Source organism: Hydrotalea sp. GW822-HT8A01, assembly GCF_058798575.1.
The window spans coordinates 2,175,856-2,233,526 of sequence record NZ_CM179506.1; the positions used below are offsets into that span (position 1 = coordinate 2,175,856).

52 protein-coding genes and 6 tRNA genes (2 of these 58 only partly in view) are annotated in these 57,671 nt (G+C 35.8%); 39 read left to right on the top strand and 19 right to left on the bottom strand.

Features of this window, described 5'->3' with window-relative positions; genetic code table 11:
- The 5 genes from AC3QLY_RS09550 to AC3QLY_RS09570 all read left to right on the top strand — a co-directional run.
- Positions 1-539, top strand: the 3' end of a protein-coding gene (locus AC3QLY_RS09550; RefSeq protein ID WP_074418571.1) for a DEAD/DEAH box helicase. The gene continues 1,135 nt to the left of window position 1, outside the view; 539 of the gene's 1,674 nt are visible here — the last part of the coding sequence; its start codon lies off the left edge, out of view; the stop codon is at positions 537-539.
- 92 nt (positions 540-631) lie between these two features.
- The gene (locus AC3QLY_RS09555; RefSeq protein ID WP_081300519.1) at positions 632-1,717 is read left to right on the top strand and encodes a chorismate mutase; all 1,086 of its coding nucleotides are present in this window, start codon (positions 632-634) and stop codon (positions 1,715-1,717) included.
- A gap of 150 nt (positions 1,718-1,867) precedes the next feature.
- Positions 1,868-2,887 carry a 3-dehydroquinate synthase gene (gene aroB, locus AC3QLY_RS09560; protein ID WP_074420797.1) on the top strand — a complete coding sequence of 340 codons (1,020 nt, stop codon included), beginning with the start codon at positions 1,868-1,870 and terminating at the stop codon, positions 2,885-2,887.
- A gap of 14 nt (positions 2,888-2,901) precedes the next feature.
- Positions 2,902-4,182, top strand: a complete 1,281-nt coding sequence (gene aroA / locus AC3QLY_RS09565) for a 3-phosphoshikimate 1-carboxyvinyltransferase (RefSeq protein WP_492989699.1) — start codon at positions 2,902-2,904, stop codon at positions 4,180-4,182.
- Positions 4,183-4,200: 18 nt separating this feature from the next.
- A complete protein-coding gene (locus AC3QLY_RS09570; RefSeq protein ID WP_074418162.1) occupies positions 4,201-5,196 on the top strand; it encodes a chorismate synthase in 996 nt (331 codons plus the stop codon).
- A gap of 58 nt (positions 5,197-5,254) precedes the next feature.
- On the opposite strand, the gene AC3QLY_RS09575 is transcribed toward AC3QLY_RS09570, so the two are convergent.
- Entirely contained in the window at positions 5,255-5,455 is a 201-nt protein-coding gene (locus AC3QLY_RS09575; RefSeq protein ID WP_081301341.1) for a hypothetical protein, read from the bottom strand.
- On the opposite strand from AC3QLY_RS09575, the gene AC3QLY_RS09580 reads away from it, so the two are divergent.
- Together AC3QLY_RS09580 and AC3QLY_RS09585 are read left to right on the top strand one after the other, a co-directional pair.
- On the top strand, positions 5,413-5,535 hold the full coding sequence (locus tag AC3QLY_RS09580; protein WP_081301342.1) for a hypothetical protein: 123 nt from the start codon (positions 5,413-5,415) through the stop codon (positions 5,533-5,535). The two genes, AC3QLY_RS09575 and AC3QLY_RS09580, sit on opposite strands and share 43 nt — an antisense overlap.
- Positions 5,536-5,545: 10 nt before the next feature.
- The gene (locus AC3QLY_RS09585; protein ID WP_074418163.1) at positions 5,546-5,845 is read left to right on the top strand and encodes a thiamine-binding protein; all 300 of its coding nucleotides are present in this window, start codon (positions 5,546-5,548) and stop codon (positions 5,843-5,845) included.
- A 40-nt stretch (positions 5,846-5,885) separates the two neighbouring features.
- Here AC3QLY_RS09585 and AC3QLY_RS09590 read toward each other — a convergent pair whose 3' ends face one another.
- Positions 5,886-6,266, bottom strand: a complete 381-nt coding sequence (locus AC3QLY_RS09590; protein ID WP_074418164.1) for a M15 family metallopeptidase — start codon at positions 6,264-6,266, stop codon at positions 5,886-5,888.
- Between the two features lie 597 nt (positions 6,267-6,863).
- On the opposite strand from AC3QLY_RS09590, the gene AC3QLY_RS09595 reads away from it, so the two are divergent.
- Together AC3QLY_RS09595 and AC3QLY_RS09600 are read left to right on the top strand one after the other, a co-directional pair.
- Positions 6,864-7,274, top strand: coding sequence for a septal ring lytic transglycosylase RlpA family protein (locus AC3QLY_RS09595; protein WP_074420795.1), 411 nt, complete (start codon positions 6,864-6,866; stop codon positions 7,272-7,274).
- 89 nt (positions 7,275-7,363) lie between these two features.
- A complete protein-coding gene (locus tag AC3QLY_RS09600; RefSeq protein ID WP_074420553.1) occupies positions 7,364-8,728 on the top strand; it encodes an OmpA family protein in 1,365 nt (454 codons plus the stop codon).
- A gap of 196 nt (positions 8,729-8,924) precedes the next feature.
- Here the strand turns inward: AC3QLY_RS09600 and glgP are convergent, their stop codons facing one another.
- Positions 8,925-10,577 carry an alpha-glucan family phosphorylase gene (glgP, locus tag AC3QLY_RS09605; protein WP_074420794.1) on the bottom strand — a complete coding sequence of 551 codons (1,653 nt, stop codon included), beginning with the start codon at positions 10,575-10,577 and terminating at the stop codon, positions 8,925-8,927.
- Between the two features lie 185 nt (positions 10,578-10,762).
- Positions 10,763-11,722, bottom strand: coding sequence for a hypothetical protein (locus tag AC3QLY_RS09610; protein ID WP_074418169.1), 960 nt, complete (start codon positions 11,720-11,722; stop codon positions 10,763-10,765).
- A gap of 88 nt (positions 11,723-11,810) precedes the next feature.
- On the opposite strand from AC3QLY_RS09610, the gene AC3QLY_RS09615 reads away from it, so the two are divergent.
- Both AC3QLY_RS09615 and AC3QLY_RS09620 read left to right on the top strand, forming a co-directional pair.
- Positions 11,811-13,697 (top strand): Nramp family divalent metal transporter, encoded by a 1,887-nt coding sequence (locus AC3QLY_RS09615; RefSeq protein ID WP_074420793.1) that lies wholly within the window; start codon positions 11,811-11,813, stop codon positions 13,695-13,697.
- Positions 13,698-13,831: 134 nt separating this feature from the next.
- Complete coding sequence (locus AC3QLY_RS09620) at positions 13,832-15,064, top strand: NADP-dependent isocitrate dehydrogenase (RefSeq protein WP_074420792.1); 1,233 nt, start codon at positions 13,832-13,834, stop codon at positions 15,062-15,064.
- Between the two features lie 88 nt (positions 15,065-15,152).
- Here the strand turns inward: AC3QLY_RS09620 and pafA are convergent, their stop codons facing one another.
- A complete protein-coding gene (gene pafA / locus AC3QLY_RS09625; RefSeq protein WP_218836918.1) occupies positions 15,153-16,817 on the bottom strand; it encodes an alkaline phosphatase PafA in 1,665 nt (554 codons plus the stop codon).
- 251 nt (positions 16,818-17,068) lie between these two features.
- Between pafA and AC3QLY_RS09630 the strand changes: the two genes are divergently transcribed.
- Positions 17,069-18,328 (top strand): aminotransferase class I/II-fold pyridoxal phosphate-dependent enzyme, encoded by a 1,260-nt coding sequence (locus tag AC3QLY_RS09630; RefSeq protein ID WP_074418173.1) that lies wholly within the window; start codon positions 17,069-17,071, stop codon positions 18,326-18,328.
- A gap of 99 nt (positions 18,329-18,427) precedes the next feature.
- Here AC3QLY_RS09630 and AC3QLY_RS09635 read toward each other — a convergent pair whose 3' ends face one another.
- Together AC3QLY_RS09635 and xerD are read right to left on the bottom strand one after the other, a co-directional pair.
- On the bottom strand, positions 18,428-19,270 hold the full coding sequence (locus tag AC3QLY_RS09635) for a DUF2911 domain-containing protein (protein ID WP_074420157.1): 843 nt from the start codon (positions 19,268-19,270) through the stop codon (positions 18,428-18,430).
- Positions 19,271-19,332: 62 nt separating this feature from the next.
- Positions 19,333-20,235, bottom strand: a complete 903-nt coding sequence (gene xerD, locus AC3QLY_RS09640) for a site-specific tyrosine recombinase XerD (RefSeq protein WP_492989700.1) — start codon at positions 20,233-20,235, stop codon at positions 19,333-19,335.
- A 225-nt stretch (positions 20,236-20,460) separates the two neighbouring features.
- Between xerD and AC3QLY_RS09645 the strand changes: the two genes are divergently transcribed.
- The gene (locus AC3QLY_RS09645) at positions 20,461-20,964 is read left to right on the top strand and encodes a YkgJ family cysteine cluster protein (protein ID WP_074420158.1); all 504 of its coding nucleotides are present in this window, start codon (positions 20,461-20,463) and stop codon (positions 20,962-20,964) included.
- Positions 20,965-21,086: 122 nt separating this feature from the next.
- Here AC3QLY_RS09645 and AC3QLY_RS09650 read toward each other — a convergent pair whose 3' ends face one another.
- Positions 21,087-21,443, bottom strand: a complete 357-nt coding sequence (locus AC3QLY_RS09650; RefSeq protein ID WP_068246866.1) for a YraN family protein — start codon at positions 21,441-21,443, stop codon at positions 21,087-21,089.
- Between the two features lie 134 nt (positions 21,444-21,577).
- Between AC3QLY_RS09650 and manA the strand changes: the two genes are divergently transcribed.
- Entirely contained in the window at positions 21,578-22,801 is a 1,224-nt protein-coding gene (manA, locus tag AC3QLY_RS09655; protein ID WP_492989701.1) for a mannose-6-phosphate isomerase, class I, read from the top strand.
- Between the two features lie 149 nt (positions 22,802-22,950).
- On the top strand, positions 22,951-23,520 hold the full coding sequence (locus AC3QLY_RS09660; protein WP_074420159.1) for a DUF6580 family putative transport protein: 570 nt from the start codon (positions 22,951-22,953) through the stop codon (positions 23,518-23,520).
- 96 nt (positions 23,521-23,616) lie between these two features.
- On the opposite strand, the gene AC3QLY_RS09665 is transcribed toward AC3QLY_RS09660, so the two are convergent.
- Together AC3QLY_RS09665 and glmM are read right to left on the bottom strand one after the other, a co-directional pair.
- Positions 23,617-24,747: a cysteine desulfurase family protein gene (locus tag AC3QLY_RS09665; RefSeq protein WP_492989702.1), complete on the bottom strand. Its 1,131-nt coding sequence runs from the start codon at positions 24,745-24,747 to the stop codon at positions 23,617-23,619.
- A 110-nt stretch (positions 24,748-24,857) separates the two neighbouring features.
- Complete coding sequence (glmM, locus tag AC3QLY_RS09670) at positions 24,858-26,246, bottom strand: phosphoglucosamine mutase (protein ID WP_288095827.1); 1,389 nt, start codon at positions 26,244-26,246, stop codon at positions 24,858-24,860.
- A 167-nt stretch (positions 26,247-26,413) separates the two neighbouring features.
- Here glmM and AC3QLY_RS09675 point away from each other — a divergent pair, with 167 nt between their 5' ends.
- Positions 26,414-26,899, top strand: a complete 486-nt coding sequence (locus AC3QLY_RS09675) for a class I SAM-dependent methyltransferase (RefSeq protein ID WP_492989703.1) — start codon at positions 26,414-26,416, stop codon at positions 26,897-26,899.
- 413 nt (positions 26,900-27,312) lie between these two features.
- Positions 27,313-28,998, top strand: coding sequence for an ArnT family glycosyltransferase (locus AC3QLY_RS09680; protein ID WP_074420162.1), 1,686 nt, complete (start codon positions 27,313-27,315; stop codon positions 28,996-28,998).
- Here the strand turns inward: AC3QLY_RS09680 and AC3QLY_RS09685 are convergent.
- Positions 28,988-29,476: a DUF6702 family protein gene (locus AC3QLY_RS09685; RefSeq protein WP_074420163.1), complete on the bottom strand. Its 489-nt coding sequence runs from the start codon at positions 29,474-29,476 to the stop codon at positions 28,988-28,990. The two genes, AC3QLY_RS09680 and AC3QLY_RS09685, sit on opposite strands and share 11 nt — an antisense overlap.
- 49 nt (positions 29,477-29,525) lie before the next feature.
- On the opposite strand from AC3QLY_RS09685, the gene AC3QLY_RS09690 reads away from it, so the two are divergent.
- Together AC3QLY_RS09690 and AC3QLY_RS09695 are read left to right on the top strand one after the other, a co-directional pair.
- Positions 29,526-30,113, top strand: coding sequence for a HupE/UreJ family protein (locus AC3QLY_RS09690; RefSeq protein WP_074420164.1), 588 nt, complete (start codon positions 29,526-29,528; stop codon positions 30,111-30,113).
- A 17-nt stretch (positions 30,114-30,130) separates the two neighbouring features.
- The gene (locus AC3QLY_RS09695) at positions 30,131-32,515 is read left to right on the top strand and encodes a M1 family metallopeptidase (protein ID WP_074420176.1); all 2,385 of its coding nucleotides are present in this window, start codon (positions 30,131-30,133) and stop codon (positions 32,513-32,515) included.
- Positions 32,516-32,612: 97 nt separating this feature from the next.
- Here the strand turns inward: AC3QLY_RS09695 and AC3QLY_RS09700 are convergent.
- Positions 32,613-32,686, bottom strand: a tRNA-Gln gene (locus AC3QLY_RS09700).
- A 112-nt stretch (positions 32,687-32,798) separates the two neighbouring features.
- Positions 32,799-33,248, bottom strand: coding sequence for an OmpA family protein (locus AC3QLY_RS09705; protein ID WP_074420165.1), 450 nt, complete (start codon positions 33,246-33,248; stop codon positions 32,799-32,801).
- Positions 33,249-33,397: 149 nt separating this feature from the next.
- Here AC3QLY_RS09705 and AC3QLY_RS09710 point away from each other — a divergent pair, with 149 nt between their 5' ends.
- Positions 33,398-33,994: an SGNH/GDSL hydrolase family protein gene (locus AC3QLY_RS09710; RefSeq protein WP_492989704.1), complete on the top strand. Its 597-nt coding sequence runs from the start codon at positions 33,398-33,400 to the stop codon at positions 33,992-33,994.
- Positions 33,995-34,170: 176 nt separating this feature from the next.
- Here AC3QLY_RS09710 and tyrS read toward each other — a convergent pair whose 3' ends face one another.
- Positions 34,171-35,457: a tyrosine--tRNA ligase gene (gene tyrS, locus AC3QLY_RS09715; protein WP_074420166.1), complete on the bottom strand. Its 1,287-nt coding sequence runs from the start codon at positions 35,455-35,457 to the stop codon at positions 34,171-34,173.
- A gap of 148 nt (positions 35,458-35,605) precedes the next feature.
- Between tyrS and AC3QLY_RS09720 the strand changes: the two genes are divergently transcribed.
- Positions 35,606-35,983, top strand: coding sequence for an RDD family protein (locus AC3QLY_RS09720; RefSeq protein ID WP_179853754.1), 378 nt, complete (start codon positions 35,606-35,608; stop codon positions 35,981-35,983).
- Positions 35,984-36,106: 123 nt separating this feature from the next.
- Here the strand turns inward: AC3QLY_RS09720 and AC3QLY_RS09725 are convergent, their stop codons facing one another.
- Positions 36,107-36,703 (bottom strand): riboflavin synthase, encoded by a 597-nt coding sequence (locus tag AC3QLY_RS09725; RefSeq protein WP_074420168.1) that lies wholly within the window; start codon positions 36,701-36,703, stop codon positions 36,107-36,109.
- A 107-nt stretch (positions 36,704-36,810) separates the two neighbouring features.
- Here AC3QLY_RS09725 and rpsU point away from each other — a divergent pair, with 107 nt between their 5' ends.
- From rpsU to AC3QLY_RS09810, 17 genes are all read left to right on the top strand, one after another.
- Positions 36,811-37,008: a 30S ribosomal protein S21 gene (gene rpsU, locus AC3QLY_RS09730; protein ID WP_068246832.1), complete on the top strand. Its 198-nt coding sequence runs from the start codon at positions 36,811-36,813 to the stop codon at positions 37,006-37,008.
- A 62-nt stretch (positions 37,009-37,070) separates the two neighbouring features.
- Positions 37,071-37,973, top strand: coding sequence for a tyrosine-type recombinase/integrase (locus tag AC3QLY_RS09735; RefSeq protein ID WP_074420169.1), 903 nt, complete (start codon positions 37,071-37,073; stop codon positions 37,971-37,973).
- Between the two features lie 167 nt (positions 37,974-38,140).
- Positions 38,141-38,443 (top strand): HPF/RaiA family ribosome-associated protein, encoded by a 303-nt coding sequence (locus AC3QLY_RS09740; RefSeq protein ID WP_074420170.1) that lies wholly within the window; start codon positions 38,141-38,143, stop codon positions 38,441-38,443.
- 195 nt (positions 38,444-38,638) lie between these two features.
- Positions 38,639-38,711, top strand: a tRNA-Thr gene (locus tag AC3QLY_RS09745).
- Between the two features lie 13 nt (positions 38,712-38,724).
- Positions 38,725-38,807 (top strand) — tRNA-Tyr (locus AC3QLY_RS09750).
- An 80-nt stretch (positions 38,808-38,887) separates the two neighbouring features.
- Positions 38,888-38,960 (top strand) — tRNA-Gly (locus AC3QLY_RS09755).
- 95 nt (positions 38,961-39,055) lie between these two features.
- A tRNA-Thr gene (locus tag AC3QLY_RS09760) sits at positions 39,056-39,130 on the top strand.
- A 133-nt stretch (positions 39,131-39,263) separates the two neighbouring features.
- Complete coding sequence (gene tuf / locus AC3QLY_RS09765; RefSeq protein WP_074420171.1) at positions 39,264-40,454, top strand: elongation factor Tu; 1,191 nt, start codon at positions 39,264-39,266, stop codon at positions 40,452-40,454.
- Between the two features lie 103 nt (positions 40,455-40,557).
- Positions 40,558-40,629, top strand: a tRNA-Trp gene (locus AC3QLY_RS09770).
- A 109-nt stretch (positions 40,630-40,738) separates the two neighbouring features.
- Positions 40,739-40,933 carry a preprotein translocase subunit SecE gene (secE, locus tag AC3QLY_RS09775; RefSeq protein WP_074420172.1) on the top strand — a complete coding sequence of 65 codons (195 nt, stop codon included), beginning with the start codon at positions 40,739-40,741 and terminating at the stop codon, positions 40,931-40,933.
- 10 nt (positions 40,934-40,943) lie between these two features.
- Positions 40,944-41,546 (top strand): transcription termination/antitermination protein NusG, encoded by a 603-nt coding sequence (nusG, locus tag AC3QLY_RS09780; protein WP_074420173.1) that lies wholly within the window; start codon positions 40,944-40,946, stop codon positions 41,544-41,546.
- A gap of 180 nt (positions 41,547-41,726) precedes the next feature.
- Complete coding sequence (gene rplK / locus AC3QLY_RS09785) at positions 41,727-42,170, top strand: 50S ribosomal protein L11 (protein ID WP_068247125.1); 444 nt, start codon at positions 41,727-41,729, stop codon at positions 42,168-42,170.
- 26 nt (positions 42,171-42,196) lie between these two features.
- Positions 42,197-42,889 carry a 50S ribosomal protein L1 gene (rplA, locus tag AC3QLY_RS09790; protein WP_068246816.1) on the top strand — a complete coding sequence of 231 codons (693 nt, stop codon included), beginning with the start codon at positions 42,197-42,199 and terminating at the stop codon, positions 42,887-42,889.
- Positions 42,890-42,941: 52 nt separating this feature from the next.
- Complete coding sequence (gene rplJ, locus AC3QLY_RS09795) at positions 42,942-43,460, top strand: 50S ribosomal protein L10 (RefSeq protein ID WP_074419542.1); 519 nt, start codon at positions 42,942-42,944, stop codon at positions 43,458-43,460.
- A 110-nt stretch (positions 43,461-43,570) separates the two neighbouring features.
- Positions 43,571-43,948 (top strand): 50S ribosomal protein L7/L12, encoded by a 378-nt coding sequence (gene rplL, locus AC3QLY_RS09800; protein WP_068246813.1) that lies wholly within the window; start codon positions 43,571-43,573, stop codon positions 43,946-43,948.
- 320 nt (positions 43,949-44,268) lie between these two features.
- Entirely contained in the window at positions 44,269-48,072 is a 3,804-nt protein-coding gene (gene rpoB / locus AC3QLY_RS09805; protein WP_074419539.1) for a DNA-directed RNA polymerase subunit beta, read from the top strand.
- Positions 48,073-48,240: 168 nt separating this feature from the next.
- Positions 48,241-49,362 (top strand): lactonase family protein, encoded by a 1,122-nt coding sequence (locus tag AC3QLY_RS09810; RefSeq protein ID WP_074419540.1) that lies wholly within the window; start codon positions 48,241-48,243, stop codon positions 49,360-49,362.
- Here the strand turns inward: AC3QLY_RS09810 and thrC are convergent.
- From thrC to thrA, 3 genes are all read right to left on the bottom strand, one after another.
- A complete protein-coding gene (gene thrC / locus AC3QLY_RS09815; protein WP_074419541.1) occupies positions 49,339-50,643 on the bottom strand; it encodes a threonine synthase in 1,305 nt (434 codons plus the stop codon). The genes AC3QLY_RS09810 and thrC overlap by 24 nt on opposite strands.
- A gap of 91 nt (positions 50,644-50,734) precedes the next feature.
- Positions 50,735-51,667 (bottom strand): homoserine kinase, encoded by a 933-nt coding sequence (locus AC3QLY_RS09820; protein WP_492989705.1) that lies wholly within the window; start codon positions 51,665-51,667, stop codon positions 50,735-50,737.
- Positions 51,668-51,742: 75 nt separating this feature from the next.
- Positions 51,743-54,181 carry a bifunctional aspartate kinase/homoserine dehydrogenase I gene (gene thrA, locus AC3QLY_RS09825; protein WP_287100661.1) on the bottom strand — a complete coding sequence of 813 codons (2,439 nt, stop codon included), beginning with the start codon at positions 54,179-54,181 and terminating at the stop codon, positions 51,743-51,745.
- Between the two features lie 344 nt (positions 54,182-54,525).
- Here thrA and AC3QLY_RS09830 point away from each other — a divergent pair, with 344 nt between their 5' ends.
- On the top strand, positions 54,526-57,099 hold the full coding sequence (locus tag AC3QLY_RS09830) for a phosphoenolpyruvate carboxylase (RefSeq protein WP_288097130.1): 2,574 nt from the start codon (positions 54,526-54,528) through the stop codon (positions 57,097-57,099).
- A 174-nt stretch (positions 57,100-57,273) separates the two neighbouring features.
- Here the strand turns inward: AC3QLY_RS09830 and nhaA are convergent, their stop codons facing one another.
- Positions 57,274-57,671 carry the 3' end of a Na+/H+ antiporter NhaA gene (gene nhaA, locus AC3QLY_RS09835; RefSeq protein WP_288072982.1) on the bottom strand. It continues 826 nt past the right edge of the window, so only the last 398 of its 1,224 coding nucleotides appear in the window; its start codon lies off the right edge, out of view — the gene reads right to left on this strand; its stop codon occupies positions 57,274-57,276.

Here is a 57,671-nt window from a genome sequence, read left to right on the forward strand (position 1 = left end):
AACAATTTTATGCCTTCATGGATAAATTGTTGCAAACCGATGTATCAAACGACAGGTATGCATCCTATTTACCCATGCTGCGTGAAAAATTTGCCGACATAACAAAAGAAGAAGTTTTAACCCGAATTGCAGCATTAGAGTTTGACCGTTTCCTTAAATATTATGAAAACGCAGAAGATTTAAACTTAAGAGAAGCTAAACGAGAAAAAAGGGAATCAGTAGGGCGCAATGCTGTAACCGGTAATGGCGAAAATGGCAGAAGAGGTGCTTCAGACAGGCATAGTAATTTGTCTGGTGCAGATACCACTCGCTTATTCATTAATCTGGGAAGTAAAGATGGCTTTTATAAAGCCAGTTTTCTTCAGTTTATTTTAGATATGAGCGATTTGAAAAAAGATGTTTTAGGCAGAATTGATTTAAGAGATATGAACAGCTGGATTGAAATTGAAAAAAAATCTGCTGCTAAAATGATCAAAGCCATTGATGGTAAAAACTATCGCGGCCGCAAAATCAGAATGAATGAAGCCAATGAGCGCTAAATTTTTTGCAAATAAATAGATTAGTGCGGTCAACAATTGTTCTATTTTTTGCTGTAACAACCAATTAATCATCACTTACAATTTGAATGAAGATGGAGCAGGCAACCCAACAAACAAAAAACATCATGGATGTGTGGCAAAAGCGCCCACTCATCATTAGTGGCCCATGTAGCGCTGAAACAGAACAACAGGTATTAGAAACCGCAACCCGTTTGGCGGCAACGGGAAAGGTAGATATGTTAAGGGCTGGAATTTGGAAGCCCCGTACACGACCCGGGCAATTTGAAGGAATTGGCGTAAAGGGATTGCCGTGGTTATTACAAGCTAAAAAAATTACCGGATTATTTACCACGGTGGAAGTAGCTACTGCCAAACAGGTAGAAGATGCGCTTAATTTTGATGTAGATATACTCTGGATTGGTGCACGTACAACCGTTAATCCTTTTAGTGTACAGGAAGTTGCTGATGCATTGCGCGGTATAGACATTCCGGTATTAATTAAAAATCCAATTAATCCCGATTTGGAATTATGGACAGGGGCAGTAGAACGCATTGCCAAAGCCGGTATTCAAAATATTGGATTAATACATCGTGGTTTTAGTTCTTATGGTAATACAGAATATAGAAATGCACCCATGTGGCATTTGGCTATTGAAATGAAAAGGAGAAATCCCGGCATGTTAATGATTAATGATCCTTCTCATATCTCCGGCAGGCGCGATATTTTACAGGATGTTGCGCAAACTGCTATTGATTTGGATTATGATGGTTTAATTATTGAAAGCCATATTGATCCTGATAATGCATGGAGTGATGCCAAACAGCAAATAACCCCCGAACGGTTGGGAGAAATGATTGGCAATATTAACTGGAGAAAAGAAGATGTACCATCTGAAGAATACCATGCAGCATTAGAAAAATTGCGTCAACAAATTAATCATCTGGATGATGAACTGATGCAAATTCTGGGTCAACGTATGAAAGCAGCCGAAAAAATTGGCCTTTACAAAAAGGAAAACAATATCACCATTCTTCAAACCAACAGATGGAATGCAATATTAGAAAGAGCTTATGCAAAAGGTGAAAAATTAGGCCTCAGCAAAGAATTTATTACCCGTTATTTTGATGCAGTACACATGGAAAGTATTAACCATCAAAATAAAATCATGAATTCTTAAATTAATGGCAGCCAATAACGTCAATTGTTATTGGCTGTTTTGTATAATAGCCATATTTGTTGTTCACCTTTGGCGTAATATGTTCTATTTTTAATGAATAAACACATTCTCATCTTGTTTATTTTTTTACATTTAATAAACTAATTATATATGCTGCATCAATCTGTTCAATTCAATCAGCAACATACTGATTTTTATTTTGATGCATCATTCCGGCAATTGAAGCAAATGCTGAAGCCGGCAAACACTTTTATTATTACCGACACCAATATCTTTCCATTACATACAACCTATTTTAAAGGTTGGAAAACCATTGTTATACCTGCAGGTGAGGCGCACAAAAACATAGCAACAGTTCAATACATTATTGAACAATTAATTCAGTTGCAGGCCGACCGTACAGCAACATTGGTTGGTGTAGGGGGTGGCGTTGTTACCGATATTACTGGCTTTGTTGCAGCCATTTATATGCGTGGTGTGGCTTTTGGTTTTGTACCAACTACTGTACTGGCAATGGTAGATGCCTCTATCGGTGGAAAAAATGGGATTGATATTGGATTGTACAAAAATTTAATGGGCACCATTCGTCAACCTGCATTTTTATTGTATGATACACATTTTCTAAAAACTCTTCCTGATGCAGAATGGCAGAACGGTTTTGCAGAAATTATTAAACATGCCTGTATTAAAAATGCAGCCATGTTCAGAAATTTAGAAAAATTATCACCTGCATTACTCAAGAAAAACAAACAAAAATTGAATGAGCTGATACAAAAAAATGTACAGCTAAAAATGTCGGTTGTAAAAGCCGATGAATTTGAAAAAGGGGAAAGAAAATTACTCAATCTGGGGCATACACTCGGTCATGCCATTGAAAACCAATATGGCCTTTCACATGGTCATGCAGTAGCAATTGGTATTCACTATGCAGCCATTTTATCTCAACAAATATTGGGTTTTAAACAGCCCGAACGTATATCGGCCTTGTTAACCCAATATGGTCTGCCTACTCATTTTGTATTTGATACAAAAAAGGTAATGAATATGCTGCAAATGGATAAAAAACGGCAGCAAGAGTTTGTTCACTATATTTTGATTGAAAAAATTGGAAAGGGTATTATTTTACCCATTCCATTGAAAGATCTTGAAAAATTTTATAAAATAATTTAGTTTAATTTGATTCAATGATTGCAACGATTCATCCTTCTGAAATAAAAGGCATTCTTCAGGCACCTGCTTCTAAAAGTTCTATGCAAAGAGCCTGTGCTGCAGCATTAGTGAGAACGGGTACTAGTATTATAAAGAACCCTGGCTATTCAAATGATGACAGAGCGGCACTGCAGGTAATTCAGCAGCTTGGGGCTACTATTCAAAATGAAAACAACCGTTTAATTATTGCTTCAAAAGGAATATATGCCAACACCCATCAAATGAATTGTGGAGAAAGTGGGTTAGGTATCAGAATGTTTACACCTTTAATAGCTCTCAATACTACTGCCATTTCTATTACCGGTGAAGGCAGCTTATTACAGCGCCCCATGAATTTTTTTGATGAAATATTACCACAGTTAAATGTAAAAGTACAAACCAATCAGGGCAAGTTACCTATACAGGTCACAGGCCCATTAACACCGGCTAATATTACAATTGATGGTACCCTCAGCTCGCAGTTTTTAACGGGCTTATTAATGGCATATGCTGCTGCCGATGCTAAAGATGTAAGCATTTTCGTAAATAATTTAAAAAGTAAACCTTATATTGATTTAACGTTAAAAGTAATGGAACACTTTGGTTTAAAAACACCAAAGAATAACGGGTATACTTCTTTTTATTTTGATAAAGCATGGCATGCTACTTCACAAAATAATATTGTAGAATATGAAGTGGAAGGCGATTGGAGTGGGGCGGCTTTTTTATTGGTGGCCGGTGCAATAGCAGGAAATATTACTGTTAAAGGATTAGATATTCATTCAACACAGGCCGATAAAGCTATATTGCAGGCACTGATAGATACCGGTTGCCTTATTTCTATTGAACTCAATCAAATTCACATTCAGAAAAGCAACCTTCAGGCATTTCATTTTAATGCAACAGATTGTCCGGATTTATTTCCGCCATTGGTAGCGCTGGCTGCTTACTGTAAAGGCACTACCGTTATTGAGGGTACTGAAAGGCTTACGCATAAAGAAAGTAACCGGGCACTTACTTTGCAAGAAGAGTTTGCCAAATTGGGAATATGCATTCAATTACAAGATAATATTATGATGATAGAAGGTGGAACCGAATTGCATGCTGCAACTGTTTCGTCCCGGCATGATCATCGTATAGCAATGGCTTGTGCTTTAGCTGCTTTAAAAACAAATGGCCCTGTAGTGATAGAATCTGCTGAAGCCATCAACAAATCTTATCCCGATTTTTATCACCATATATCTGCATTGGGTGCAGTTGTATCTTTACATCATTAACCATTAAATTTTCAAACTTTGAACACATTTGGCAGAATTTTCAGGGTACAAATATTTGGCGAATCGCATGGCGAAAGTGTAGGTGTTTGTGTTGATGGAATCCCTGCAGGATTACCACTGAAGGTGGAAGATTTTTTAGAAGATATTGAGAGGCGAAAAGGTGGGGCGCAAAAAGGTACTACACCGCGTCAGGAATCTGATTTACCCATTTTTAAAAGTGGGGTTTTTAACGATTGTACTACCGGTGCACCTTTAACTATTTTATTTGAAAACAATAATACCCGCAGTGATGATTATGCCAAACAACGTGCCATTCCCAGGCCCGGTCATGCCGATTTTGTGGCACATCAAAAATTTGGTGGGTTTGAAGATTATAGAGGTGGTGGACATTTTAGTGGTCGCTTAACCGTTGCTTTGGTAGCAGTGGGTGTAATTGCAAAAAAAATATTAAAAAATATTTCAATAAATGCTGCAGTTACAGAAATAGGCGGCCTTCCATCTATCGAAGCAGGATTAGAAAAAGCAATAGCAGCGAAAGATTCCGTAGGCGGTATTGTAGAGTGTTTTGTAACAGGATTGCCGATGGGCCTTGGTGAACCTTTTTTCGATTCGGTTGAGTCGTTATTGGCGCATGCTGTTTTTGCCATTCCTGCTGTACGCGGTATTGAATTTGGAACCGGTTTTGCTGCGGCTAAAATGTTAGGTTCAGAGCATAATGATGCAATTGTTGCTGCTGATGGCACTACAAAAACAAATCATGCAGGAGGCGTTGTTGGAGGTATCACTAATCATAATCCGCTTATATTCAGGGTAGCCGTTAAACCAACTTCTTCTACACCCAAGGAGCAGGAATCATTGAATTGGGAAACCAATACTGTTGAGCCTTTTTCTGTAAAAGGCCGTCACGATTTGTGTATTGCACTTCGTGTGCCGGTAGTATTAGAAGCTGTAACAGCAATGGTGCTGGCCGATTTAATGATGCTGAATCAAGAGATACAACGTGTTTGGAAATAATGGATTTGATGGCGAAAATTGTGTTTTAGAATAATGTCACCAATAATTTATCATATCACTACAAAACAACAATGGGCAGTTGCACTGCAATTGGGCTATTATACCCGCCCCTTCTTTGCAATCTAAAGGGTTTTTCATTGTTGTTCACATAAGCAAATTGCCGGCGGCGTGCTATAACGGTATTATGCCGGTGTAACTCATTTACTCCAATTAACCATTGATACCCTTCAATTAAATGTTCCGTTAAAATACGAAGCATCTCCAACTGTTCAAGATCAGTTTCTGCATGTTTATGGAACTATTTCTTTGAATGCTATTGTAAGTATTATTGAAATATAAAATTTAAATCATGCATCAATTTATTGTAAATGCCTCCATTCAAATTGTGCCAATTGTAATGGATAAGCATCCCTATGAGTGGGTAGATGAAGCCATTGCCATTATTCAACAATCGGGTATTGATTATGAAGTTGGGCCTTTTGCTACTGTAATTGAAGGAAAATATGATGCGGTGATGCAGGTAATACAAGCCATTAATGAGCATTTATACCAACGTGGCTGCGCCGAATGGATTCAGAATATTCAGCTTCAGATAAGAAGTAGTATGGATATTACAAGGATTGAAAAAACACAAAAATTTCTTCAGTAATTCCATTCCTACAAATTATTGTACTATTTTTTTCATCTTTTTAAAAGGAATTTTCAGAACAGGAAAATTTGCTGCATTTGGTCCAACTAAAATGCCACCACTTAGTAGGCAAAGCCTTGAACCCGTGTGTTGTCATTATATCCTGCAATAGTTTTCGACTCGCCAATATTTGCGATGGAAATTGACTAAAATTACCATGCGCATTATCCGTAAAATTATCGAAATCAGTACCCATGTCTAATGGCATACCGTTATGTAATTGAACCAAAGTAACATCTACTGCAATACCTCTGTTATTTCCACTGCCATTAGCAGGATTGGCTACATATCGTTCATCATGCACCCTTTTCCAAAATGCCACAGTAACTGCATAATGACGGTAGGCATCCCAAATTTTTAAGGATAATCCTTTTGCATTCAATGCTTCTTGTGTACTGCTTTTAAAGCTTCAGTTACTGGTTTTCTGGCATAGGCAATAGCCGTATGGAAAAGATACATAGGTGTATGCATAAAATTATCATTTCCGGCATAACGCGAGTCAATGTAAATGTTAGGTACAAATTCATTCAGGTTTATCATATGCAAACAATCAAATGCAGCATCAAAATGTTTAAAATTGTGTAGATTTTCTGGTATGAATGCTGTATTTTCATTTTTTGGCACAGTACTTGGATGAAAAGCACAGCCTAATATTGTCCAAAGGCAGATACAATATAACCGGTATCCTATATGTATATGTAGTTTACAAATAATAGGCTTTGGAGTATAGTTTGTAATAATTTCAGGTATCATCCTGCTAAAATGTCACATTTTCAGTTGACTTGTTGCAATAACAACTTTTTTATAAACACTAATATACAGTATATAGAAATTATTTATTGCAAGATGCTTATAATGGTATATAAGATCTTGTTAATCAATACTTAACTCCATATTGGATGAAAGTAGGTAACCGCTGGCCGATATGTTCATATATAATAATAAATCAGCGGTAGTTTTTTAAATTAAATAATAGCAAATGAAGATTTTTTTGCTTAACTTTTTGTTTTTTTTAAGCATTGCTGTAATTGGAAAGTGCCAGGATAGCATGGATTCCATTGCTGTAAAAAAGCCCAAAACGGTAACTGGTATTGCCAGTTTTTACAGTTTAAATTTAACAGGTACCAAAACCGCAACCGGAGAGCGTTTTGATAATAAAAATATGACAGCAGCCAGCAACAGTTTTAAATTGAATACCTGGGTAAGGGTAACTAACCTGCGAAATGATAAATCGGTGATTGTGCGGATTAATGACAGAATGAGCAAGCACATGGCCAAAAAAGGGAGGGTGATTGATTTAAGCAGAATTGCTGCCCGAAAACTGCAATTTATGAAGCGTGGGCTGGTGAAAGTAAGGGTAGAAGAGGTAAATAAAGACACGTTGGAATGAGGATGTTAACATTAACTGAATATTAAAATTGCAATAATTTTATTAAAACTGAATAACCCCTTTATTTTTGCTACAATAAAATTAACATTATGAAGAAAACCCTACTACTTTTAATCAGTATTGGCAGTATGCTTTCTGTATTTGGCCAGGAAGCAACACAGCTGATAAAAAGGCCTTCTTTGAGTATCAATTTCTTTCTCAAGGATTTTAAAACCCCCGATTTAATTGGCAGCAGCTCAATTACTACTGTTTTTGAGAATCGCCAATGGACAAAAATGAAGGATATGTCGCCGGGGTTAAATGTGCAGTATTTTCAAGGTTTAACAGATCATTTAGATTTTATGGCGGGCATTGGAGGTTCATTCTTAAAATATCCATTCCTATACAAGAGTGGCGTACAAGTACCATTTCAGGATAAATTTTTATTGGAAGCCGATGCCAGTGTAAATTTAAAATTATTAACAGATAAGTATTTTATGGTGCCTTATTTATCTGCCGGAATTGGTGCATCCATGTATGCAGGAACTTATTTTGGAGCCTATATTCCAGTTGGAACAGGTTTGCAATTTAATTTGGGCGAAGGCAATTTTATTAATCTGCAATATTCCTATCATTTAGGAATATCTGATTTAACCAACTATAATTTTCAATATAGTTTAGGTTTTGCCTCACCCATTGCTCCCGGCAAAAAACAGGTAAAATTGGCTGCACCACCACCACCTGTAAAGGAAGTACCAAAAGATACTGATGGTGATGGTATTACTGATGATAAAGACCAATGCCCCACAGTACCCGGTGTTGCAAAATACAATGGATGTCCTGTGCCTGATACAGATGGTGATGGCGTTAATGATGACAATGATAAATGCCCTACCGTTCCGGGTTTGCCCAAATATAATGGTTGCCCCATTCCTGATACAGATGGGGATGGCATTAATGATGATGAAGACAAATGCCCGAATGTGGCAGGAGTTGCACGTTATCAGGGTTGCCCGGTGCCAGACTCGGATGGGGATGGCATTAATGATGAAGAAGATAAATGCCCCAATGTTTTTGGTGTAAAAGAAAACTTTGGTTGCCCTGTTGTAAAAGAAGAGGTAATTGTGAGAGTGAATAGCATTGCCAAAAACATCTTTTTCTCAACAGGTAGTTCACAATTAATTGCTAATTCTTACAAGCCATTAAGTGAATTATTAAAAATTTTACAAGATGATCCTAATTTAAAATTAGATATTGAAGGTTATACAGATAACGTAGGTAGTGAAGCTGTAAACCAGGCTTTAAGTGATAAACGTGCCAATGCGGTAATGCAATACTTTGTTGATAAAGGTGGTATTAGTGCCGATCGGTTGCATGCAACCGGTTATGGTTCTAAAAAACCTGTTGCTGATAATAAAACTGCCAAAGGCAGAGCCATGAACAGGAGGGTAGAATTAAAACTCAGGTATTACTAATTGGTTTTGGTCTTAATCATCATTTTTAAAAAAGCCCTTTACTTTATTTGTAAGGGGCTTTTTTGGTTATTTATTACAGAAGCGATGAACTGTTAGTGCTTGTGGGTTTAAAACAAAACCGCTGGTTCCATCCATCCAAAAAAAACCTGCTGTATTGATAAGAACAGCAGATTTTTATTTTTATTATAAATATAAATTATTTGTACATTAACTCGTAATACTCATGTGCCATTCTATTGCTGTCAAATTGAAAACGCACATCACGCATTCCATTTTTCATAATTTGGCGCCAGGTTTCAAAATTTTTATAATATAGTGGCACAATTTGTTGTTCTAAAATTTCATACATCTTATTCAGGTCATAATTGTCCTGATCGTGTACACTTAAGTTTTCATAATCTGCCTTGGGCACTACAAAACCATTATTGCCATGATTTACAAATTCCGGAATCCAGCCATCATCTGTTGAAAAATTAACTGCTCCATTCATAGCTGCCGTCATGCCACTGGTGCCGGATGCTTCTCTGGGCACACGGGGGTTGTTTAACCAAACATCTGCCGCCTGTTTTAACCTTTTGCTTAATGTAAGTTCATATCCAATTAATACTGCTACATTTTTATAATTTTTACTTAAATGCACCAAATTATTAAATTGGCTGATGGCAGGGTAATCAACCGGATAAGGTTTCCCGGCCCAAATAATTTGTACCGGCTGGTCAAAGCTATTGATCAGTTTTTCAAATCTTTCTAAATCCTGTGTAAGAAAGTCGGCACGTTTATACCCTGCAAATCTTCTGGCCCAAACAATGGTTAATACATTAGGGTCAAATAATTTACCGGTCTGGTCAGCTACAATTTCAAATGCTCTTTTCTTCAAATAGTTTTTTCTGTCATCAAAAGCAAGGTCATTGCCCTCTTCCATGGCTTTGTACAACTGTTTATCTGCCCAGTAACGCCAGTTTTGTGCATTGGTAATGTGAATAATCTCACAAATGCCGATGTAATGACTCCACATTTTTCTGCTTACTTCACCGTGCAGCCGGCTAACGCCATTGGCTTTACGTGCAAAACGCAGGGCGGCTAATGAATGGTTGAATAAATCATCTGTAATACCGGTTAAACGTCTTACTTCATCAATACTAATACCACAGAAATAACTCATTTTCTGACAGAGATAAATATCGTGTTTTTCATTGCCTGCTTCCTCTGGTGTATGGGTAGTAAATACCAGATGTTCTTTTACTTTTTCAGCACTTTTAAATTTATTCATTAAATAAAAAGCAGCCGATACACCATGTGCTTCATTTAAATGATATACATCCGGATTAAATCCAAGTTCATCCATTAATTTGGCCCCGCCTATACCCAGTAGCATAAATTGGGCAATTTTGGTAGATACATTGGCATCGTACAACCGGTGTGAAATGGTTTGCGATACATAATCATTTTCCGGCAAGTCGGTAGTTAATAAAAACAGAGGTGCTGATTTAAAAGTTTCAGGATTTAAATACATGGCCTTTACCCATACCGGATGATCATGTATAATAATTTGAAATTTAATGCCCGTATCTTCTAAAAATGAATATATTTTTTCCATCCAGGTGGGTTGCAGGGTTTGATCCTGATTTCTGGTTTGGTCGTAATAGCCATATTTCCACAAAATTCCAATACCTACCATATTCTGTCTTAATTCATAAGCACTTCGCAAGTGCGAACCTGCTAAAAATCCTAAGCCGCCACTATATATTTTAAGTGGCTGATGAATCGCAAATTCCATTGAAAAATAGGCTGCTCTTTTATTGTATTGTTCGCTTACAACATATGGCACATGATAACTTCGGAAGTTCATAAATTACTTTTTCTTGATTGGTTATTTGAATTGGGCTTGCAATATAAAGGGTTTTATTTAAAATGTATTTTTTACACATTAATTAGACCTAAAAAGTGAAACTATTCAATTATAGCACATAAAAGTTTAAATTTTATAAACCGCAATCGATTGAAACAAGTGCCTTACCCAATGAATAGAAAAATTCAGGTTCTTTTTTTCTTAATGATCTTATGTGATTTTTGTTTAGGATAGGTATCATCAAAATAGCATTGTATGCCGCGTTTATTGCCGCATTTGCCATTTTCTTTAAAAGTAATTTCGTTGTTTTTAAATGTAAATTCTATACTGCAGGGTTCCCCAATTTCTTTATATACGGCTTTATCTTCACCCACCATTTTCATCATTCCCTTTAATTCGCCGTTACAATTGTCTTTATTTTCAAAGTGAATAAAAAAATGATATAATTTGGGCGTTTTACCATCCCTGATTGCAATAAAATTTTTTGAGTTTTTTGCATAATTGCCACTGTGTTTATTTTTTTCGGGCAAAGTATCAATAGGATTAATGATGGTATTGTTTTTTAATTCATCTTCATTGCCGTCATTCATAGCTACCATAAAGGCATTTCCGTTGTTATACACCCAGCCTGTACGGGTATATAACAACTTTTTATCAGCAGTGTATTTTTCCCGGCTAATTAAAAAAGTAGGTTCTTTATTAATATATACACTGTGTACATAACCATCATTTTGTTTTGATTGAACCAAATTTTTTGCAGCCAGAAATTCATTCTTTTCGTTAAACACAAATACCCCAAGTATGGTATTATTTTTATAGCTGAAGTTAGCCAAAATGTATTTTTCTTTTAATTTCTGAATACTTCCTACGGGATGTATAATGGCTTTTTTATTGAGATGGAAATGATTTAAAATACTATCGGGTATAAACTGAGACATGGCTTTTATACCTATTACAGTAGTGTCGGCAAATGAATTGATGTTGGTATCGGCAATGGTAATGGGCAACCCAATGGGAGGGAAGGCAGCAAAAAAATCGCTGCTGCTAACTGGTTTTGTACCACTTAAGTCGCCAGGATGTGTTTGGCAGCCGACTAAAAAAATGAAGATGAGTATAAACGTAATAAGCTGTTGAATACTTTTCATGGCGTTTATTTCAGGCACTAAAGTAATACTTCTGTGGTAAGTTTTATAGTTTAAGGAAGATTAACCATTATTTTTGTAAGTAATATTTATGGATAGATTGGTGCAACGTAACGAACATTCTTTAAGCGAAGTACACGAAAGTGTAGATACACTGCAACCCAGAAAAGGCTGGCGCAGAATACTGGCTTATATTGGGCCTGCCTATTTGGTGAGTGTAGGTTATATGGATCCCGGAAACTGGGCTACCGATTTGCAGGGTGGCGCTCAATTTGGTTACAGCCTTATATGGGTATTATTAATGAGTAATTTAATGGCTTTGTTATTGCAAAGTTTAAGTGCCCGATTAGGAATTGTAAGAAGAAGAGATTTGGCCCAGGCCAACAGAGAAATATATCCTAAATTTGTAAATTTTTGTTTATATATTCTTGCTGAAATTGCCATTGCTGCCTGCGATTTAGCCGAAGTGCTGGGTATGGCATTGGGTATTAATTTATTGACCGGATTGCCTTTAATATGGGGTGTTTCATTAACAGTGTTGGATACGCTGCTATTACTTTGGTTACAAAATTTTGGTATTCGCAAATTAGAAGCCTTTATTATAGCATTAGTAGCCATTATTGGCGTATCCTTCTTAATTGAAATTATTCTGGCGCATCCTATTTTAAATCAGGTAATGTATGGTTTTGTGCCCCATCATCTAAATAAAGAAGCATTATATATTGCCGTAGGAATTATAGGTGCAACAGTAATGCCGCATAACCTGTACCTCCATTCAGCATTAGTGCAAACCCGTAAAATAAAAACAGATGAGGAAGGTATAAAAAGAGCCATCCGTTACAATAATATTGATAGTGCTATTGCGTTGAATGCCGCATTTTTTGTAAATGCTGCTATTTTGGTTTTGGCTGCTTCTGTTTTTTTTACCACCGGTAATACAGGTGTAGCAAAAATTGAAGATGCACATCATTTATTAGAACCACTGCTGGGTTCTAAACTAGCCCCTTTGTTATTTGCCATTGCCTTAATTGCTGCCGGCCAAAGCTCTACCATTACCGGCACTTATGCCGGGCAAATTGTAATGGAGGGTTACATCAGCCTACGCATTAATCCATGGTTACGCAGATTAATTACAAGGCTTTTGGCTATTATTCCCGCTGTAATTACGATTTTAATTTATGGTGATGACAGGATAGACGCCTTACTTATTTTAAGTCAGGTAATACTGAGCGTGCAATTAGGGTTTGCCATGATTCCGCTCATACATTTTGTAAGCGATAAGGAAACCATGGGCAAATTTACCATTTCATTGCCCATTAAATTATTATCATGGTTAGTAGCTATTATATTAATTTATTTGAATGTAAAAATGGTGATAGAAGAAGTAGCTGTTTTATATCAGGAGCCGGGAAATTATATATGGAAAATACTAGTTGGTATAGGAGCAGTTTTTTTATCGTGGTTGTTTTTAACGACCACATTTTTACCCCTTGCCATTCAACGCAAGATGCGTAAGAGTATTATATTACATGGTGAAACCCCTCAATTACATGCTTTGCGTTTAGAAGAAAATAATAAAATTGCCATTGCTTTAGATTTTACTGCTAAAGATGAAAAATTAATTGCTTATGCCTTGGCACAGGGTAATAAAGCTTCTGTTTTTATTTTAATACATGTGGTGGAAAGTGTATCGGCTCTTTTTTTAGGAAAAGAAAGTGATGATGATGAAACCCGGAAAGATAAAGACCGGCTTGAAAATTATGCCATGCAATTACAACAATTGGGCTATGAGGCAATATATGAGCTGGGTTATCGTAACCGAAAAAAAGAAATTGTGCGTATCGTTGAAAAAAACAAAGCTAATTTATTGGTAATGGGGGCACATCAACACCGGGGTATTAAAGATTATTTATTTGGCGAAACTATTGAATCGGTCAGGCACCATGTGCATATTCCCGTTTTGGTTGTGAATGTTTAGATTGAATATATACATGTAAACTTTTTTCATAGCAGATGTGCTGTTGATGGTTTTATTACCTAATGCTTTCATCTTTTCTATTCAAAATAGCAAAACCCCTACTTTTGTATCCCTTTAAAAACTAAATTAGCAATATGGAACAAAAAATTAAAGTAACAAATCCGGTAGTAGAACTGGATGGCGATGAAATGACACGAATTATCTGGAAATATATTAAAGACAAACTTATTCTGCCTTATATAGATGTTGATATTCAATATTTTGATTTGGGTATTGAACACCGCGATGCCACCAATGATCAGGTAACCATTGATGCTGCCAATGCCATCAAAAAAGCAGGTGTTGGTATTAAATGCGCTACTATTACACCTGATGAAGCTCGTGTAAAAGAATTCAACTTAAAACAAATGTGGAAAAGCCCCAATGGTACCATCCGCAATATTTTAGATGGAACTGTATTTCGTGAACCCATTGTTTGCAAAAATGTACCACGATTGGTACCTAACTGGACTGCCCCTATTTGCATTGGCCGCCATGCTTTTGGCGATCAATACCGCGCTACCGATTTTGTAACCAAAGGGAAAGGAAAACTAACCATTAAGTTTGAAGGTGATGATGGTTCTGTTCAGGAATTTGAAGTATATAATTTTAAAGGAGATGGTGTTGCTCTGGCTATGTATAATACCGATGAAAGCATTAAAGGTTTTGCACGTGCCTGCTTTAATCAGGCATTGAGCAAAAAATGGCCCCTTTATCTATCTACTAAAAACACCATCCTGAAAAAATACGATGGCCGTTTCAAAGATATTTTTGAAGAAATTTATCAAAATGAATTTAAAGCCAAATATGATGCAGCCGGCATTACTTACGAACATCGCTTAATTGATGATATGGTGGCTTCTGCTTTAAAATGGAATGGCAACTTTGTTTGGGCTTGTAAAAATTATGATGGCGATGTACAAAGCGATACCGTTGCCCAGGGTTTTGGTTCATTGGGCTTAATGACCTCTACTTTAATTACACCGGATGGTACTGTAATGGAAGCAGAAGCTGCACATGGTACGGTTACCCGCCACTATCGTGAATATCAAAAAGGGAATCCAACTTCTACCAATCCCATTGCTTCTATTTTTGCCTGGACAAGAGGCCTGGAATTTCGCGGTAAGTTGGATAATAATGAGGCATTGATTCATTTCTGCCATGCTTTGGAAACCGTTTGTGTTGAAACTGTTGAGAGTGGAAAAATGACGAAAGATTTGGCTGTTTGCATTTATGGCAATAAAGTAAATCACGGTGAGCATTATTTATATACAGAAGAATTTTTAGAAGCTTTGAATCAAAACCTTCAGGCTAAGCTGGCAAAATAATTTGCATAGCTTATGCTTATCGCATTGATAAAACTAAAAAAGCAGTGTTCCATTAGGAGCACTGCTTTTTTATCAGCAAGTTGAAATTTTATTGATAGGCTTCTGTAATGGGTTTTCCAATGCAACCGCTGGGCATTTGAACTTTTAATAATGCAGCTAAAGTTGCGGCAATATCGGTCATGTAAGTAGTTTTGTTGGTATGGCCTTTCTGTATGCCCCATCCAAACCATAACAAAGGAATATGGGTATCATAAGTATAAGAAACGCCATGGCTCATACCGGTTTTTCCGGCATCCATAACGCCGGATTTCATCACTATCTGTAAATCGCCACTTCTTTTGGGTGTATATCCATTTACAATCATTTCTCTGATACTGACAGGTAAAGAAGCAGTTGCAGCAGTGGTTTTGTTTACAACAGTTAACACTCGGTTATCTGTTTGTAAATATTGTGCAATATTTTTTTCAATAGCAGCCTGATTCAGTTGCAGTGAATCTATTAAACCATGATTTAAATAAATATCAAATTCCCAAATAGCATGAATTAAATTGGGTTGGTGAAATTGTGCTGCTAAATGTTGATTCAATTCTTTCATTAAATCACGATCATCAGCCCTGCCGCCGGGAATATTGTGTTTGGTTAAAAATTCAGGAATTTGTGCACCGGCATGGTCGGCAGTTAAAAACAGAGTGTATTGATTTTTACCAACGGTTTTATCTAAATAATCCAATAATTTACCCAATGTTTTATCTAAACGGGCGTAGGTATCTAATAATTCCCAGCTATTGGGTCCAAATGCATGGCCAATATAATCGGTGCTTGAAAAACTTACTGCCAAAAAATCTGTTTCGTTGCCTTTCCCCATTTGCTCGTTGGCAATGGTGGTTTCGGCTAAGTTTTCTAACAAATCATTGGCATAAGGTGTACTGGCAATTTTACTGTAATCTTTTCCTTTGAATTTTGACAAATCATACGGCAATCCTTTCTCATCTTTTCCAAAAGGCTTGCCTTCATAATTGTTTTCATCAACATCACACAGTTGCTGATAGGTTGATTGCGGTAAAATGGGCGACCATCTTTTTTCATAATAAGTATCTACCCATTTTTTATTATTAAAATTAGTTAACCATTCAGGTAATTGATTCATGTAATAGGTACTGGTTATAAAATTGCCGGTTTGGTAATCGTACCAGTAGGCTGCATTGGCGGCATGTCCTGCAGGCAAAATAGCTCCTCTGTCTTTAATGGAAATACCAATTGTTTTACTTTTAAAATTAGAAGCGAGGCGTAATTCATCGGTTATGGTAGTAACCCATAAATTGCGTGGGCTCATTTCACCGGCTGCTTTGGTAATACTGCCAACTGTAGCAACACCGGCGTCATCAGTACAATACACGTTTTTTAAGATGTTGTTATCAAACCAGTTATTGCCTGTAATGCCTGTTAAAGCAGGTACACTGCCGGTATACACACAAGTATGGCCCACAGCCGTAACCGTTGGCACATAAGGCATTAAAGTATTATCACAGGAAAATCCCTGATGCAACAATCGTTTAAAACCGCCATTGGGCTCATATACATTATAAAAGCGGTACAAATAATCCCACCGCATTTGGTCTACAATAATTCCTACTATTAATTTTGGTCTTGCAATAGTTGCCGTTTGTGTATTGTTCATCTTTGGCTGTGCATGCAACTGCGGAATGGATAACACCATAAATCCCAGAGCAATTAATAAACTTTTTCTATTCATTTTTTCCATATTTAAGGTGTTAAAGATAAGTTGCCTGATTTTTTGCAGCTATTAATTTATTGTATAAATCGGTGTATATGGTAATTAAAAAATCTTTTTTATTCCTTCATCTTACCAATTTATTAATTTTGCAGCCGAATATATTTCAGTGTTGTAGCAAATATGTTGGGTTTTTGTTTACCAACCAATCAATCAATATTGCTTTGTTGGCAACCTCCTGAAGCATTCCTCATTTAAAATAAAAATTAGGCATGGCAGACATTTTTGAAAGATTAGTAAAACATTATGGCCCTCTTGGCCAGCATCGGGAAAGAGCACATGGTTATTTTGCATTTCCTAAATTAGATGGAGAAATAAGCAATAGAATGCAATTTCGTGGTAAAGAAATGATTGTTTGGAGCCTGAATAATTACTTAGGTTTAGCCAATCATCCTGAAATCAGAAAAACCGATGCTGAAGCTGCCAAACAATTTGGATTGGCTGCACCAATGGGCGCAAGAATGATGAGTGGTAACAGCAATTACCATGAACAGTTAGAGCAAGAATTAGCAGCGTTTGAACAGAAAGAAGATGCCATTCTGATGAATTATGGTTATCAGGGTATTATGAGTGCAATTGATGCGCTTTGCAGCAGGCATGATGTAATTGTGTATGATGCAGAAAGCCATGCCTGTATTATAGATGGTTTGCGTTTACATACCGGCCACCGTTATGTTTACAAACACAATGATATTGAAGATTTAGTGAAGCAATTGGTGAGGGCTACTGCTTTAATTGAAAAGCAAAATGCCGGCGGTATTTTAGTAATTACAGAAGGTGTATTTGGAATGGCCGGCGATCAGGGAAAATTAAAAGAAATTGCTGCACTTAAAAAACAATTTGAGTTTAGATTGCTGGTAGATGATGCCCACGGTTTTGGTACCTTGGGTAAAACCGGTGCTGGAGCAGGTGAAGAACAGGGTTGTCAGGATGCAATTGATTTATATTTTTCAACTTTTGCCAAATCAATGGCTTCTATTGGTGCTTTTATGGCAGGGCCTAAAGCAATTATAGATTATATCCGCTATAATATCCGTTCTCAAATTTTTGCCAAAAGTGTACCAATGCCTATTGTAATTGGTAATTTGAAGCGTTTGGAAATGTTAAGAAATATGCCTGAAATGAAGGCAAAATTGTGGAGTAATGCCATTCAATTGCAAAAGGGATTAAAAGAAAGAGGTTTTGATATTGGGAATACCGATTCAGTAGTTACTCCCGTTTACATGAAAGGTGGGGTAGAAGAGGCAACTGCAATGGTAATGGACTTACGTGAAAACTATCATATTTTCTGTTCTATTGTGGTGTATCCTGTTATTCCCAAAGGACACATCATTTACAGGTTAATACCTACTGCTGCGCATACCGATGCAGATATTCAGGAAACTTTACAAGCATTTAGCGAAACCAAGGCTAAGTTAGATGCAGGTGTTTATAAAGTTGATGCTATTCCAGATATGGCAGAAGTGCATTAAGTTTTCCAATAGCTTAAAAAATAAAAGCTGCTGTTTCTCAAATTAGTGACAGCAGCTTTTTTATGGGTAAATGAACACTTAATAATGCATTAATCTAAATTATAATGATTTCAACAGCATATTGGCACCACGCACATAATCATCATTTTTGGCTTCGGTGGCCAATTGCATGCATTTTTCAGCATCAGCTTTAGCACTGGCTTTATCGCCAATGGCTTTTTCAACTTTTGCTTTTAATAAAAACATATAATAGGCTTTAGGATTATTTTCAGTTGCTTTGGTAACGTTGGTTAAAGCTTTATTGTAATCTTTGGCTATATCGTAATAAAAATTAGCTGCTGCAAAATAGAGATTGGGGTTAACATTATCTGCTTGCAGCGCCTGCTCAAACTGTGCATTCAGCCGGCTTACAATATGCGTAATAATGGGCACTTTTACTGCCACATTACCCCACATTAAATGCAGCTCACAACTTTCGGGTTGTATGTTGGTAAATTGCATGGTAAAAGTTTCCATCGTTTCTTTCATGTTTTCTGCAGGAACTGTAAACCGGAATATATCATCGGCCTGCGCATAATCCGTTCCCCAATTCTTTGAGTCTTTATTGATGATAATGGTCCATTTTTTTTTACCCGGGATGGTAAAAATGGCGTAGGTACCTGAATCCAATTTGTTACCGGCCAAATCAATTTCGTCGGTTACTTTTAATTTGGTTGAAGCATTGGCACCTGTACGCCAAACTTTTCCCAATGGTGCTAATTCACTGTTTTCTTTAAAAACATTTCTACCTCTTAAATTGGGTCTTGAGTACGTTAATTCTAATCTGCCCATACCAAAATCCTGGATAATGGTTTCTGTAGGGCTTGCTGCGGGTACTTTTATTTGGCTAAAACCAAATTGTACAGTCAGTAAAGCAAGGACTGCAAACAATGTTTTTTTCATATAATAGTGTTTAATGTGCTGCAAACCTATTAAACGTTTGTTGAATATACCAGCTTTTGTTGTTAATTTTTAAAGGCAGGATGAAAAGCCTGTAAAGTGGTTCTTAAAAAATTACGATCTAAGTGGGTATATATTTCTGTTGTGGTAATGCTTTCATGCCCCAGCATTTCCTGAATGGCCCTTAAATCGGCTCCTCCTTCAATTAAATGTGTGGCAAAAGAATGGCGGAAAGTATGGGGTGAAATATTTTTTTGAATTCCTGCTTTTAAAACCAGACCTTTTATAATATAAAAAATCATGATTCTACTTAGGCTCTTGCCTCTTCTGTTTAAAAATAAAATATCTTCAAAACCTTTTTGGATGGGAAGGTGTTTGCGGATGGTTTCCATATATAATTGAATGTACCGTAAAGCAGGTGCACCAATGGGCACAAGGCGTTCTTTATTGCCTTTTCCGGTAACACGTATAAATTCAACATCAAAATAAATATGGCTGATGGTTAAATTAATTACTTCACTTACCCTTAATCCGCAACTATACATGGTTTCTATTATAGCTTTATTGCGGGTACCCTCTGGTGTACTTAAGTCAATTTGAGCAATAATGCTTTCAATTTCTTCAAAGCTGAGTACATCAGGTAAACTTCTTTTTGTTTTAGGTGCCTCTAAAAGTGTGGAAGGATCTGTAATTACAATTTGTTCAGTTAAGCAGTATTTATAAAATTGTTTAATGCCTGAAATAATTCTGGCCTGCGATGTGGCCAGCATTCCTAAATTGCCAATCCATTCCAAAAAATGTTGCAGGTCATTTAATTGAATGTCGGCCGGGGTTTTAGGTGTTGATTGTAATTGAATGTATTGAGTTAATTTATCAACATCACGCAAATACGCCTCAACCGAATGTTCACTTAATGAGCGCTCTAATTGTAAATAGGTTTTAAATCCTTTTTTATATGCTTCCCACATAACATTTCATTGTTGCATCATTGCAGGTTACAACCCATAAAAATACAATATTTTTAGCTGTTTAGTATTTGATATCATTTTTAGAAGATGAAGCAGTAAAGTGGCGATAGTAGTGCTTTTTTAAGCAGGGTCAATTCTATCAATCTTGTAATATTTATTTCAGTAATTGCTCAATCCACAATATTTTTACCGTTAATACTTTCTAAAACAATTTATTTCACATTTATGCAACCTGTTAATCTCCGTTCATTTAAACAAAAAGTTCGTTATCATAAATCTGCTTTTAAAAAATATTTAGGTAAAATAGAAAAAAAGGCACCCACATCTTTAAATAAATTGGTGGTAATGTTAGATACAGCTGTGTGGAATGAAATTGATTGCCTTAGCTGTGCCAATTGTTGTAAAACAATGACACCTACTTTTACAACTGCCGACATGAAGCGAATTGCTGCTTATTTAAATATAAGTGTTGCAGAAATGAAAGATTATTGGTTGCATTTTGATAAAAAAGACAAAGACTGGGTGAATAACAAACAACCCTGCCAGTTTTTAAATTTAAAAGATAATAAGTGCAGTATATATTCTGTACGCCCACAAAGTTGTGCCGGTTTCCCGCATTTGGCCAAAAAGCCGGTAGTACAATATATTCACGTACATCAACAAAATGTTGCTTATTGTCCGGCTACTTATAAAATGGTTGAAAAAATGATGGAGCAGTTGCCCTCCTGATGTTTGCTTGTTTAAGACTTATCGTTCCTTTTTAAAATTTAAAGAAAGTGAATCTATTGCTTAAATTTAAGAAAAATTGCCCCAAAGTTTAAATGTAAAAAAAGTGATACTTTCAATTGAACTTAAAAAAACACATCTTCTATCCAATAAATTTCAATCACCTGCTGTTGCTGAAGGGTAATGGCAATTACATCGAACTGAAGCTGTTCCCATTGTGGATGTTGTTCCATAAATGCCGAGGCAGCCTTTTTCAGAGCATCCATTTTTGGTTGCTGAATACTATCTTCCGGAAACCCAAAAGGCGATTGTTGCCTGGTTTTTACCTCTATAAAGTGAATGGTATTATTTTTTAAAGCAATGATATCTACTTCCCAATATTTATACCTCCAGTTTTGATACAATAACTGAAAACCATTTTCAAGAATATACCTGATTGCTAAATTTTCTCCAAGATTTCCTATTTCTTTTTGATGGCTCATGTGAATAAAATTATTTTTATAAACAGATGGAAAGCATAGATTAGCATTTGATGAAACAGCGTTAATTGAAAAATATTTTAGGATGCAAAAGTGTAAAATCGGCTTCTGCTTCTTTCAAAGAAAAAAACGAACAAATGCAAGATAATATTTATAAATTAAAAGGTAAAATTCAGCATTATGCCTGGGGCGGCTATACATATATTTCGAAACTGCTCGGAATTGAAAATACCAATGGTGAACCCTATGCCGAATATTGGCTGGGTGCACATCCCAGTGCCGCTGCAGAAATTATTTTGGATGATGGAGCATCGGTTAGTTTGTTACAATTCATACAACAGGATCCAAACAGAGTGTTAACCCCGGCCATTCAGGCTAAATTTGGCGAGTTACCCTATTTATTGAAAGTTTTGGATGTAAGAGAAATGCTTTCCATTCAGGTGCATCCTACAAAAGAAAATGCCATCAAAGGATTTGAGTCAGAAGAACAGGCAGGCATTCCCATTCATGCGCCGCATCGGAATTATAAAGACAAAAACCACAAGCCTGAAGTGATGGTTGCACTCAGCGAAACATTTTGGTTGTTGCATGGCTTTAAAAGTGCTGCAGCAATTGAGTCTGTTTTGGCCAATACATTTGAGTTAAGCGTTTTATTGCCCCTGTTTAAAAAGCAGGGCTACAAAGCATTGTATCAGTTAGTGATGGAAATGGAACAAAAATATATTAATAATAAATTAAATACATTGATTCGAAAAGAGCTGCATAAAAAAGCAGAAGGCCTTCTTACCAAAAACGATCCGGGTTGGTGGGTAGCTAAGTTATATGAAGGAAAAGAAGCAATTGAAAATATTGACCGTGGCATTTTTTCTATTTACTTTTTTAATATCGTACAATTAAAAAAAGGGGAGGGAATATTCCAAAAAGCTGGTATTCCACATGCTTATTTAGAGGGGCAAAATGTAGAACTAATGGCCAATAGCGATAATGTTTTGCGGGCGGGTTTAACACCTAAACATATAGATGTGCCGGAATTATTGAAACATACCATTTTTCAACCCGTTATACCGGAAATTTTAACTGGAAAGCAAATTGAAAGAAACGTACTTGAATTCAATTATCCATGCCCGGTGCCTGATTTTGGCATTCATAAAATAGAATGGGAAGGAGCCAATCAATACACAGCTTATGCAGCCTCTCCCGAAATTATTATTGCGGTAGAAGGTGGTTTTATTATCAGCAGCACCAATGGAAAAAATAAAGTAATTAAACAGGGCGAAGCCTGTTTCATAATTCCCAATACAGAATATTCTATATCCAGTAGTGGCAGGGTATTGTTGTTTAAAGCATTTGTTCCTATTTAAGAGTATCAATTTTATAGTTAAAAAGCGTATAAAACCTTCAAATTGCTTATTTTTGTTTTTATTGAATGGGCAAAATTATCAACTGTGTGTATGCTGGAGCTGATTGCCTGTTTTTTATGCTATTTTATATGAACCTTTAAATCAGCAATATGCAATTTTCAAAAAAGAATATGATTTATGCAGGAATTGTTTTACTGTTAACAGTTTTCTGCAAAATTATTTTTGCCAATAGTATACAATGGAGTGGTTTTTCGCCGATTATGGCGGTTGCCCTTGTATCTGGTATGATGGTGCATCAAAAGCATTTCACTTTTATTTTTCCATTATTCGCTTTATTGGGCAGTGATATCATGATTCAGCTTTTGTATGTAACCGGACAGTTTCCTTTTCCAGGTTTTTATAGTTATCAATTGCTAAATTATTTGTTTTTAAGTGTATTAGTACTAGCAGGGTGGCTATTAAAAGGTAAAAATTATACAACCTTGGTGTTTGGGGCATTAGCCGGTCCTACAGTTTACTTTTTGCTTTCTAATTTTACGGTTTGGGCTACACACGGCGGATATAACCACCCAATGAACGCTTCCGGTTTATGGCTTTGTATGGTAGATGGGTTGCCTTTTTATAAAAATTCATTAATGGCTACATTATTATTTGTACCAATGCTATTAATAATTTATCATGCTTTATTAAGAAAAAAACTGGCTATTAAGATGCAATAATAGTTGAAGTAAATACCACAACATCTGCACATTATATCATTAAGAAACCGGCTTCTAAAATGGGAAGCCGGTTTCTTAATAATGATTTCGTTCCTGTTATATAAATTGTTGTAATTGTTGAATCACTTCATCAATCTCTTCTTTTGAGTTGTGCCGGCTAAAAGAAAACCGAACGGCGACTTTATTTGGATTATTATTAAATACCCTGATAACATGGCTTCCCTGATCGGCACCGCTGGTGCAGGCGCTGCCACCGCTGGCACAGATGTGATGAATATCTAAATTAAATAACAGCATCTCACTTTTTTCAGTTTTCGGAAAGCTTACATTTAAAACGGTGTACAGACTTTCATCAGAAGTATCACCATTAAAACTGATGCCCTTGATATGCTGTTGTAGCTGCTGCATCATATACTGCTTTAGCCCTCTGATGTATTTACTTTGGGTTGGATAATTTTCCGTAGCAATTTCCAATGCTTTTGCAAACCCTACAATACCATACACATTTTCAGTTCCTGCACGCATATTTCTTTCTTGTGCACCACCTTGTATAAAGGGGTTTATTTTTATATTTTCATTAATGTAAAGTAAACCAACCCCTTTGGGCCCATGAAATTTATGAGCCGCGCCGGTAATAAAATGAACGGGTAATTCTCTTAAATTAAATGGAAAATGACCAACGGTTTGCACGGTATCACTATGAAATATTGCATTGTATTTTTTGCAAATATTTCCTATCCATGCAATATTGGTGATATTTCCAATTTCATTGTTGGCATGCATCAGCGTAACTAAACATTTTTCGGTTGAACTGGTTAAAATTTGCTCTAAGTGCTGCAAATCAACATGGCCGTTTTCCAGAATATTTACATAACTCAGTTTTATTTTATGTTGATGGTGTAATTTTTCAACAGTATGCAAAGTAGCATGGTGTTCAATAGGCGATGTAATAATATGTGTACATCCTAAATCGTATACTGCGGCATTAATAGCAGTGTTGCTGCTTTCAGTACCTCCGCTTGTAAAAAATATTTCTGCAGGATGGGCATTTAAAATTTTTGCTACCAATTTTCGGGCATTTTCTATTGCCATGCGTGTTTCTCTGCCATAGCTATATATTGAAGAGGGATTTCCAAAATGTTCAGTTAAATAAGGCATCATTGCCGCTAAAACCTCGGGATCGATAGGGGTAGTGGCTGCATTATCGAAATAAATTCTTTTACTCATCGGGTAATCGTTATTCAGTTAAACAGTAAAGGTATATACTGTACAGTTTCTTACAAAAAAACCTCTTATCACAGTGTTAATAAGAGCTTTTACAAGCATTTGAAGTTGTATTACATTACTTCACGGATGTCCTGCATCATTCTTTTGGCAATATTATCGGCAGTAGTTTCAAAGTTGCTTTCCGCATAAATACGAATAATGGGTTCTGTATTGCTGGTTCTAAGGTGCACCCAGTCATTTTCAAATTCGATTTTTAAACCATCTTCTGTATTGATGGAATATTTTTTATATTTCTTTGTAATCTGCTCAAATATTTTTTTAATATCAAATCCTTGTTCAAGCTCAATTTTATTTTTACTGATAAAATAGTTGGGATAAATATTGCGTAGTTGTTTTACACTTTTCTTTTCTTTAGCCAAATAAGTTAAAAATAAAGCAATGCCAATTAAAGCATCGCGGCCATAATGCAAATCGGGCACTATTACGCCGCCATTGCCTTCACCCCCAATTACGGCATTTACTGCTTTCATTTTTGTAACTACATTTACCTCGCCAACAGCAGAAGGGTAGTACATGCCACCATGTTTTAATGTAACATCTTTCAATGCTTTGGTGCTCGACATGTTGCTAACGGTATTGCCTTTCCTGTTCTTTAATACATAATCTGCAATGGCTACCAATGTATATTCTTCGCCAAATAAACTGCCATCTTCACATACAAATGAAAGCCTGTCTACATCAGGATCTACTGCTATACCAATATCAGCCTTGTGTTTGTTTATTGCATTACATAATTCCTGCAAATGTTGTGGTAATGGCTCGGGATTATGTGCAAATTTTCCATTTACTGTTTCATTCAATATAATAATGTCGGTCTCTTTAATACCCAAAGCCTGTAATAAAGCAGGTACTGCAATAGCACCGGTGCTGTTAATGGCATCAACCACTACTTTAAATTTTCTCTTCTTAATCGAAGCCACATCTACCAACGGATAATCTATAATTGCTTGTATATGCTGTGCTATAAAGTTTGTATGAATGGTTTTATTACCTAATTTATCTACCTGTGCAAATACAAATTCATTTTTTTCTGCAATGGATAAAACAATAGCGCCATCACTTGCCGAAATAAATTCACCTTGATGATTGAATAGTTTTAAAGCATTCCACTCTTTGGGATTGTGGCTGGCACTGATGATCATTCCACCGGCTGCGTTTTCAAACTGAATCGCCATTTCAATGGTAGGGGTAGTGCTTAAACCTGCATCTACAACATCTATACCCAATGCCATGAGTGTAGCCATAGCCAATTCCTGAACCATTGCACCGCTAATTCTTCCATCGCGGCCAATTACTACTTTTTTATTTGAATGATTTTGTTGCAATAGCCATGTACCAAATGCTGCAGTATATTTTACAACATCTAAAGGGCTAAGATTATCTTCCGATTTGCCACCGATGGTGCCACGAATGCCTGAAATACTTTTGATTAATGCCATATTTTATTCGCTTATTTTCTCTGCAGGGGGAATGCAAATTTAAGTAATTGATTCATATTTTTTTCATTAATTTAATTATAGTGGCCTTATTGTTTACAAACATTTGTTTTACATCATTACCAACTTTCTATTTGTAATTTTGCAACTTCACTAATAGCAATTAGTGGATGCCTTTAAGAAATTGGTATAAAGACTGGTTTAATTCACCATATTATCATTTATTATATCAAAACAGAAATGAAGATGAGGCCAATGAATGGATTATTCATTTGCTGCAGTATTTAAAACCGGCTATTTCATCTACTATTTTAGATGTTGCCTGCGGAAAAGGGCGTCATAGTAAAATATTTGCCGAAAAAGGATTTGATGTAACCGGCATTGATTTGGCACCAGAAAATATAGTAGAAGCTAAGCAATTTGAAAATGACAGGTTACATTTTTTTGTGCATGATATGCGACTGCCCTTTTATGTAAATTATTTTGATTTTGCATTTAATTTTTTTACCAGTTTTGGTTTTTTTAGAACGTTGAGAGAACATAATAATGCTATCCGTACCATTGCTCAATGCCTAAAACCGAATGGTGTTTTTTTTTTTAGATTATATGAATGTTCAGTATGTAGAAAGTTATTTAAAAAAAACAGAGCAAATTGAAATCAATCATCTCGTTTTTTATATTACACGTTGGTAGGGTCCGGAACATTTTTATAAACAAATTCAGGTAGCTGAAAAAGGCAATACTACCTTAAAGCATTTATTTACCGAAAAAGTTGCAAAGTTTACATTGGTTGATTTTACTGAAATAATGGCCTACCAACATTTGCAAATTTAGGAAGTTTTTGGGAATTATGCACTGGAGCCATTTCACCTGAAGCAATTGCCCAGTATAATTATCATTGCAAAAAAAATCAGTAACCCAAGCATTACAGCATAATGCTTGCCATTTTTACGCAAATAAAATGGAGCAATACAGTAATATTTGTGTTTTATTTTGATATTTCTGTAACTATTTAACTGTATTTTGCAACCAAATGATTTATTTGTAATGGTGGATTAAGGCAGCAGGTATGTTGAAAAAAAATGTTGTATTATTTGTAATAGGTTTATGCATATTTACTTATATATTGGGAATGTTTTTAATTCCGCTAATGGATATTGATGCGGCGCAGTATGCATCCATTTCCAGAGAAATGTTTGTCCGCAAAAGCTATCTGCAAGTATATGATTTAGGCCACGATTATTTAGATAAACCACCCATGCTTTTCTGGCTATCCGGATTAAGTATGTATATTTTCGGTGTTCATGATTGGGCTTATCGCTTGCCATCTGTTTTATTTTCTATTGTAGCTATTTATGCTACTTACCGGTTGGCATTGCTTTATTATAAGAAAGAAACAGCCATGCTGAGTGCTATGGTGCTGGCAGCCAGTCAGGCACTCTTCCTCATGAATCATGATGTAAGAGCCGATACCATGTTAATGGGTTGGGTTATTTTCAGTATCTGGCAATTGGCAGAATGGTATACAAACAAAAAGTATATTCATTTTGTGTTGGGCTTTATAGCTATTGCTGGTGGTATGCTTACAAAAGGGCCTATAGCATTATTTGTACCGGTTTTTGCATTTCTGCCCCATTTTATTTTACGTAGGGAATGGAAGCAGTTCTATCGTTGGGAATACATTCCGGGCCTGCTAATAATAGCAATACTATTATTGCCAATGAGTATAGGATTGTACCAACAGTTTGATATGCATCCCGGTAAAATGGTAGGCGGAAATTATATCACATCAGGATTGAGGTTTTATTACTGGACGCAAAGTTTTGGCCGTTATACCGGCGAGAATGCCAACCGAGAAATGAATCAGTTTACCTTTTTACTGCAAAATATGTTGTGGAGCTTTTCGCCATGGATTATTTTTTTTCTGGTTGGATTGTTTTTAGAAATAAAAACAGTTATAAAGCAAAAAGGTAAACTTACTGAACAGCAGGAGTGGATTACCACCGGAGGCTTCATTATTACCTATTGCGTGTTAGCCAGAAGCCAGGCACAATTGCCACACTATATTTTTGTAGCATTCCCTTTCGCAGCAATTGTAACTGCAAAGTTTTTATATGCTTTGTTTTTTGAACATAAATGGAGGCATTTACGGCGAATCCTGGTTTTATTACACCTTCTTATTTTTACTGTGCTTTGGCTGGCATTAATTGTATTAATGGCATTTCCTTTTTCAGATATACCCAAATTTGTAGCAACATTATCTGCATTATGTTTATTATTAATGTACTCGCTTTTTTATTCTAAAAAATTACATTTTCACCGGTTACCTGTTATTGCATTCTTTACCATTATCGGCATCAATGTGTTTTTAAATACTGCATTCTATCCTGCTTTATTGCAATACCAAATGGGCAATACTGCAGCCGGGTTTATCAACGCCAAACATATTGACAAGTCGAAGGTGATTGTTGCAGGCATACATCCTGGCTATCCATTTTATTTTTATGGACAATATATTTTTCCTGACACCACCATAAATGGATTAAAAGAAGGCGAAGTTGCTGTAACCAATGCTGATAGTGTTGCTATAATTGAAAAGAAATTTCCCTATGCCAAAGTGTTGCACCGGGGCGATAATTTTCATGTAACACAATTGAGTTTTGACTTTCTTAATCCGGAAACCAGGCCGGAAGAATTGCAGCACTATGCCATTGTGGATTTAATACCACCCCTCAAAAAAACGGTTAAAAAGTAAAGCTTACAGCGTTTTGCGGGTTATCTAACTTGTAACTTTTATCTTCACCATTGCAGTTTACATGAAAAATATTTACTTGTGTTGGCTGGTAATCATACAATAGCGTTGATGTTATATCCATTTTTTTGATGGATGGAATATTTTCTATCTCAAAGTAACTCCACACACTTTCTTTTTGAATTTCGTACCCAACATATTTTAAATGAACAGATGCGTTATTGATTTTAACATTCATTTTCTGCGTAATGTATTGTTGAATCATATTATTTACTTCTGCTTTATTTGCAGGATGCGTAAGGTCTACATTTTTATTAAAATGTTTTTTTAAAACCTGTTCCAGATCATCTGTAAAAATTCTAATACTTACTTCCACCATTTTTTCTTTTGCATTGTGATGCAAATCAATAACCGAAACATAAAACGGGTGCATGGCGGTAATGCAGGTAATCCATATCCATTTATACAGTAAAGCAACCATTTATCTTAATTTTTTGGTGATTACAAATGTCGGTATTATATTGAACGCCATGAGCGATTTTAATTTGTATTTTACATTAGGGCGTGAACATATTGCCAATATCACTGCATTAGATCATATTCTGTTTATTGCAGCTTTATGCACCCGATATCAATTTGCAGATTGGAAAAAAATTTTAATTTTAGTAACCGCATTTACCATTGGCCATTCTATTACCCTTGCTTTAAGTGTTTTGAATGTAGTGCATTTTTCAGCACGATGGATTGAGTTTTTAATTCCTGTTACCATTTTAATTACAGCCATTAGTAATTTTTTTGTGAAAAAATTTGTGTTCAAAGCAAAGTTTCCGGTTATTTATTTTTTTGCATTATTTTTTGGATTAATTCATGGGTTGGGTTTTAGTAATTATTTAAAGAGTTTATTGGGGAAAGATCAAAACATTATTTGGCAATTATTTGCCTTTAACTGTGGCTTAGAGGTTGGGCAACTTATTATTGTACTCATTATTTTGGTAATTGCTTTTATAATGGTGCAAATTTTTAGCGTTAACCGAAGAGATTATTTGCTGTTTTTGTCGGCAGTCATTATTGCCTTATCTTTAGAAATGTGTTTACAACGAATGCCTTTTCATTTTTAAAAAATAACATAAATGCTATGAGAAAGTGGCTACTATTACTGGTATTACTGCCTGGTTGGCGTGTTTTGCCAGCACAAAATATTCAAAACAATCCGGGTTCCAACCATGGAAACAAATTTGAACAATTGGGCACCATTTTACCAACACCCAATGAGTACAGAACGGCCAGTGGCGCCCCGGGGCCTAAATACTGGCAACAACGCTGCGATTATGATATAAAATGCTCATTAGATGAGAAAAAATTGATGTTAACCGGAACGGAAAATATTTCCTATTACAACAATTCACCCGACGCGCTTACCTATTTGTGGATTCAGTTAGATGAAAATGAACACAATAATTTGCACAATGCCAATTATCAGGATGCCAGCTATCTGAATAACCGCATGACAAATGCCATGATTAACAGATTAGAAACATCGAAAGAAGATAATGGTTATGGCGATAAAATTCATGCAGTCATCAATCTGGCAACAGGAAAGGCATTGCCTTACACCATCAATAAAACCATGATGCGCATTGATTTGCCTCACCCCTTAAAACCAGGCCAGCAATTTAATTTTAAAATAAACTGGAGTTATAAAATTTCCGACAGAATGCAAATGGGAGGCCGTGGTGGTTATGAATACTTTCCTGAAGATGGAAATTATTTATTTACTATTACGCAATGGTATCCCCGTTTGTGTGTGTACAGCGATTTTCAAGGATGGCAAAACCATCAGTTTACCGGCAGAGGCGAGTTTGCATTAACTTTTGGAAATTTTAAAGTACAAATGACAGTGCCTGCCGATCATATTGTAATGGCAACCGGCACCTGCCAAAACTATAATCAGGTTTTGTCGTCCAATCAATTAGCACGTTGGAACAAAGCACAAACTGCCAAAGAACCGATTGAAATAGTAACCTTAGATGAGGCAAAAAAGGCTGAAACAGGGAAAATATCTGCAACCAAAACCTGGATATTTTCAGCCGATAATGTACGCGATTTTGCATGGACATCATCCCGAAAATTTATTTGGGATGCTATGCCTGCTTATATAGATGGTAAAAAAATTATGTGTATGAGCGCTTACGGTAAAGAAGCATATGGATTATACCGAAAATTTTCAACCAGGGTAGTGGCACATACCATTAAAACGTATTCAAAATTTTCTATACCATATCCCTATCCTGTGGCACAAAGTATCGAAGCCAGCAATGGCATGGAATATCCTATGATTTGTTTTAATTATGGAAGAACCGAAAAAGATGGCACTTACAGCGAAGCCGTTAAGAATGGCATGTTAGGTGTGATAATTCATGAAGTGGGGCATAATTTCTTCCCAATGATTGTAAATAGTGATGAACGCCAATGGACATGGATGGATGAAGGCCTGAACAGTTTTGTTGAATACCTCACCGAAGAATTGTATGACAATAAATTTCCATCCCGTAAAGGAGCCGCCTGGACAATAACCGATTACATGCGCTTGCCTAAAGATCAGTTAGAACCTATTATGACCAATAGTGAAAATATTGTTCAGTTTGGCCCTAATGCATATACCAAACCGGCTACCGGATTAAATATATTACGCGAAACTATTATGGGGCATGAGTTGTTTGATTTTGCATTCCGGGAATATGCACGCCGGTGGGCATTCAAACATCCAACACCTGCCGATTTATTTAGGACAATGGAAGATGCAAGCGGTGAAGATTTAGACTGGTTTTGGAGAGGTTGGTTTTACAGTACCGATCCCTGCGATATTGCCATTGATTCAGTAAAACATGCTGTAGTCGATGCTGCTTCAATAGGTGCCATGCCGCAGCGAAATGGCGTTCGTACAATGCCATTAGCCAAACCTGCAGTTCCTCAGTTTGATGATATTTCTAAAATAAGGAACAGGGAAAATAATTCCATTACTTTTCTTACCGATGCAGATACCTCTCTCCGCGATTTTTACTGGAAATATGACCGCGGTATCATTCCGTACGATTCAACGATTCATGTAACACTTCCTGCAAGCGGTACTGCAGAAAAGTTTACGCAGGATGAATTAAAGCCTTATCTGGGTAAACACTTGTATGAAATAACTTTTAAAAATAAAGGCGGGTTGGTAATGCCCATCATTCTTCAATTCACATTTGAAGATGGCACCACAGCTGTTGAAAGAATACCTGCACAAATTTGGCGAAAAAATGAAAATGAGGTAACCAAAGTATTTGTTACCAATCAGGCAGTAAAATCAATGCAATTAGACCCATTACGCGAAACTGCAGATATTGATGAAAGTAATAATTCGTGGCCAAAAGTAAGTGCGCCTACTAAATTTGAATTATTTAAAGCAGGTTTAATCAATAGAAGGAACCCTGTTACACCACCTAATCCAATGCAGGAAATTAAAGTATCTTCCAAAAATTGATTTCATAATAAATTAAAACAAAAAATCGAAGTACTGTCAATACTTCGGTTTTTTATTGCAATAAAAAACCCCGGAAATATTTACCAGGGCTTATTTTTGGTTGGGTTACTAGGATTCGAACCTAGACAGACAGAACCAAAATCTGTAGTGCTACCGTTACACCATAACCCAATCCTATCACCAATTTTTACATTGGGGTGCAAAAATAGGGGAGCCTTTGGTTTGTTCCAAAAAATTTTATCACAATAAAAGGGAATTTTCTGGTTACAACTTCAATAAGGCTTCAATCTTTCAAATAATCAGTTTGTTTTGCGGGTGATTTTATAATAATCGTTCTTTCTATTACCGCTGCATCGTAATCAATTAAAATGGTAACAACAACTTCATCATTTTGCTGGGGGAGTGCAGTGCCATTTTCTGAAACTGCAAATGTTGAAATGATAGCCGGATTGATACCAATTCGCATTAAATATTTTTTAATATTATTGGCTCTTTTAACAGCAAGGTTTGTATTTTTTTCTTTAGAAAGTGCATTACCATAAATTCTAATTCTGGTTAAAGTAATACTTGAATCGCCGGGCGGTACATCATTTAAAATTAATTTTGCAGCAGGTGTTAAATCGGGTTTATTGAATTGAAAATATACCCTGGCACTGGTGGTATCTGGTTCAACAGCTTTTGCCAAAAGTCCTGAAAAAATGATACCCAGTAAGAAAAGTGTTTTTTTTAACATGTATCAATTTTAGTGTTGAATATAAAAGAAACACTAAGTTCCTCTATTTATTTTGTATGGAATAGATTTTATGGTTAAAAAATGATCTCACATCTTTTTTATTTCCGTTGCAACAGGTTATCTTTAATTCATCCCTGATGGGTATCCAAATGGAAAGTAAACTAATTTTATTGGCATTATTTGTAATTGTAATGTTGCTTATGTCGTACACAGTTTCAAAAAAAACAAAAACAATTCTATTTTTCGGCGATTCAATTACCGAATTTGGCACGTTGCCTGGTGGTTATTTGCAGTTGTTAAATGAAAAAATAGTACAAAATGGCTTATCTCAGCTAACTTGTTTGGGGGCAGGTATTAGTGGCAATAAAATTTACGATTTATACCTTCGGTTAGAAGATGATGTTTTGAATAAAAATCCTGCTTTGGTAGTTATTTTAATTGGCGTAAATGATGTATGGCATAAAGTATCGCACGGAACAGGTACCGATGCCAATAAGTTTGAAAAATTCTACAAAGCCATTTTAAATAAACTTCAGGCGTCCAATATTCCTGTGGTTTTATGCACCATTATATCCATTGGCGAAAAATTACAAGGTCAAAACCGGCAAGATGATGATATTGATGTATACAATGGTATTATCAGAAATCTTTCCACCACTTACCAGGTACCACTTTGTGATTTGCGAAAAGCGGCATTTGATTGTATTGCAGCACAAAATCATACCAATGCCGACAGGGGGTTTTAACCAAAGATGGGGTTCATTTAAATGAAACCGGCAATAGGATGGTAGCAGAAAATATTTGGCAAACCATTGCTCAAATTCCCGGTTTTTTATAAAACAAAAAGACAGTTTGTTTGAAAGTAAACTGTCTTTTTTAAATAATTTAGATGAATACAAAATTGAGTAAGCCTACTCAAATCCTAATCATTTACAACTGCTAAATAGTAATTTTTTTTTCCTTTTTGAATGAGGAGGTATTTGTTTTGCAAAAGGTCTTGTTTTGTAATCTGCACATAATCGGTTTCAATTTTCTTTTTATTGATGCGGATACCACCATTCTGCCACATTTTTCTGGCTTCGCTTTTACTGGGAAAAATACTGGTTTCAGTTAAAAAGTTTAATAAATCATAACCGTTTTCAATTTGTGATTTTGAAATGGTGATGGTAGGCACACCTTCCAAAGCCTGTATTAGTTGCTTTTCACTTAAGCTGGCCAGTATATCAGCAGTTTCATTATTAAATAATATTTCAGACGCCTGCACTGCAAAATCATAATCTGCTTTGCTATGCACAAAAATGGTTAATGATTCGGCTAATTTTTTTTGTAAAATCCTTTCATTCGGCGCTTTGTTATGTGCTTCCAATAAGCTTTCAATGGTTTCTTTTGGTAGCAGCGTAAATATTTTAATCCATTTTTTTGCATCTTCATCACTGGCATTCATCCAAAATTGATAAAATTGATAGGGAGAAGTTTTTTGTGCATCTAACCAAACATTGCCTTTTTCAGTTTTACCAAACTTACCGCCATCTGCTTTGGTTATCAGCGGGCAGGTAAATGCAAAGGCTTCGCCGCCTGCTTTTTTTCTGATAATTTCAGTTCCGGTTACAATATTACCCCACTGATCGCTGCCACCCATTTGCAGTTTGCAGTTTTTGTGTGTATAAAGCCAGTAAAAATCATAGCCCTGTACCAACTGATAGGTAAATTCGGTAAAACTCATTCCATTTTCATTTTCTATCCGTTTTTTTACACTATCCTTGGCCAACATATAGTTTACGGTAATATACTTTCCTACATCTCTGATAAAATGCAGAAAACTCATGTCTTTAAACCAGTCGTAATTATTCACCATTTCGGCGGCATTGGGCTTTGTGGTATCAAAGTCTAAAAATTTTTCTAACTGTTTTTTTACGCATTGCACATTGTGCTGTAAAACATCTTCACTCAGCAAATTTCTTTCTTCACTTTTTCCGCTCGGATCGCCCACCATGCCTGTTGCACCGCCTACTAAAGCAAAGGGTTTATGCCCTGCTTTTTGCAAATGAACCAATAATAAAATAGGCACCAGACTGCCAATATGTAAACTATCTGCAGTAGGATCAAAACCAATATAGGCCGAGGTCATTTCCTTATTCAATTGTTCAATGGTTCCGGGCATTATATCCTGAATTAATCCACGCCATTGCAATTCTTCCATTAGATTCATACAAAATTCAATTTGCGCAAAAGTAATTACTTTGATGTTCGGAATAAATGTAATTGTTGCGTTATGTTTGCAAATGAATCAGCTGATGCTGTTCAATAATTCAGGAAGATGCCACAGTGGGAAGTTCTATCATAAAAATAATAACAATATGCAAATAGTAGGTTTTGGTACCCGGGTGCTTAATTTTCTGGTAGATTTAATTTTTGTGTTTTCTATCGCATATTTATTGAATAAAGTATGGGATTGGTATGTTGTTTTTTATGAATACACGCCTTATAGTTTTGGTGAAATATTTGGATTGGTAGTGTTCGTATATTATTTTTTGTTTGAATGGATCTTTGCACGTACACCGGGAAAATGGTTTTCACGAAGTAAGGTGGTAACCCAATCGGGAGGTAAACCCGGTATATGGCCTGTATTTGTGCGCAGTATTATCCGGTTAACTATCATAGATGCTTTTTTTATTCCTTTTTTAGAAATGCCATTGCATGATTATTTAAGTAAAACCAGGGTAGTAGAAGCTTAATTTTTTGGAAAGACATGACTGTATTTTTTTAAACTAAAAAATCACCAACTATTTTGAGCGCATTACCTTAAAGTAAAGATTTTGTAAAAATTTTATAAGATGTTTTTGGAAAAGGAAAATGATTTAAGATAATTTTTTTAGCGTTTCCATTCTTAAGATGTATTTTCCAATTACATCGAATTCAAGATTCACTTCAGTGTTGATGGTTACAGTTGACATGTTGGTATGTTCATATGTATAAGGAATAATGGCTACTTTAAAACTGTTTTCCGTAACATTAAAACAGGTTAAACTAATGCCGTTTACACAAATAGAGCCTTTTTCAATCACCAATGTTGCATGTGCCGAAGGAAACTGAAAAGAATACTCCCAACTTCCGTTTAAGTTTTGAACTGCTGTACAAGTGGCAGTACAATCTACATGGCCCTGCACCAAATGCCCGTCTATACGTCCGTTCATAACCATACAGCGTTCAATATTCACCATATCGCCCGGTTGTAAATGGTTTAAATTGGTTTTTTGTAATGTTTCTTCAATAGCGGTAACCCGATGCAAATTATCCTTAACAGCCTCAATAGTAAGGCAAACACCATTGTGCGATACACTTTGGTCGGTTTTTAAAGCATTGCTAAGTGGCGATGAGATCCAAAATATGGTATTTGTACCACTTTTTTCAATCTTTTCAACATAGCCGGTACATTCAATAATTCCTGTAAACATGCCTGCAATTTAAATGGAAAAGACACAAAAATGATTTTGATATTTGGAATTTTACCGGAACCTATTATCTTTGCAACCCATTCATTCAAAAAAGGAGATATTTTATTATGCTTATTATCGATTCAAAAGATTGCGAAAACATTGACAAGGCGCTGAAAAAGTATAAGAAAAAGTTTGAAAAAAGCAAAACACTGCTTAAATTAAGAGAGCGTCAAACTTTTACAAAGCCCTCTGTTAAACGCAGAGAAACTGTGTTAAAAGCAATCTACAAGCAGAAAATTGCCAGTGGAAAAATAGAAGCATAAAATGCTTTTATACCCAAAATATATTTAGTAGCCTGAGATAGTTAATTTTAGGCTACTTTTTTATGTCTATAATTGAAACATATCCTGAATTACAACAATTTATTGAATATCTCAGTTTTGAGAAGCGATATTCAAAATATACCGTTGCAGCTTATCAAAAGGATTTGGAGCAATTTCTTCATTTTCAAATCAATCAGTTTAATTCTCCGGCTATCAACGATATTCAGCCCACATTTATTAAAAGTTGGCTTGCATTTTTAAAAGAACAGGGACTTGAGTCCAAGAGCATCAATCGAAAAATTTCTACTTTAAAATCTTTTTTCAAGCATCTTCAAAAATTGGGATTGTTGCGGCAACCGCCCATGGCAACCATTATTTCTCCAAAAGCCAAAAAAAGGCTGCCTGCATTTGTAGATGAATCCAAAATGGAATTATTGTTACAAACAGCTATTGATACCACCAATTGGGATGAAAAAACAAATTTTCTGGTTTTACAGTTATTTTATTTTACCGGCATTCGTTTAAGTGAGTTAATACATTTAAAAGAAATGCAAATTGATGCTGCCAACCAACAAATAAAAGTAATAGGGAAGGGGAACAAAGAACGAATCATACCCATTCATGATACCTTATTGACTCAGTTAAAAGGGTATCTGAAGGAAAAGCATCATCAGTTTGGAACTATTGAATCCTGTGTATTTGTGAATAAAAAAAATAAACCATTGCAACCTAGAGAGGTGTATCAAAACATTAAAAATTTATTGGGTACAGTAACAACCATGCAAAAGAAGAGTCCGCATGTGCTACGCCATACTTTTGCAACCCATCTCTTAAACAATGGTGCAGATTTAAATGCCGTAAAAGAACTATTGGGGCACAGCAGTTTAGCCGCAACACAGGTGTATACCCACACCACCATCGAAAAGCTAAAAGATATTCACAAAAAAGCTCATCCTAAAGCCTGAAATTTTATGGCACCAGCAATAGGAAAATTTTTTAAGAAAAACAATGACGAATTAGCTTTATTTTATAAAATGAAAGCAGTAGATTTATCATGAAATGATGATGTATAAAAACACATCATTTAAAACAGTTCTTTACATTATTTTTTCACCATTAAACGTGTGTTGCTATGAACATCAACATTCAAACTGTGCATTTTGAAGCAGATTTTAAACTGTTAGATTATGTAACTAAAAAAACGGAAAAATTAAACACTTTTCATGATCAGGTTTTAAAAGTAGATGTCTTTCTTAAATTGGATAATGTAGTTCATAAAATTAAAGACAAGATTGTTGAAATCCGCGTTCATGTTCCCAAACACAATTTTTTTGTAAAAGCCTCTTCAAAATCATTCGAAGAGTCTTTTGATATGGCGTTTGATTCCATGATCAATCAAATTAAACGAAAAAAAGAAAAGCTAACCATTGCTTAACAATTTTACCGGCCCTCTGCAAAGAGGGCTTTTTTTTGCTATTGTGGCATTCGATTTTTAAATTAATTGCTCAGTAATAGCAGTACTTTTGCAGAAATGTTGAAAACTGATTAAAAATTTTTGTAGAAGAATTTTGTTGAAATAAGTTTTCCATTACCTTTGCCATCCCGAAAAAAACGGTAGTTCTTTGTGTAAGCCGAAGTAGCTCAGTTGGTAGAGCAGCTGATTTGTAATCAGCAGGTCGTGGGTTCGACTCCCTTCTTCGGCTCAAAAAATGTATTGGGCAGGTTCCAGAGCGGCCAAATGGGGCGGACTGTAAATCCGCTGTCTTTCGACTTCAGTGGTTCGAATCCACTCCTGCCCACAATTATTCTTTTTTTTTGGAAGAATAAAATAGTTCTTTAAAACGAAAAAGTATCGGCTCAGTGGCTGTTACAATTTCAAGCGGGAGTAGCTCATTTGGTAGAGCGATAGCCTTCCAAGCTATAGGTGGCGAGTTCGAGCCTCGTCTCCCGCTCTTTGCCTGAAATAACGGAAATAAAAAAAATAGGTTCATGACTTTTTGAATTGGAATGAATACTATTAATAAGTGAAACCGATTTTTTTTATCAGGCCGTTGTAGCTCAGGGGTAGAGCACTTCCTTGGTAAGGAAGAGGTCGTGAGTTCAATTCTCATCAACGGCTCCATTTATAATGGAAAAGAATGTGCAGTTGGAAATAGTGTTACTAATTTGAATAACAGGATTTGAAAAATCCAGAAAATAAAAACTAAAACAAGGCAGAGGCCTTAAATTTTTAAACACAACTAAAAACAAATAAAATGGCAAAAGAAAGCTTCTTGAGGGATAAACCCCACGTTAACGTTGGAACAATTGGTCACGTGGATCATGGTAAAACCACCTTGACTGCGGCCATAACTACAATCTTATCTAAAAAAGGAATGGGTAATGTGGCTAGGAAATATGATGAGATTGATGGTGCACCTGAAGAAAAAGAGCGTGGTATTACCATTAATACCGCACACGTGGAATATCAAACTGCTAACCGTCACTATGCACACGTTGACTGTCCTGGTCACGCTGACTATGTTAAAAACATGATTACAGGTGCTGCACAGATGGATGGTGCTATTCTGGTGGTTGCTGCGACCGATGGTCCAATGCCTCAAACCAAAGAGCACATTCTTTTGGCCCGTCAGGTAGGTGTACCACGTATTGTAGTATTCATGAACAAAGTTGACTTAGTTGACGATCCTGAATTATTAGAATTAGTAGAAATGGAAATCCGTGAGTTATTAAGCTCATATGGTTTTGATGGTGATAATACTCCTATTATTCAGGGTTCTGCAACCGGCGCCTTGGCTGAAGATCCAAAATGGGTTGGTAAAATTGATGAATTAATGGATGCTGTTGATAGTTATATTCCATTACCTCCCCGCCCAATTGATCAACCATTCCTGATGAGTGTGGAAGATGTATTCTCTATCACAGGTCGTGGTACAGTAGCTACCGGTCGTATTGAACGTGGTGTGATCAAAGTTGGTGAATCAGTTGAAATTGTTGGTTTAATGGAAGCGCCCCTTTCCTCAACTGTAACTGGTGTGGAAATGTTTAAGAAATTATTAGATGAAGGTCAGGCTGGTGATAATGCTGGTTTATTATTACGTGGTATTGAAAAGAAAGATATTCGTCGTGGTATGGTAATTTGCAAACCAAAAAGCATTACCCCACATACAGAATTTAAAGGTGAGGTTTACGTATTAAGCAAAGAAGAAGGTGGCCGTCATACTCCATTCTTCAACAAATACCGTCCTCAGTTCTATTTTCGCACTACCGATGTAACCGGTGAAGTTTCCTTACCTGAAGGAACAGAAATGGTAATGCCTGGTGATAATATTAACTTAACTGTAAAATTAATCCAACCCATCGCAATGGAAAAAGGTTTGAAATTTGCGATTAGAGAAGGTGGTAGAACAGTAGGAGCAGGACAGGTTACTGAAATTTTGAAATAGGCTCTTTATTTTAATAAATTCTTTGTTGTAATTCGCTTATATTTGCAACAGACAAATTTCTTAAAGGCTGTCCCGACAACATCGGGATAGCTTTTAAGTTTATACGGGTATCGTACAACGGTTAGTATAGAGGTCTCCAAAACCTTCGATCTGGGTTCGAATCCTAGTACCCGTGCTATTGTTGGTTTTATTTTAACCGGGGTTTACACATGCCTTGTGCAACGAACTGATTATTAGTAGTGCTGCAACAAATGTGTGTTTGCCATCATAACATCAAAAATAAAATGAATAAAGTTACTACCTATTTTAAAGACAGCTACCGCGAGTTAGTTGAAAAAGTAACCTGGCCAACTTGGCAAGAGTTGCAACAAAGCACCGTAATTGTTTTGGTAGCCACCATCATTATTACAGGTATTGTATGGTTAATGGATTTTAGCTCCAACCAGGTACTAAAATTAATTTATTCATTGTTCAAGTAATTTTTATTCCATGGAGATTTCTTCAGAAGTAATAGATGCCATTACTACACCACAACCAGAAACCAAATGGTATGTGTTACGGGTAGTGAGTGGAAAAGAGCGAAAAGTAAAAGAATATCTGGATAAAGATATTCAGCGCAGTGGTTGGGTTGATATTATTAAACAGGTTTTTTTACCAATGGAAAAAGTGTACAAAGTGCAGAATGGTAAAAAAATAATGCGGGAAAAAAACTATTTTCCAGGTTATGTAATGATAGAAGTAGCGGATGGTAAATTAAACGATGAAATTGTTCAGCACATTAGCAATATTAGCAATGTAATGCATTTTCTTACTGATGGCAAGGGTTCTAAAGGCAATATCATTTCACTTCGTAAAAGTGAAGTAAATAAAATGCTTGGAAAAGTGGATGAAATGAATGATCAGGGTATCAGCATCAGCGAGCCTTTTATTGTTGGTGAAACCATTAAAATTATTGAAGGGCCATTTAACGATTTTAATGGTATTATTGAAGAAGTGAATGACGAGAAGAAAAAACTAAAAGTTACCGTTAAAATTTTCGGAAGATCAACTCCTGTAGAGTTAAATTATATGCAGGTTGAAAAAATAAGCTAATGGGGTAATCCAGAAAATATTTTCTAAAAAATCTCCCAATAAGGAGATTTTTTAGTTGGAAGGTTAAATGAATCAAAAATTCTATTACCTTTGCCGTCCCAAAATAGTTCTTATTCGTAATGATGGAGCTTGGGAGTTTTGTTTAAAACAAAACGTTATTACCAATCAAATCGTAAAATTATGGCAAAAGAAATCTCCGGCTTTGTAAAGCTGCAGGTAAAAGGTGGTCAGGCCAACCCCGCACCACCTGTAGGTCCTGCCCTTGGTTCCAAGGGAATTAATATTATGGAGTTCTGCAAACAATTCAATGCAAGAACTCAGGATAAAATGGGAAAAGTTGTTCCCGTTTTAATTACAGTGTATTCCGACAAGTCTTTCGACTTTGTCATTAAAACCGCACCGGCTGCCGTTCAATTAATGGAAGCAGCAAAAATTCAAAAAGGCAGTAAAGAACCCAACCGTGCTAAGGTTGGAAAAGTAACATGGGAACAAATTGAAGGCATTGCAAAAGATAAAATGCCCGATATGAACTGTTTTACTTTAGAAAGCGCCATGAAAATGGTTGCAGGTACTGCACGTAGTTTAGGACTTAATATTGAGGGGGATGCTCCCTGGAAAAACTAATTATTCACCTTAAATAACTTTATAAAATGGCACTGACTAAAAAAAGAAAAGTAGCAGAAAGTAAGGTGGATAAAAACAAAGTTTATTCCCTTAAAGAAGCCGCTGCATTAGTAAAAGAAATTAATTGCACCAAATTCGATAGTTCTGTAGATATACATATTCGCTTAGGCGTTGATCCTAAAAAAGCCGATCAGCAAGTACGCGGTACTGTAAGTTTACCACATGGTACTGGTAAAACCAAAAGAGTACTGGTTTTATGTACACCTGATAAAGAAGATGCTGCAAAACAGGCTGGCGCTGACTATGTTGGGTTGGATGAATTCATTCAAAAAATAGAATCAGGCTGGGTTGATGTAGACGTAATTATTGCAACCCCATCAGTAATGCCTAAAATTGGTAAACTAGGTAAAGTATTGGGTCCTCGTAACTTAATGCCCAACCCCAAAACCGGTACCGTTACCAACGATGTAGCCGCTGCAGTGAATGAAGTAAAAGGTGGTAAAATTGCATTTAAAGTTGATAAAGCAGGTATTGTTCATGCTTCCATTGGCCGTGTTTCTTTCGATGCCAATAAAATTGCAGAAAATACCACTGAATTAATTAATGCTATTTTAAAATTAAAACCCGCAACTGCAAAGGGTACTTATTTAAAAGGCGTTAATATGGCCAGCACTATGAGCCCCGGTATTACATTAGATGCAAAATCATTAGCAAACTAAGTCCTGGTGATTCGGAATTCCGAATATGACGCGGGTATTTAAAAAATTAGTTATGACCAAAGAACAAAAAAATGAAGTGATTGAACTTTTAAAAGAAAAGTTCTCACAATACAATAACTTTTATGTTACCGATACTGAATCATTAACAGTAGATCAGGTAGGTAAATTACGTAAAGCCTGTTTCGATAAGAATGTAGAGCTGAAAGTAGCCAAAAACACACTGATTAAAAAAGCATTGGAAGCATTAGATGCTGAAAAATATACAGGGGTATATGAATCATTGCACAATGTAACAGCGTTACTTTTTTCGGAGAACCCGAAAGATCCTGCATTGATTATCTCTTCTTTCAGAAAAGCAAGCAATGATGAAAAGCCTCAATTAAAAGCAGCTTTTATTAATGGTGATATCTACACCGGTGATGCTAATCTGGTAACATTAACAAAAATTAAAACAAAAGATGAATTGATAGGTGAAGTAATTGGTTTACTACAATCTCCTGCAAAACGTGTTTTGGCTGCTTTATTGCACCATCACGAAAAACAGGCAGAAACAACCACTGCTGCAGAATAGTTCATTTGTAAAATTTTATAACCAACACCTCTGAGGTAAAAATGGGGTATTTTTCCATAACCTTCCGCCGGAGCAAACGCAATGAAGGCGGTTTTTAAAACTTAAATATTATGGCAGACGTAAAAGCATTAGCCGAAACCTTGGTAGGTTTAACAGTTAAAGAAGTACAAGAATTAGCAGATGTATTAAAAGCAGAATATGGTATTGAGCCAGCCGCTGCCGCAGCTGTAGTAGTTGCAAGTGGTGATGGTGGCGGTGCTGCTGCTGCTGCAGAACAAACTTCATTTGATGTTATTCTGAAAAGTGGTGGAGCCAGCAAATTAAATGTGGTTAAAATTGTAAAAGAATTAACCGGTTTAGGTTTGAAAGAAGCGAAAGATCTGGTTGATGGTGCACCCAAACCAGTAAAAGAAGGTATTTCTAAAGCTGAAGCTGAAGAATTAGCCAATAAGCTGAAAGATGCCGGAGCTGAAGTTGAAATCAAATAACTTTACCGAAAATTATTCCTTCATTACCTCCGAAATACTTTCGGAGGTAATTTTTTTAAAGGGAATTTCGGGACTGGGTAATGCATTGGGTTGGTAGTGAACAACCCGACTGATGTACCGGAAGCAAAAACCAGCCAATATTGAAATAAATTTTGTTTTTTCTTTCACCTGCTTTCCGTACTTTTGCCATCCTTATTTTAAGGCATTTAGATTCCGGTGAATTGGGAATGGCCATTAAATCCCTTTCATCTTTGTATAACAGAGCGCCGGGAACCTATCGTTTCCCTATTTTTTAGCTAAAACCGGTTTTACAAAATACTATGTCAACAACAACACTGAACAAAAGGATCAACTTTGGCAAAACAAAAAACCTAGCTGAAGCACCTGATTTATTAGACATTCAACTTGAATCATTTCGTGAATTTTTTCAGTTAGAAACTACACCCGATAAAAGGAATGTAGAAGGACTATTCCGTGTATTTAAGGAAAACTTTCCTATTACAGATACACGTAATATTTTCGTGCTGGAATTTTTAGATTATTTTATTGACCCGCCACGTTATTCAATTGAAGAATGTATGGAGCGTGGTTTAACCTATGCCGTTCCATTAAAAGCTAAACTGCGGTTAAGTTGTAATGATGAAGAACATGTGGATTTTCAAACCATTGTTCAAGATGTGTTTTTAGGAAATATTCCTTATATGACACCTCGCGGCACGTTTGTAGTAAATGGTGCTGAACGTGTGGTTGTATCTCAGTTACATCGTTCACCTGGTGTATTCTTTGGCCAGTCTGTACACCCTAACGGTACTAAAATTTATTCTGCCCGTGTAATTCCTTTTAAAGGTGCATGGATGGAATTTGCCACCGATATTAACAACGTAATGTATGCGTATATTGATCGTAAGAAAAAATTCCCGGTAACCACCCTCTTACGTTCCATAGGCTACGAAACAGATAAAGATATTCTTGAATTATTCGGAATGGCCGATGAAGTTAAAACTGATAAGAAGGAATTATCCAAATTCATTGGAAAAAAATTAGCTGCCCGTGTACTAAGAACCTGGGTTGAAGATTTTGTAGATGAAGATTCGGGTGAAGTGGTATCGATTGAGCGTAATGAAATTGTAATGGAACGCGATACCATTTTAGATGAAGATGCCATTGATACAATTATTGAATTAGGCGTTAAAAGCGTATTCATTCAAAAAGAAGACGTAGGCGGTGATTATGCAATTATTTATAATACTTTAAATAAAGATACCTCAAACAGTGAATTAGAAGCTGTTCAGCACATTTATCGTCAGTTACGTGGTGCTGATGCTCCAGATAATGAAACAGCACGTGGTATTATCGATAAATTATTTTTCTCAGACAAACGTTACGATTTAGGTGAAGTTGGCCGTTATAAAATTAATCGCAAACTGAACCTTGATTTATCCATCGAGAAAAAAGTATTAACAAGATTAGATATTATTGAAATTATCAAATATTTGGTTCGTTTAACCAATGGTAAAGCCGAAGTAGATGATATTGATCATTTAAGCAATCGCCGTGTTAGAACAGTGGGCGAACAATTGTATGCACAATTTGGCGTAGGTTTAGCTCGTATGGCTCGTACCATTCGTGAAAGAATGAATGTACGCGACAATGAAGTATTTACGCCTGTTGATTTAATCAATGCTCGTACTTTATCTTCCGTTATTAATTCATTTTTTGGTACTTCCCAATTATCTCAATTCTTAGACCAAACCAACCCCTTATCTGAAATTACACATAAACGCAGGATTTCAGCTTTAGGACCCGGTGGTTTAAGCAGAGAAAGAGCCGGATTTGAGGTGCGCGACGTTCACTATTCTCATTACGGTCGTTTATGTACCATTGAAACACCCGAAGGCCCGAATATCGGATTGATTTCTACCCTTTGTGTACATGCAACCATTAATGATATGGGCTTTATAGAAACCCCTTATCGTAAAGTAGAAAATGGGAAAGTTAATTTGAAAGAATTAACCTATTTAAGTGCAGAAGAAGAAGATACCGCAAAAATTGCACAAAGTAATACACCACTTACCCCTAATGGTGAATTTGCTGTAGATCAGGTAATTTCCCGTGAAACAGGCGATTTTCCCATTTTAGATAAAGAGGAAGTTGAATATATGGATGTTGCGCCCAACCAAATTGTAGGATTAAGTGCCTCATTAATTCCTTTCTTAGAGCATGATGATGCCAACCGTGCATTGATGGGTTCTAACATGCAACGTCAGGCCGTACCATTAATCAGATTAGAATCTCCGATTGTAGGTACAGGTTTGGAAGGTAAAGCAGCCCGTGATGCCAGAATTCAAATTCATGCAGAAGGAGATGGTGTGATAGAATTTGTAGATGCCAATGAAATACATGTGCGTTATGAAAGAAGCGAGATTGATAAACTCATTTCATTCGATGATGATTTGCGTGTTTATAAATTAACCAAATTTATCAAAACCAATCAGGCTACCTCTATCAATCTTCGTCCGGCTGTTAAAAAAGGACAAATTGTTAAAAAAGGTGATTTCTTAACCGAAGGTTATGCCACTCAAAATGGAGAATTGGCTTTGGGAAGAAACTTGCAAGTAGCTTTCATGCCATGGAAAGGTTACAATTTTGAAGATGCCATTGTAATTAACGAAAAAGTAGTTCGTGAAGATTTATTTACTTCTATTCACATTGATGAATATGAATTAGAAGTACGCGATACCAAACTGGGTGAAGAAGAATTAACGCCCGATATACCAAATGTTTCTGAAGAAGCCACCAAAGATTTGGATGAAAATGGTATCATCAGAATTGGTGCATCCATTAAAGAGGGTGATATATTAATTGGTAAAATAACGCCCAAAGGTGAATCTGATCCTACACCGGAAGAAAAATTATTAAGAGCCATATTTGGTGATAAAGCCGGTGACGCAAAAGATGCTTCTTTAAAAGCACCTAACGGAACAGAAGGCGTTGTGATTGATAAAAAATTGTTTCAGCGTGCTAAGAAAGATAAGAACAGTAAACAAAAAGAAAAATCACAATTAGAAAAAGTAGAAAAAATACATCAGCAAAATGTTGAAGTTTTAAAAGAACAATTGCATAGTAAACTGCAGGTTTTATTAAAAGATAAAACATCTGCCGGTGTTACCAATACTTTTGGTGAAGTATTAATTGGGAAAGGCGCAAAATTTAATGCCAAAAATATTGCTTCTATTGAGTATCAAAGCGTTAATCCGTTAGGCTGGACAGGTGAAGCCGAAACTGATCATTATATTAATACAATGTTGCATAATTACAGTATTAAATATAATGAAGAACTGGGCAGATACAAAAGAGAGAAATTCAATATTTCAATTGGTGATGAATTGCCAGCCGGTGTTTTAAAATTGGCTAAGGTTTATTTGGCTGTTAAGCGTAAATTGAAAGTTGGTGATAAAATGGCCGGACGCCATGGAAATAAAGGTATTGTTGCAAAAATTGTACGTGCCGAAGATATGCCTTTTATGGAAGATGGTACACCGGTGGATATTGTATTAAATCCATTAGGGGTACCTTCCCGTATGAATCTGGGCCAGATTTATGAAACCATTTTAGGATGGGCCGGAAAAAAATTAGGGTTGAAATTTGCTACGCCAATTTTTGATGGTGCTACTACAACAGAAATTGAAAAATACTGTGAAGATGCGAATATTCCATTAAATGGTCATACTTATTTGTATGATGGTGAAACCGGTGAACGTTTTGATCAAAAAGCTACTGTGGGTGTTATTTACATGATTAAACTGCACCACATGGTTGATGATAAAATGCATGCTCGTTCAATTGGACCTTACAGTTTAATTACCCAACAACCTTTGGGTGGTAAAGCACAATTTGGTGGTCAGCGTTTTGGTGAAATGGAAGTTTGGGCATTGGAAGCTTATGGCGCAGCTAATATATTACAGGAATTATTAACATTAAAATCTGATGATATTATTGGCCGTGCAAAAACATATGAAGCCATTGTAAAGGGTGAAAACATACCAAAGGCAGGCGTGCCGGAGTCTTTCAATGTATTGGTTCATGAATTAAGAGGTTTAGGGCTCGATTTAAAATTTGAGTAATCTTCCTGAATATTTCTTTCATACAAAGCCGTTTGATTTTTTCAAACGGTTTTTTTATTTTGTTTCTTTTGTACATTCTACTTAACAAAAATCAAATTCTGCTCCTTAGTATTTTTTAAGTAATGCTTTCATTTTAAAATATTTACCTTGTACTTAAAATTAATTTTTATGCGTTTATTGCTTGCGCTATGCTGTTCAGTTTTTTCTTTATTAGGAATCAGTCAGCCCCATGAATATTATATGATGGTAGGTAGTTATACCAATCATATTGAAGTGTATAAGTTTAATACGAATATCGGTTCTGCTAATTTGGTGAGTACATTTACTGGAACATCCAATCCTTCTTATCTTACCGTTTCAGATAATGGCAAATTTGTTTATGCTGTGAATGAAAATCACAAAGAAATTCCGGGGGCCGTAAGTGCCTTTTCTTTCAATAAAAAAAATGGAACACTACAATTGTTAAATACCACGCCGAGTGGGGGAGATGATCCCTGCTATATTGATGTAGATGCTACCCATACATGGGCTGCTGTGGCTAATTATAGCAGCGGTAGCTTGTCTATGTTAAAGATTAATGCAGATGGTTCTTTGCAACCACTGGCACAAAATATAGAACATCACGGATATAGTGTAAACGTTACCCGACAGGAACAGGCACATGTACATTGTACCATTTTTTCTCCTGGCAATAAATATTTATTTGTGGATGATTTAGGAACAGATAAAGTGTATCAATATCATTTTAATCCTACCAATGAAACAGCGCCTTTATCAGAAACAGATACCGCATTATTTGATGTTCCTGACGGATATGGCCCAAGGCATTTAACATTTAGTCCCAACAAAAAATTTGCATACTTAATTACAGAATTGGCCGGTAAAGTAATTTGTTTTAATTATGATAGCAATACCGGGCGGCTGCAAGCCATACAAACCATTGCATCATGTACTGTTGGTGATCCCAATGAGCGGGGAAGTGCAGACATTCATATTACTCCTGATGGGAAATATTTATATACTTCAAATCGGGGTAAGGCGAACGATATTACCATTTACCGAATTGCTGCCAATGGTACTTTAACAGAATTGGGGCATCAGTCAACACTTGGCGTACATCCCAGAAATTTTGTTATTGATCCTACCGGGAAATTTTTATTGGTAGCCAATAGAGATACAAATAATATTGTAGTATTTACCATTTATAAAAGTACCGGTATGTTAGTACCCACCGGTGTACAAATAAAATCGGAAAAGCCAGTTTGTTTAAAAATGTTTCCTGTTCAATAACCACTCTTTCAATGCATTAAAGTTTGCAGGCATATTCATACTTTTTTTTTCTTTAGTGAAGAGTTCCTTAATAGCTTCAGGAAAGGGTACCTGATAACCGGTTGCCAGCTCTACAACATCAGGAAATTTTACCGGATGCGCAGTTGCAGCTATATAACCGTGTTCATTTGGAAATTGCTTTAAATAGTGTGATAATGCAGCAAAAGCAACTGCTCCATGCGGGTCTAACAAATAGTTATATTGTTTGTATACGGTTTGTATGGTTTGTAGGGTAGTTGCATCATCTACACTAAAACTGTTTATTTTATTTTTTAATGATTGAAATGAGTGTTGAAATATTTCAAGAATTCTTATGAAATTACTTGGATTGCCCACGTCCATTGCATTGGAAAAGGTTGGAACAGATTGTTGGGCATGATAGGTACCGGTATTTAAATAGTCGGTTACTACTTTATTGGCATTACAAGCTGCAATAAAATGCTGAACAGGCAGGCCCGAATGGTGTGCCAGTATTGCTGCACAGATATTACCAAAATTACCGCTTGGTACAGATATAACGGGAGGGGTTTGCTGTTGCCATTGCTGGTATGCAAAAAAATAATACAATTGTTGTGGCAGCCATCTGGCTACATTGATAGAGTTGGCAGAAGTAAGCGTTAATTTCCGGTTTAAATCTTTATCCATAAATGCTTCCTTCACCATTGCCTGGCAATCATCAAAATTACCTTCAATTTCAAGTGCTGTAATATTGTTACCTGGTGTTGTTAATTGCAATTCCTGCACTTTACTTACTTTATTTTTGGGATATAAAATAATTACTTCAACACCTTTCACACCCAAAAATCCATGAGCAACAGCACCGCCGGTATCGCCGGAAGTAGCAACCAGCACAGTTACCGGCTGGGTATTATTCCGGTTAAAATAAGCCAGACATCTGCTCATAAATCTTGCGCCTACATCTTTAAAAGCTAAGGTTGGACCATGAAATAATTCCAATGCAGCAATGGAGGGTGTAATGGTTACTAAAGGAAATGGGAAGTCAACCGTTTCCTCAATAATTTTTTCAAGAATGGAAAGAGGCATTGCATTACCCATATAAGGTTGCATTACGGTTACCCCAATCTCTGTTTTCTTGTAGTGTTGAATATTTTCAATAAATCCTTTGGGTAAAGCAGGTATGTTTTCCGGAAAATACAACCCTTTATCCGGTGCCTGTCCTTGAATGGCGGCTACTGAAAAATCTACAACAGGGGCTTTATGGTTTAAACTAAAATATTTCATGATTATAAAATAAATGGATGTTGATGTGAAGTTTTAAAATGAAATGTGTAGCCAATACTTATTTGTTATAAATAAATTATATATACATATCTTAATTGATGATTTTTACACCTTGCTGATTAATAGTGGTTACATGGGTATAGTAATCTAAACCAATAGCATAGTATACCTCTTTCATAATATTTTCAACTGCAATGGCTATGTCTTTGGTTTTGCTTAGCATAAAAATAGAAGGGCCTGAACCTGAAATACCGCCACCTAAAGCACCCACTTCTTTACATTTGTTCTTTATTTCATAAAATCCTGGAATTAATATGCTTCTTACCGGTTCAATGATTACATCTTCTAAGCTTCTTGCAATTAATTCATAATCGTGTTGAATAAAACCTGCTACCAAACCTGCAATGTTACCCCACTGTTTGATAGCATCTTTTAGTAAAACATTTTGTTTTAAAATTTGACGGGCATCGGCTGTTCTCACCTCAATTTGAGGATGAACAACGGTTACATATAAATCGGGAGCTGTTATGGGAATAATATCTAATGGAAAAATAGAACGGATGAGTGTAACGCCACCATAAATTGCCGGTGCAATATTATCGGCGTGTTTTACCCCACTGGCCACTTTTTCACCAAACATGGCAAAACGAACCAGGTCTAATTTGTTAAAATAATTATTTAATAAAAAGTTGGCTGCAACCACTACACCTGCTGCACTGGCTGCGCTGGAACCTATTCCACTGCCGGGTTTAATTTGTTTTTTACTAATCAATGTAAATCCATTTATTTCAGGTACTGCTTCTAAAAATGCTAAAAGTGCAGCTCCGGCAACATTTTCTTCCGCTTTAAGTGGTAGGTTAAAATTATCTTCATTTATTATTGTAACACCTTTGGTATCGCTAATAGTTAAGGTATAGAAATCCTCAGGTTGATTGATTGCAAAACCCAGAATATCAAAGCCGCATACTATATTGGCAACAGTTGCAGGACTACTAACGGTAATGCTTTGTTTTTTTATTTGCACAATTTCTTTTTTGCTTTTTAAAAATATTGCTTTAAGTGAACAGAAAGCTTATGAACACTTTATAGGTATTCATCATTAATGAACCACCCGAATAATATCCGCAAAAACTCCTGATGCAGTTACATCGGCACCTGCACCGGCCCCTTTTATTACTAGGGGTTGTTCCGGATATCTCTGTGTATAAAACAATACGATATTATCTTTTCCGTATAAATGATAAAAATCAGAATCAGCAGGTATCTGCTTTAATCCTACCTCGGCTTTTCCATTTACATACTCAGCTACAAATTTTAGCTTACAGTTGTTTGCGGTAGCCTTTAAGTATAATTCTTTAAAATGTGCTTCATGTTTTTCTAATTCCACATAAAAGTCGTCTACAGTTCCCTGCATACAAGATGGCGGTAAAAAAGAATGATTGGTTACATCTTCCATTTCTATAGCAGTTCCCGCTTCTCTGGCCAATATCATTATTTTACGCATTACATCTGTACCACCTAAATCTAACCTTGGATCGGGTTCAGTATAACCTTCTTTTTGTGCTTGTTTTACAACTGTTGCAAACGTTTCAGTAGCATTATAATTGTTAAAAACATAATTTAATGTACCTGACAATACAGCCTGAATTTTATGAATACTATCGCCGCTTCTAATTAAATCATTTAATGTTCCTATCACCGGCAATCCTGCACCTACATTGGTTTCAAAGAAGTAGGGAACATTAAACTCCTTGGCTAATTGTTTCAACTTTATATAATTTTTATAGGCAGAAGAGGCTGCAATTTTATTGCATGCAACAATAGCTATAGAGTGGGATAATAATTCGGCATAGGTATCTGCCACCTGATGATTGGCAGTAACATCTACAACAACACTGTTACGTAAGTTCTTTAACAAAATGGTTTCAATAAACCCACTCAATTTCATGGGTGGCGCTTCTTGTAATAATTGATTCCAATTGTTGAGTTGAATGCCATCATCATTAAAAAGCATGTGCCTGCTATTGCCAATACCGGTAATTCTGATTTGCAAATTCAAATGATGCAGTAAATATTCTTGTTGTTGTTTAATTTGTTCCAATAATTTACTACCTACATTTCCGGAACCTATAATAAAAAGGTTCAGTTGTTTGTAACTCGATTCGAAAAATGCCTCATGTAAAACATTGACTGCTTTTTTTACATCTTTAAAAGCAACTACAGCAGAAATATTTCTTTCTGATGAGCCTTGCGCAATTGCCCTGATGTTTACACCATTTCTGCCCAGTGCTGCAAACATTTTTCCGGCAATCCCCGGGTGGCTTTTCATTTTATCGCCAACTAATGCAATAATTGATAATTCATGTTCAACTTTCAAAGGATCTACTTTCCCCGAAGCAATTTCATTGGCAAAATGCTCATCTACAATGTGTTTAGCCATATTTGCATCTGCGCTGTTTACTGCCACACAAATAGAATGTTCAGAAGAACTTTGTGTTATCAGTATAACATTAATTCCTGCTGAAGATAATGCTTCGAACAAGTGTTTTGAAAAACCGGGAATACCTACCATGCCGCTGCCTTCTAAGCTGAGCAGACTAATGGTATTGATACTGGATATTCCTGTAATAATTTCATTTTTTTGTGCTGAAATGTTTTCAATAACGGTACCTGGCTGCTGTGGTTGAAAAGTATTTTTAATCCATATTGGAATAAGTTGTTGCATTGCCGGTTGTATTGTAGGCGGATAAATAACTTTTGCTCCAAAATGTGATAATTCCATGGCCTCTCTGTAAGAAGTGGAAGGAATGGTTTTTGCATTTGAAACCCATCTCGGATCGGCTGTCATCATTCCGGTAACATCGGTCCAAATTTCTAATGATTCTGATTGTATGGCTGCTGCAAAAATTGCTGCAGTATAATCTGAGCCACCTCGTCCCAGTGTAGTAGTTAAACCCTCCTGATTGGCAGCAATAAAGCCGGGGGAAACAAATTTCTTTGAGGACGAGTGTGCAATCCAATCCTGTATATTTTTATTGGTTAGCGGAAAAATAACCTGTGCAAATCCGAATTGGCTGTTGGTGGTAATTAATTTTCTGCTATCCAGCCATTCGTTGTTAATTTGAATGGCATTCAAATAATGAGAAATGATAGTGGATGAAAGCAATTCTCCATAACTTACAATTCTATCCATGGTTCTTTTAGATAATTCACCTAATCGGAATACGCCTTCACATATATCTTCTAATTCATTAAATTTTTGTTTTACGTTGCTTAAGCAACTGCTCTGTATAGTTACAGGTAATAAGTTTTTAACGGTTTCTAAATGCCGGGTTTCTAAATTTAGTAACAATTGTTTGTAGTTATCATCGCCTTTGGCCGCAGAAGTGCCTGTTTGTATTAATGCATCTGTAACACCACCCAATGCTGAAACTACAATAATGGATTGTTCATATTTTTTATCAGCTACTATCTCAGCTACTTTTTTTATATTCTCTGCATTTGCAACAGAGGAACCGCCAAATTTTAAAACCTTCATAAATTTAAATTATTTTATATAATAATTATTTTTAAAATAGACATTTCAATTTGCCCACTCGCATTAACTTTGTTAAAATAAATTCTTTTTGAAGAAAACAGCGAAAATGCCCAATGTGTAATATAAAATAATGTTACCCTTTACAGGGTAGTAGTAGTGGTGGTAGAAAATATGTAAATGATGGAGTTAATCATTGCTATATAAAAATCAATTTTGATTGCTTTTTTTTTACTGATTTTAATGCTAAGGTAAATAAAATTTAATTATACTACCAAAATATTTATTAATTTTCAAGCCCGAAACGATGGCCTGTCACTTTTTTAATCTAAAATTTTTATACTATCATGTCTGCGTCAGCTAATTTATCCGTATTTCAAAGCCAGGTGGCTATTAAGTTTCAGTTATACAATAGTTTGTTCACATCATTACCTTTTCACCGAATTGAGAAAACCGGTATTTTGGTTTCATTGCTTTTATTAAATTGTGAAGAAGGATATAAAAAAAAGCAAGGACCGTTAGAAATTATTCAGGAATTTTTTAATAAACAAACCAATTTAAATTCTGAGCAAGAAAAAATTGATTTGCTTTTTAGGTTTGTTCAATATATTGAAAGACAGGTAGTATTGTTTGATGCCTTAGAAGATGCAGCTTTTAAGGAAGTAAATGATATGCAGGGCAAAGGAACGGTAAAACAATTACTGTTAGAAGCAGATCAAAAGCAGATGATGGATACTTTGAAAAAACGTATCAATGATTTTAGTATTCAGTTAGTGCTCACTGCGCATCCTACTCAATTTTACAGGGGTGCTGTATTGGGCATTATTCATGATCTTTCTTCTGCCATCAATACCAATAATGAAAAACAGATATATACTTATTTGCAACAATTAGGAAGAACTCCTTTTTTTCAACAACAAAAACCTACTCCCTTCGATGAAGCAGTTAGTTTAATATGGTATCTTGAAAATGTATTTTATCATGCTGCAGGCCGCATTATTACTTATATTAAAGAAAATGTACCTGATTTATTAAGTGAGCATCATGCTATCATTAGAATGGGTTTTTGGCCGGGTGGTGATAGAGATGGTAATCCGTTTGTTACTCGTGATATCAGTTTAAAGGTAGCCAATGTGCTACGAGAAAGTATTATTCGTTCCTATTTCAGTGAAGTTAGAAAGTTAAAGCGGCGTTTAACTTTTAAAGGGGTAGATGTAGCTTTAACTAATTTGGAAAAAAGATTGTACGATAATTTATTTGTTCCAGAGCATGAATTTGATTTAACCAAAAATGAAATTCTACAAGCACTTGAAAAAATAAGGTATCAACTCATTTATGAGCACAATCATCTTTTTGTAAATCTGGTTGAATCATTCATTAATAAAGTTGAATTGTTTGGGTTGCATTTTGCAACATTAGATATTAGGCAGGATAGCAGTATTCATGCCAAAATTTTTGACTTTCTTATTCATGATACCAATGTCTTGCCCAAAGATTATGCTGCATCAAGTGATGCTGAAAAATTAAACATGCTGGCTGCTATTGAAACTACAATTGATTCAGGAGTTTTGAAAGATCCCGTACAAAAAGATACATTAGATATTATTGCTGCAATTCGTGATATACAGCATTTAAACGGCGAGGCGGGTTGTAACCGATATATTATTAGCCATTGCTTTAGTGCCATTAATGTAATGGAAGTTTTTGGTATGTTTTTGTTAATGGGGTGGAAGAAAGAAAATTTAACAATTGATATTGTTCCACTATTTGAAACCATTGATGATTTAAAAAATGCTGCTGCGATTATGGAAACATTGTATCAGCAAAATACCTATCGTTCACATCTTCAAAAAAGGCATAATAAGCAAACCATCATGCTGGGCTTTTCAGACGGAACAAAAGATGGCGGTTATTTAATGGCTAACTGGAGTATTTATAAAACGAAAGAGGCATTAACCGATATCTCAAAACAATACGGAATTGATGTAGTGTTTTTTGATGGACGTGGCGGCCCTCCTGCCAGAGGCGGTGGTAAAACCCATCAATTCTATGCATCAATGGGCAGCAATATTTCCAACAAAGAAATACAGTTAACCATTCAAGGCCAAACCGTTAGTTCTAATTTTGGTACGATCGATTCAGCACAATACAATATTGAGCAATTAATACATGCCGGCATGTCGAATGAAACTTTTTCTAATAATAAAATAACATTAGAAAAAATGGAAGAACAATTAATGGAAGCAATTGCTGAAACCAGTTATCAGGCTTATTTACAATTAAAAAATCATCCTTATTTTATTGATTATCTGGTGCATGTTAGTCCGCTTAAATTATATTCAGAAACCAATATAGGAAGCAGGCCTACCAAAAGAGGCGGCTCCAGTAAATTAACTTTGAATGATTTGCGTGCCATACCTTTTGTAGGCTCGTGGAGTCAAATAAAACAAAATGTTACCGGCTATTATGGCGTTGGAACCGCTTTGCAAGCTGCAGAGCATCAAGGGAAATGGGACGCCATTAAAGCATTATACCAGCATTCATTATTTTTCAAAACTTTAATTGATAATTGTGAGATGGCCATGCAAAAATGTTTCTTTCCATTAACCGCATTTTTAGCAAATGATGAAAAGTATGGTGAAATTTGGAATATGCTTTATAGTGAATATGAACTCACAAAAAAATATATACTGCTTTTAAACAACAAATCTGGCTTAATGGCAGATTATCCTGTTGATCAAATGTCTATTCAAATGCGGGAACGCATCGTTTTACCGTTGGTAACCATTCAACAATATGCTATTACGAAAGTTCGAGAGCTGGAAGCATATTCTTCACAAGAATCATTAAAAAATACTTACGAAAAATTGGCAATGCGTTGTTCCTTTGGTATTATTAATGCCGGACGAAATTCTGCTTAGCCTTGCAAAAAATAGGAGGATGTATCAAAAGCAAAAAGAAAGGGCTGAGATTTGCATAAACGAAAATTTTCTCCATCCCCTTACCGAATAAAAAGAGGCTGCATAGCACTTTTGATACAGCCTCTTTACTTTCTTAAGTGTTTGTAAGAAAGTGCTCACAACAATTTTAAGCAATTAGTTTTGAGAAATAATCCATTCATTTGAAGCGCTGGAATTTAATATTTGTTGTGTACGGGTAAGTTTTATTTTCCTAATATCTAATACAAAAAAGTAAATACTACTGATAATGAACGACAAGCACATAGCCAACATAATAGCAACAGTTGCTTCTTCCTTAAATTCCTGATTTTTAAATGCCAATGTGGTGGTAAAAATTGACATTGTAAACCCTATGCCTGCTAATGTACCCATGCCTATTAATTGTGTCCAATTTGTTTTAGCCGGTAAGTGCGCAATTTTAAAATAAACCAATATTCTGCTAAACAAATAAATGCCCAATGGTTTCCCAATTACTAATCCAACAATAATGCCCATACTTATAGGGCTAATCATATGATTAAATAAGTTATCCG

Excerpts from the sequence above, each read along its gene's own strand:
- AC3QLY_RS09555 (WP_081300519.1), top strand. The coding sequence starts at position 632 with ATGGAGCAGGCAACCCAACAAACAAAAAACATCATGGATGTGTGGCAA.
- aroB (WP_074420797.1), top strand. The coding sequence starts at position 1,868 with ATGCTGCATCAATCTGTTCAATTCAATCAGCAACATACTGATTTTTAT.
- aroA (WP_492989699.1), top strand. The coding sequence starts at position 2,902 with ATGATTGCAACGATTCATCCTTCTGAAATAAAAGGCATTCTTCAGGCA.
- AC3QLY_RS09575 (WP_081301341.1), bottom strand. The coding sequence starts at position 5,455 with ATGCTTCGTATTTTAACGGAACATTTAATTGAAGGGTATCAATGGTTA.
- AC3QLY_RS09585 (WP_074418163.1), top strand. The coding sequence starts at position 5,546 with ATGCATCAATTTATTGTAAATGCCTCCATTCAAATTGTGCCAATTGTA.
- AC3QLY_RS09595 (WP_074420795.1), top strand. The coding sequence starts at position 6,864 with ATGAAGATTTTTTTGCTTAACTTTTTGTTTTTTTTAAGCATTGCTGTA.
- AC3QLY_RS09600 (WP_074420553.1), top strand. The coding sequence starts at position 7,364 with ATGAAGAAAACCCTACTACTTTTAATCAGTATTGGCAGTATGCTTTCT.
- glgP (WP_074420794.1), bottom strand. The coding sequence starts at position 10,577 with ATGAACTTCCGAAGTTATCATGTGCCATATGTTGTAAGCGAACAATAC.
- AC3QLY_RS09610 (WP_074418169.1), bottom strand. The coding sequence starts at position 11,722 with ATGAAAAGTATTCAACAGCTTATTACGTTTATACTCATCTTCATTTTT.
- AC3QLY_RS09615 (WP_074420793.1), top strand. The coding sequence starts at position 11,811 with ATGGATAGATTGGTGCAACGTAACGAACATTCTTTAAGCGAAGTACAC.
- AC3QLY_RS09620 (WP_074420792.1), top strand. The coding sequence starts at position 13,832 with ATGGAACAAAAAATTAAAGTAACAAATCCGGTAGTAGAACTGGATGGC.
- pafA (WP_218836918.1), bottom strand. The coding sequence starts at position 16,817 with ATGAATAGAAAAAGTTTATTAATTGCTCTGGGATTTATGGTGTTATCC.
- AC3QLY_RS09630 (WP_074418173.1), top strand. The coding sequence starts at position 17,069 with ATGGCAGACATTTTTGAAAGATTAGTAAAACATTATGGCCCTCTTGGC.
- AC3QLY_RS09635 (WP_074420157.1), bottom strand. The coding sequence starts at position 19,270 with ATGAAAAAAACATTGTTTGCAGTCCTTGCTTTACTGACTGTACAATTT.
- xerD (WP_492989700.1), bottom strand. The coding sequence starts at position 20,235 with ATGTGGGAAGCATATAAAAAAGGATTTAAAACCTATTTACAATTAGAG.
- AC3QLY_RS09645 (WP_074420158.1), top strand. The coding sequence starts at position 20,461 with ATGCAACCTGTTAATCTCCGTTCATTTAAACAAAAAGTTCGTTATCAT.
- AC3QLY_RS09650 (WP_068246866.1), bottom strand. The coding sequence starts at position 21,443 with ATGAGCCATCAAAAAGAAATAGGAAATCTTGGAGAAAATTTAGCAATC.
- manA (WP_492989701.1), top strand. The coding sequence starts at position 21,578 with ATGCAAGATAATATTTATAAATTAAAAGGTAAAATTCAGCATTATGCC.
- AC3QLY_RS09660 (WP_074420159.1), top strand. The coding sequence starts at position 22,951 with ATGCAATTTTCAAAAAAGAATATGATTTATGCAGGAATTGTTTTACTG.
- AC3QLY_RS09665 (WP_492989702.1), bottom strand. The coding sequence starts at position 24,747 with ATGAGTAAAAGAATTTATTTCGATAATGCAGCCACTACCCCTATCGAT.
- glmM (WP_288095827.1), bottom strand. The coding sequence starts at position 26,246 with ATGGCATTAATCAAAAGTATTTCAGGCATTCGTGGCACCATCGGTGGC.
- AC3QLY_RS09675 (WP_492989703.1), top strand. The coding sequence starts at position 26,414 with ATGCCTTTAAGAAATTGGTATAAAGACTGGTTTAATTCACCATATTAT.
- AC3QLY_RS09680 (WP_074420162.1), top strand. The coding sequence starts at position 27,313 with ATGTTGAAAAAAAATGTTGTATTATTTGTAATAGGTTTATGCATATTT.
- AC3QLY_RS09685 (WP_074420163.1), bottom strand. The coding sequence starts at position 29,476 with ATGGTTGCTTTACTGTATAAATGGATATGGATTACCTGCATTACCGCC.
- AC3QLY_RS09690 (WP_074420164.1), top strand. The coding sequence starts at position 29,526 with ATGAGCGATTTTAATTTGTATTTTACATTAGGGCGTGAACATATTGCC.
- AC3QLY_RS09695 (WP_074420176.1), top strand. The coding sequence starts at position 30,131 with ATGAGAAAGTGGCTACTATTACTGGTATTACTGCCTGGTTGGCGTGTT.
- AC3QLY_RS09705 (WP_074420165.1), bottom strand. The coding sequence starts at position 33,248 with ATGTTAAAAAAAACACTTTTCTTACTGGGTATCATTTTTTCAGGACTT.
- AC3QLY_RS09710 (WP_492989704.1), top strand. The coding sequence starts at position 33,398 with ATGGAAAGTAAACTAATTTTATTGGCATTATTTGTAATTGTAATGTTG.
- tyrS (WP_074420166.1), bottom strand. The coding sequence starts at position 35,457 with ATGAATCTAATGGAAGAATTGCAATGGCGTGGATTAATTCAGGATATA.
- AC3QLY_RS09720 (WP_179853754.1), top strand. The coding sequence starts at position 35,606 with ATGCAAATAGTAGGTTTTGGTACCCGGGTGCTTAATTTTCTGGTAGAT.
- AC3QLY_RS09725 (WP_074420168.1), bottom strand. The coding sequence starts at position 36,703 with ATGTTTACAGGAATTATTGAATGTACCGGCTATGTTGAAAAGATTGAA.
- rpsU (WP_068246832.1), top strand. The coding sequence starts at position 36,811 with ATGCTTATTATCGATTCAAAAGATTGCGAAAACATTGACAAGGCGCTG.
- AC3QLY_RS09735 (WP_074420169.1), top strand. The coding sequence starts at position 37,071 with ATGTCTATAATTGAAACATATCCTGAATTACAACAATTTATTGAATAT.
- AC3QLY_RS09740 (WP_074420170.1), top strand. The coding sequence starts at position 38,141 with ATGAACATCAACATTCAAACTGTGCATTTTGAAGCAGATTTTAAACTG.
- tuf (WP_074420171.1), top strand. The coding sequence starts at position 39,264 with ATGGCAAAAGAAAGCTTCTTGAGGGATAAACCCCACGTTAACGTTGGA.
- secE (WP_074420172.1), top strand. The coding sequence starts at position 40,739 with ATGAATAAAGTTACTACCTATTTTAAAGACAGCTACCGCGAGTTAGTT.
- nusG (WP_074420173.1), top strand. The coding sequence starts at position 40,944 with ATGGAGATTTCTTCAGAAGTAATAGATGCCATTACTACACCACAACCA.
- rplK (WP_068247125.1), top strand. The coding sequence starts at position 41,727 with ATGGCAAAAGAAATCTCCGGCTTTGTAAAGCTGCAGGTAAAAGGTGGT.
- rplA (WP_068246816.1), top strand. The coding sequence starts at position 42,197 with ATGGCACTGACTAAAAAAAGAAAAGTAGCAGAAAGTAAGGTGGATAAA.
- rplJ (WP_074419542.1), top strand. The coding sequence starts at position 42,942 with ATGACCAAAGAACAAAAAAATGAAGTGATTGAACTTTTAAAAGAAAAG.
- rplL (WP_068246813.1), top strand. The coding sequence starts at position 43,571 with ATGGCAGACGTAAAAGCATTAGCCGAAACCTTGGTAGGTTTAACAGTT.
- rpoB (WP_074419539.1), top strand. The coding sequence starts at position 44,269 with ATGTCAACAACAACACTGAACAAAAGGATCAACTTTGGCAAAACAAAA.
- AC3QLY_RS09810 (WP_074419540.1), top strand. The coding sequence starts at position 48,241 with ATGCGTTTATTGCTTGCGCTATGCTGTTCAGTTTTTTCTTTATTAGGA.
- thrC (WP_074419541.1), bottom strand. The coding sequence starts at position 50,643 with ATGAAATATTTTAGTTTAAACCATAAAGCCCCTGTTGTAGATTTTTCA.
- thrA (WP_287100661.1), bottom strand. The coding sequence starts at position 54,181 with ATGAAGGTTTTAAAATTTGGCGGTTCCTCTGTTGCAAATGCAGAGAAT.
- AC3QLY_RS09830 (WP_288097130.1), top strand. The coding sequence starts at position 54,526 with ATGTCTGCGTCAGCTAATTTATCCGTATTTCAAAGCCAGGTGGCTATT.